At 57.4% G+C, this 56,163-nt stretch carries 54 protein-coding genes (1 of these 54 only partly in view); 30 read left to right on the top strand and 24 right to left on the bottom strand.

Annotated elements, in window-relative coordinates:
• Window positions 1–928, bottom strand: the beginning of a protein-coding gene (locus ACFQDM_RS01855; protein ID WP_377374693.1) for a M1 family metallopeptidase. 1,607 nt of this gene lie to the left of the window's left edge; the window shows 928 of its 2,535 coding nt (coding positions 1–928); the start codon lies at window positions 926–928; its stop codon lies off the left edge, out of view.
• 201 nt (window positions 929–1,129) lie between these two features.
• Between ACFQDM_RS01855 and murC the strand changes: the two genes are divergently transcribed.
• Together murC and murB are read left to right on the top strand one after the other, a co-directional pair.
• On the top strand, window positions 1,130–2,533 hold the full coding sequence (murC, locus tag ACFQDM_RS01850) for a UDP-N-acetylmuramate--L-alanine ligase (protein WP_377374691.1): 1,404 nt from the start codon (window positions 1,130–1,132) through the stop codon (window positions 2,531–2,533).
• An 11-nt stretch (window positions 2,534–2,544) separates the two neighbouring features.
• Entirely contained in the window at window positions 2,545–3,501 is a 957-nt protein-coding gene (murB, locus tag ACFQDM_RS01845) for a UDP-N-acetylmuramate dehydrogenase (protein WP_377375378.1), read from the top strand.
• Here the strand turns inward: murB and ACFQDM_RS01840 are convergent.
• From ACFQDM_RS01840 to ACFQDM_RS01830, 3 genes are all read right to left on the bottom strand, one after another.
• The gene (locus tag ACFQDM_RS01840; protein ID WP_377374689.1) at window positions 3,498–4,448 is read right to left on the bottom strand and encodes a class I SAM-dependent methyltransferase; all 951 of its coding nucleotides are present in this window, start codon (window positions 4,446–4,448) and stop codon (window positions 3,498–3,500) included. The genes murB and ACFQDM_RS01840 overlap by 4 nt on opposite strands.
• A gap of 184 nt (window positions 4,449–4,632) precedes the next feature.
• Window positions 4,633–6,159, bottom strand: coding sequence for a RimK family protein (locus ACFQDM_RS01835; protein ID WP_377374687.1), 1,527 nt, complete (start codon window positions 6,157–6,159; stop codon window positions 4,633–4,635).
• The gene (locus ACFQDM_RS01830) at window positions 6,095–6,583 is read right to left on the bottom strand and encodes a GNAT family N-acetyltransferase (RefSeq protein ID WP_377374685.1); all 489 of its coding nucleotides are present in this window, start codon (window positions 6,581–6,583) and stop codon (window positions 6,095–6,097) included. The genes ACFQDM_RS01835 and ACFQDM_RS01830 overlap by 65 nt, the downstream gene beginning before the upstream one ends.
• A 137-nt stretch (window positions 6,584–6,720) precedes the next feature.
• On the opposite strand from ACFQDM_RS01830, the gene ACFQDM_RS01825 reads away from it, so the two are divergent.
• Entirely contained in the window at window positions 6,721–7,575 is an 855-nt protein-coding gene (locus ACFQDM_RS01825) for a hypothetical protein (RefSeq protein ID WP_377374684.1), read from the top strand.
• On the opposite strand, the gene ACFQDM_RS01820 is transcribed toward ACFQDM_RS01825, so the two are convergent.
• From ACFQDM_RS01820 to ACFQDM_RS01805, 4 genes are all read right to left on the bottom strand, one after another.
• Window positions 7,558–8,073, bottom strand: a complete 516-nt coding sequence (locus tag ACFQDM_RS01820; RefSeq protein WP_377374682.1) for a SixA phosphatase family protein — start codon at window positions 8,071–8,073, stop codon at window positions 7,558–7,560. The two genes, ACFQDM_RS01825 and ACFQDM_RS01820, sit on opposite strands and share 18 nt — an antisense overlap.
• Before the next feature lie 175 nt (window positions 8,074–8,248).
• Complete coding sequence (locus ACFQDM_RS01815; RefSeq protein ID WP_377374680.1) at window positions 8,249–8,689, bottom strand: flagellar basal-body protein FlbY; 441 nt, start codon at window positions 8,687–8,689, stop codon at window positions 8,249–8,251.
• 12 nt (window positions 8,690–8,701) lie between these two features.
• Window positions 8,702–9,019, bottom strand: coding sequence for a rod-binding protein (locus ACFQDM_RS01810; protein WP_377374678.1), 318 nt, complete (start codon window positions 9,017–9,019; stop codon window positions 8,702–8,704).
• Window positions 9,019–10,131, bottom strand: coding sequence for a flagellar basal body P-ring protein FlgI (locus tag ACFQDM_RS01805; RefSeq protein ID WP_377374676.1), 1,113 nt, complete (start codon window positions 10,129–10,131; stop codon window positions 9,019–9,021). Before ACFQDM_RS01805 ends, ACFQDM_RS01810 begins: the two co-directional genes overlap by 1 nt.
• A 144-nt stretch (window positions 10,132–10,275) precedes the next feature.
• Between ACFQDM_RS01805 and ACFQDM_RS01800 the strand changes: the two genes are divergently transcribed.
• From ACFQDM_RS01800 to ACFQDM_RS01790, 3 genes are all read left to right on the top strand, one after another.
• The gene (locus ACFQDM_RS01800; RefSeq protein WP_377374675.1) at window positions 10,276–10,698 is read left to right on the top strand and encodes a flagellar assembly protein FliX; all 423 of its coding nucleotides are present in this window, start codon (window positions 10,276–10,278) and stop codon (window positions 10,696–10,698) included.
• 111 nt (window positions 10,699–10,809) lie between these two features.
• Window positions 10,810–11,226 carry an RNA polymerase-binding protein DksA gene (gene dksA / locus ACFQDM_RS01795; protein ID WP_377374674.1) on the top strand — a complete coding sequence of 139 codons (417 nt, stop codon included), beginning with the start codon at window positions 10,810–10,812 and terminating at the stop codon, window positions 11,224–11,226.
• Between the two features lie 147 nt (window positions 11,227–11,373).
• Window positions 11,374–12,177 carry a thioesterase family protein gene (locus ACFQDM_RS01790; protein WP_377374672.1) on the top strand — a complete coding sequence of 268 codons (804 nt, stop codon included), beginning with the start codon at window positions 11,374–11,376 and terminating at the stop codon, window positions 12,175–12,177.
• Window positions 12,178–12,482: 305 nt separating this feature from the next.
• Here ACFQDM_RS01790 and flgH read toward each other — a convergent pair whose 3' ends face one another.
• From flgH to ACFQDM_RS01770, 4 genes are read right to left on the bottom strand one after another with little or no spacing between them, the layout of a single operon-like run.
• Complete coding sequence (gene flgH, locus ACFQDM_RS01785) at window positions 12,483–13,220, bottom strand: flagellar basal body L-ring protein FlgH (protein ID WP_377375376.1); 738 nt, start codon at window positions 13,218–13,220, stop codon at window positions 12,483–12,485.
• A gap of 29 nt (window positions 13,221–13,249) precedes the next feature.
• Window positions 13,250–14,005: a flagellar basal body P-ring formation chaperone FlgA gene (gene flgA, locus ACFQDM_RS01780; RefSeq protein ID WP_377374669.1), complete on the bottom strand. Its 756-nt coding sequence runs from the start codon at window positions 14,003–14,005 to the stop codon at window positions 13,250–13,252.
• A 14-nt stretch (window positions 14,006–14,019) separates the two neighbouring features.
• A complete protein-coding gene (flgG, locus tag ACFQDM_RS01775; RefSeq protein WP_377374667.1) occupies window positions 14,020–14,805 on the bottom strand; it encodes a flagellar basal-body rod protein FlgG in 786 nt (261 codons plus the stop codon).
• A 25-nt stretch (window positions 14,806–14,830) separates the two neighbouring features.
• Window positions 14,831–15,568, bottom strand: coding sequence for a flagellar hook basal-body protein (locus ACFQDM_RS01770; protein ID WP_377374666.1), 738 nt, complete (start codon window positions 15,566–15,568; stop codon window positions 14,831–14,833).
• Between the two features lie 184 nt (window positions 15,569–15,752).
• Here ACFQDM_RS01770 and ACFQDM_RS01765 point away from each other — a divergent pair, with 184 nt between their 5' ends.
• The 7 genes from ACFQDM_RS01765 (at window position 15,753) to ACFQDM_RS01735 (ending at window position 24,743) form a co-directional block, all read left to right on the top strand.
• Window positions 15,753–16,442, top strand: coding sequence for a flagellar basal body-associated FliL family protein (locus tag ACFQDM_RS01765; RefSeq protein WP_377374663.1), 690 nt, complete (start codon window positions 15,753–15,755; stop codon window positions 16,440–16,442).
• A gap of 5 nt (window positions 16,443–16,447) precedes the next feature.
• Window positions 16,448–17,629 (top strand): flagellar motor switch protein FliM, encoded by a 1,182-nt coding sequence (gene fliM / locus ACFQDM_RS01760; RefSeq protein WP_377374661.1) that lies wholly within the window; start codon window positions 16,448–16,450, stop codon window positions 17,627–17,629.
• Window positions 17,629–17,910: a DUF6468 domain-containing protein gene (locus ACFQDM_RS01755; protein WP_377374659.1), complete on the top strand. Its 282-nt coding sequence runs from the start codon at window positions 17,629–17,631 to the stop codon at window positions 17,908–17,910. The genes fliM and ACFQDM_RS01755 overlap by 1 nt, the downstream gene beginning before the upstream one ends.
• Before the next feature lie 3 nt (window positions 17,911–17,913).
• Complete coding sequence (locus ACFQDM_RS01750; protein WP_377374658.1) at window positions 17,914–18,633, top strand: MotE family protein; 720 nt, start codon at window positions 17,914–17,916, stop codon at window positions 18,631–18,633.
• Entirely contained in the window at window positions 18,623–22,048 is a 3,426-nt protein-coding gene (locus ACFQDM_RS01745; RefSeq protein ID WP_377374655.1) for a hypothetical protein, read from the top strand. The genes ACFQDM_RS01750 and ACFQDM_RS01745 overlap by 11 nt, the downstream gene beginning before the upstream one ends.
• A 109-nt stretch (window positions 22,049–22,157) precedes the next feature.
• Window positions 22,158–22,562 carry a hypothetical protein gene (locus ACFQDM_RS01740; protein WP_377374654.1) on the top strand — a complete coding sequence of 135 codons (405 nt, stop codon included), beginning with the start codon at window positions 22,158–22,160 and terminating at the stop codon, window positions 22,560–22,562.
• A 78-nt stretch (window positions 22,563–22,640) separates the two neighbouring features.
• On the top strand, window positions 22,641–24,743 hold the full coding sequence (locus ACFQDM_RS01735) for a TonB-dependent receptor (RefSeq protein ID WP_377374652.1): 2,103 nt from the start codon (window positions 22,641–22,643) through the stop codon (window positions 24,741–24,743).
• Between the two features lie 57 nt (window positions 24,744–24,800).
• On the opposite strand, the gene ACFQDM_RS01730 is transcribed toward ACFQDM_RS01735, so the two are convergent.
• Complete coding sequence (locus tag ACFQDM_RS01730; RefSeq protein WP_377374650.1) at window positions 24,801–25,607, bottom strand: PhoH family protein; 807 nt, start codon at window positions 25,605–25,607, stop codon at window positions 24,801–24,803.
• Window positions 25,608–25,896: 289 nt separating this feature from the next.
• On the opposite strand from ACFQDM_RS01730, the gene ACFQDM_RS01725 reads away from it, so the two are divergent.
• Both ACFQDM_RS01725 and ACFQDM_RS01720 read left to right on the top strand, forming a co-directional pair.
• Window positions 25,897–26,427, top strand: coding sequence for a gamma carbonic anhydrase family protein (locus ACFQDM_RS01725; protein WP_377374648.1), 531 nt, complete (start codon window positions 25,897–25,899; stop codon window positions 26,425–26,427).
• An 83-nt stretch (window positions 26,428–26,510) separates the two neighbouring features.
• The gene (locus tag ACFQDM_RS01720) at window positions 26,511–27,815 is read left to right on the top strand and encodes a patatin-like phospholipase family protein (RefSeq protein ID WP_377374646.1); all 1,305 of its coding nucleotides are present in this window, start codon (window positions 26,511–26,513) and stop codon (window positions 27,813–27,815) included.
• A 25-nt stretch (window positions 27,816–27,840) separates the two neighbouring features.
• On the opposite strand, the gene ACFQDM_RS01715 is transcribed toward ACFQDM_RS01720, so the two are convergent.
• The gene (locus ACFQDM_RS01715) at window positions 27,841–28,980 is read right to left on the bottom strand and encodes a serine hydrolase domain-containing protein (RefSeq protein ID WP_377374643.1); all 1,140 of its coding nucleotides are present in this window, start codon (window positions 28,978–28,980) and stop codon (window positions 27,841–27,843) included.
• An 86-nt stretch (window positions 28,981–29,066) separates the two neighbouring features.
• Window positions 29,067–30,221 (bottom strand): alpha/beta hydrolase family protein, encoded by a 1,155-nt coding sequence (locus ACFQDM_RS01710; protein WP_377374641.1) that lies wholly within the window; start codon window positions 30,219–30,221, stop codon window positions 29,067–29,069.
• Window positions 30,222–30,335: 114 nt separating this feature from the next.
• Between ACFQDM_RS01710 and ACFQDM_RS01705 the strand changes: the two genes are divergently transcribed.
• On the top strand, window positions 30,336–31,019 hold the full coding sequence (locus ACFQDM_RS01705) for a VOC family protein (RefSeq protein ID WP_377374638.1): 684 nt from the start codon (window positions 30,336–30,338) through the stop codon (window positions 31,017–31,019).
• Between the two features lie 6 nt (window positions 31,020–31,025).
• Here ACFQDM_RS01705 and ACFQDM_RS01700 read toward each other — a convergent pair whose 3' ends face one another.
• Window positions 31,026–31,217: a hypothetical protein gene (locus tag ACFQDM_RS01700; protein ID WP_377374635.1), complete on the bottom strand. Its 192-nt coding sequence runs from the start codon at window positions 31,215–31,217 to the stop codon at window positions 31,026–31,028.
• Window positions 31,218–31,382: 165 nt separating this feature from the next.
• On the opposite strand from ACFQDM_RS01700, the gene ACFQDM_RS01695 reads away from it, so the two are divergent.
• From ACFQDM_RS01695 to ligA, 9 genes are all read left to right on the top strand, one after another.
• Window positions 31,383–31,964, top strand: coding sequence for an NAD(P)H-dependent oxidoreductase (locus tag ACFQDM_RS01695; protein ID WP_377374633.1), 582 nt, complete (start codon window positions 31,383–31,385; stop codon window positions 31,962–31,964).
• A 104-nt stretch (window positions 31,965–32,068) separates the two neighbouring features.
• Window positions 32,069–32,980 carry a D-alanine--D-alanine ligase gene (locus ACFQDM_RS01690; protein ID WP_377374631.1) on the top strand — a complete coding sequence of 304 codons (912 nt, stop codon included), beginning with the start codon at window positions 32,069–32,071 and terminating at the stop codon, window positions 32,978–32,980.
• Complete coding sequence (locus ACFQDM_RS01685; protein ID WP_377374628.1) at window positions 32,968–33,846, top strand: cell division protein FtsQ/DivIB; 879 nt, start codon at window positions 32,968–32,970, stop codon at window positions 33,844–33,846. Before ACFQDM_RS01690 ends, ACFQDM_RS01685 begins: the two co-directional genes overlap by 13 nt.
• Before the next feature lie 5 nt (window positions 33,847–33,851).
• Entirely contained in the window at window positions 33,852–35,255 is a 1,404-nt protein-coding gene (gene ftsA / locus ACFQDM_RS01680; protein WP_377374626.1) for a cell division protein FtsA, read from the top strand.
• Between the two features lie 89 nt (window positions 35,256–35,344).
• Entirely contained in the window at window positions 35,345–36,793 is a 1,449-nt protein-coding gene (ftsZ, locus tag ACFQDM_RS01675; protein WP_377374623.1) for a cell division protein FtsZ, read from the top strand.
• 293 nt (window positions 36,794–37,086) lie between these two features.
• Entirely contained in the window at window positions 37,087–38,010 is a 924-nt protein-coding gene (lpxC, locus tag ACFQDM_RS01670) for a UDP-3-O-acyl-N-acetylglucosamine deacetylase (RefSeq protein WP_377374620.1), read from the top strand.
• 150 nt (window positions 38,011–38,160) lie between these two features.
• Entirely contained in the window at window positions 38,161–38,955 is a 795-nt protein-coding gene (locus ACFQDM_RS01665) for an outer membrane protein assembly factor BamD (protein ID WP_377374617.1), read from the top strand.
• A gap of 43 nt (window positions 38,956–38,998) precedes the next feature.
• The gene (gene recN, locus ACFQDM_RS01660; RefSeq protein WP_377374616.1) at window positions 38,999–40,705 is read left to right on the top strand and encodes a DNA repair protein RecN; all 1,707 of its coding nucleotides are present in this window, start codon (window positions 38,999–39,001) and stop codon (window positions 40,703–40,705) included.
• Between the two features lie 16 nt (window positions 40,706–40,721).
• Entirely contained in the window at window positions 40,722–43,181 is a 2,460-nt protein-coding gene (gene ligA, locus ACFQDM_RS01655) for an NAD-dependent DNA ligase LigA (protein ID WP_377374614.1), read from the top strand.
• 26 nt (window positions 43,182–43,207) lie between these two features.
• On the opposite strand, the gene ACFQDM_RS01650 is transcribed toward ligA, so the two are convergent.
• The 4 genes from ACFQDM_RS01650 to ACFQDM_RS01635 form a co-directional block, all read right to left on the bottom strand.
• Window positions 43,208–45,025, bottom strand: coding sequence for an aminopeptidase P family protein (locus ACFQDM_RS01650; protein WP_377374611.1), 1,818 nt, complete (start codon window positions 45,023–45,025; stop codon window positions 43,208–43,210).
• A gap of 61 nt (window positions 45,026–45,086) precedes the next feature.
• On the bottom strand, window positions 45,087–46,019 hold the full coding sequence (locus ACFQDM_RS01645) for a 50S ribosomal protein L11 methyltransferase (RefSeq protein ID WP_377374608.1): 933 nt from the start codon (window positions 46,017–46,019) through the stop codon (window positions 45,087–45,089).
• A 45-nt stretch (window positions 46,020–46,064) separates the two neighbouring features.
• Window positions 46,065–46,760 (bottom strand): M23 family metallopeptidase, encoded by a 696-nt coding sequence (locus ACFQDM_RS01640; protein ID WP_377374605.1) that lies wholly within the window; start codon window positions 46,758–46,760, stop codon window positions 46,065–46,067.
• A gap of 158 nt (window positions 46,761–46,918) precedes the next feature.
• Window positions 46,919–47,455: a hypothetical protein gene (locus ACFQDM_RS01635; RefSeq protein WP_377374602.1), complete on the bottom strand. Its 537-nt coding sequence runs from the start codon at window positions 47,453–47,455 to the stop codon at window positions 46,919–46,921.
• A 154-nt stretch (window positions 47,456–47,609) separates the two neighbouring features.
• Between ACFQDM_RS01635 and ACFQDM_RS01630 the strand changes: the two genes are divergently transcribed.
• Window positions 47,610–47,987 carry a RusA family crossover junction endodeoxyribonuclease gene (locus ACFQDM_RS01630; protein WP_377374599.1) on the top strand — a complete coding sequence of 126 codons (378 nt, stop codon included), beginning with the start codon at window positions 47,610–47,612 and terminating at the stop codon, window positions 47,985–47,987.
• Between the two features lie 85 nt (window positions 47,988–48,072).
• Window positions 48,073–48,291, top strand: coding sequence for a hypervirulence associated TUDOR domain-containing protein (locus tag ACFQDM_RS01625; protein WP_377374598.1), 219 nt, complete (start codon window positions 48,073–48,075; stop codon window positions 48,289–48,291).
• Here ACFQDM_RS01625 and bla read toward each other — a convergent pair whose 3' ends face one another.
• The 3 genes from bla to ACFQDM_RS01610 form a co-directional block, all read right to left on the bottom strand.
• Complete coding sequence (gene bla / locus ACFQDM_RS01620; RefSeq protein WP_377374595.1) at window positions 48,292–49,206, bottom strand: class A beta-lactamase; 915 nt, start codon at window positions 49,204–49,206, stop codon at window positions 48,292–48,294.
• Between the two features lie 95 nt (window positions 49,207–49,301).
• A complete protein-coding gene (locus ACFQDM_RS01615) occupies window positions 49,302–49,760 on the bottom strand; it encodes a PaaI family thioesterase (RefSeq protein ID WP_377374593.1) in 459 nt (152 codons plus the stop codon).
• 3 nt (window positions 49,761–49,763) lie between these two features.
• Window positions 49,764–50,261, bottom strand: coding sequence for an SspB family protein (locus ACFQDM_RS01610; protein WP_377374591.1), 498 nt, complete (start codon window positions 50,259–50,261; stop codon window positions 49,764–49,766).
• Between the two features lie 171 nt (window positions 50,262–50,432).
• Here ACFQDM_RS01610 and ACFQDM_RS01605 point away from each other — a divergent pair, with 171 nt between their 5' ends.
• Both ACFQDM_RS01605 and ACFQDM_RS01600 read left to right on the top strand, forming a co-directional pair.
• Window positions 50,433–51,662, top strand: coding sequence for a pyridoxal phosphate-dependent decarboxylase family protein (locus ACFQDM_RS01605; RefSeq protein WP_377374588.1), 1,230 nt, complete (start codon window positions 50,433–50,435; stop codon window positions 51,660–51,662).
• Window positions 51,663–51,862: 200 nt separating this feature from the next.
• On the top strand, window positions 51,863–53,209 hold the full coding sequence (locus ACFQDM_RS01600) for a chloride channel protein (RefSeq protein ID WP_377374585.1): 1,347 nt from the start codon (window positions 51,863–51,865) through the stop codon (window positions 53,207–53,209).
• Window positions 53,210–53,224: 15 nt separating this feature from the next.
• Here the strand turns inward: ACFQDM_RS01600 and ACFQDM_RS01595 are convergent, their stop codons facing one another.
• Entirely contained in the window at window positions 53,225–53,689 is a 465-nt protein-coding gene (locus ACFQDM_RS01595; protein WP_377374583.1) for a hypothetical protein, read from the bottom strand.
• 151 nt (window positions 53,690–53,840) lie between these two features.
• On the opposite strand from ACFQDM_RS01595, the gene ACFQDM_RS01590 reads away from it, so the two are divergent.
• Window positions 53,841–56,150: an ATP-dependent helicase gene (locus ACFQDM_RS01590; protein WP_377374582.1), complete on the top strand. Its 2,310-nt coding sequence runs from the start codon at window positions 53,841–53,843 to the stop codon at window positions 56,148–56,150.
• Window positions 56,151–56,163 lie beyond the last annotated feature (13 nt).

The raw sequence follows: 56,163 nt of genomic DNA, 5'->3' as shown, positions 1-56,163 counted from the left end.
AGAGCGGCGTTTCGGCATCGCGCGCATCCGCCAGTCGCTGGCGTTGCGTAGCCGTCAGCACCTGACCTGCGTTTGAAAGCGTGCCTGTCGCCGCAACAATATGGTCGTTTGGTACGGTGATGGAGACATCATAGTCGCCAAATTCCAGCGTGAACTCACCGCGACCCAGGAATTCCTTGTTATGCCAGCCTTCATAGTCGGAATAGACAACCATGCGCGGGAACCATTGCGCGAGGAGGAAGATGTCATTGCCACCTTCACGCTCATCATCCGGGAAGTGCTCATAACCGGAGCGGGCGCTGACCGCGTCCTCTTCAACAATGTTATAGGCATAATCGACGGTGAATTTGAGGCTTGTGTCTGGCTTCAGCGCGCGAGGCAGGTCGATGCGCATCATCGTGCCGACAATGGTGTAGGGCAGTGGGTTACCAGATGCGTCGGTCACGGCCTGAATGTCATAGCCATACGCATTGTCATCCATGGACTGCTGACGACGCAGCTCGCCAAGACTGAGCCTTGCAGGCTCGCCACTGCCGGGCGCAGAGGTCGAAGGACCACGACGGCCAATGCCACCGAAGTCCGTCGCCATCTCCTTCATGGAATCCTTGCGGAAAATATTCTGATCTAGCTGCATCCAGAGGAAGCGCAGGGAGTCAGGGGAATTGTTCTTGTAGGTGATGGTTTCCGTTGCCGAGAGGCGTCGTGCCGTCTCGTCCAGTTCCACATCGATCACATAGTCAGCTTCCTGCTGCCAATAGGCATAGCCTGGTGCGCCGGAAGCGTTGCGATACACGTTTGGCGTTGGCAGGACTTCTTCGAGTTGTCGAAATTTGTCCTGAAAGTTGCCTTTAGTTTGCTGGATACCCTGAGCTGATGCCAGGCCGGTGAAAAGCAGAGTCGCGAGCAGAGCGCTCAACCATTTCGACATCTGAACTTCCTTCTGTGCCTACTGAAAACTTTTTGTGGAGCCTTCCCCGCTGCGAACACGTTTCTGCCCCAAGGCAGCCAAACAGCAATATTTCTTTCTTTTTTCCAGTGGCCTTTATGAGAAAACGCGCACAATCGCATAGATTTGATTTAAGAGGGGGCATTTCGGTCACACTGACGCCCTCCAAACAGAGAAAGTTGAATGTTGAAACCTTCCCCTTTTGATCTTGGCCCTGTTCACTTTGTCGGTATTGGCGGAATCGGTATGTCCGGTATCGCGGAAGTCATGATCAACCTGGGATACAAGGTTCAGGGATCGGACATTCGCGAAAATCCGAATGTGGAACGCCTGCGCGAACTCGGCGCCGTTGTGCATATCGGTCACCGACCGGAGAATGTCAGAGGCGCCGGCGCAGTCGTGATCTCTTCGGCCATCAAGGGTGGCAATCCGGAAGTCGATACCGCACGTGCCATGGCCATTCCGGTTGTGCGCCGCGCGGATATGCTGGCAGAGCTGATCCGTCTGAAATGGACCGTTGCTGTTGCCGGTACGCATGGCAAGACCACGACGACGTCGATGATTGCAGCGCTGCTGGATGGCGCAGATGTCGACCCGACCGTCATCAATGGCGGGGTCATCAATGCCTATGGTTCGAACGCCAAGCTGGGTGAGGGCGACTGGATGGTCGTCGAGGCCGATGAAAGCGATGGCACATTTACGAAGCTCCGCGCGACGGTCGCAATCGTCACCAACATCGATCCTGAACACATGGATCACTATGGCGATATGGAAACGCTGCGCGCGGCGTTCGACACCTTTGTCGAGAACATCCCGTTCTACGGCTTTGCCGTGCTCTGCACCGATCACCCGGAAGTCATGTCGCTGGCCGCGCGCGTGTCCGACCGTCGTCGCATCACATATGGCTTTAACCCACAGGCTGACATTCGTGCGATGAATCTGCGCACAGATGCCGATGGTGCGCATTTCGATCTCGCCATTCGCTCCCGCATTGGCAATTCGCACACCATTTCCGATCTGCTGTTGCCGATGGCCGGACAGCACAATGTGCTGAACGCGCTGGCAGCGATTGCTGTGGCGCTGGAGCTCGGAGCAGATGCTGAAAACATTCGGGGCGCGCTTGCCCGCTTTGGCGGGGTTAAGCGTCGTTTCAGCGATGTGGGTGAGTGGAATGGCGTGCGCATTATTGATGATTATGGTCATCACCCGGTCGAGATTGCGGCCGTGCTCAAGGCAGCACGTGATATGCAGGGCGAAAAGCGCGTTATCGCAGTGGTGCAGCCGCACCGCTATTCCCGCCTTTCAACGCATTTCGAAGATTTCTGCACCTGCTTCAATGAGGCTGATCAGGTTATTCTGGCACCCGTTTACGCAGCTGGTGAGGCCCCGATTGAGGGCGCTGATCATGAGAGTCTGGCCAAGGCCTTGCTGGTACACGGCCACCGTCATGCCCGCCCGATTGAAAGTCTGGAGAAACTGCCAGAAGAGATCCGCGCCATTGCGCAGCCAGGTGATATGGTTGTCTGCCTTGGCGCCGGTGACATCACCGCACATGCAGCGGCGCTGGCTGTGAAATTGAACGATTGAGCATGTCCGGTATGAAACTCTCCGCAGATGATTTTCAGGTCCGCGGCAAGCTGATCGAGAACGCGACGCTTGCGCCATACACATGGTTCCGGGTCGGTGGCCCGGCCGATCTGCTTTTTCTGCCAGCCGATGAAGACGATCTATCGACCTTCCTGAAGGCCTTGCCCGAAGATGTGCCTGTGACCACGCTCGGTGTCGGCTCCAATATCATCATTCGCGATGGCGGCATTGAGGGGGTGGTGATCCGTCTGGCTGGTGGTCATTGGGGGCAGATCGAGCAGATCAATGGCACGACGCTGCATGCAAGAGCCGGTGCGCTCGACATTGCGGTGGCCAAATCCGCTGCCAGATTCGGGATTGGAGATCTGTCGTTCTTGTCCGGTATTCCCGGCTCGATTGGTGGAGCCATCCGGACCAATGCCGGATGTTATGGGCGAGAGCTGAAAGACGTGCTCAATCAGGTCGAAGCCTATGACAGGCACGGTCAGCGCCATGTGTTTCAGGGCACGCTCGTGGATTATGATCTGCCGCAAGTTGGTTTCTCTTACCGCCATACTGATTTTCCGTCTGACCTGACGATCACGGGCGTCCTGCTGAGCGGTGAACCGGATGGTGACACGCAAGCCCTGCTGGCGGAGATCAAAGACCATCAGGCACGCCGCGCCGAGACGCAGCCCATTCGTGACAAAACGTCTGGTTCAACCTTTGCCAATCCGGATCCGCCGGGCACACCCAATCAGCGCTCCGCCTGGAAATTGATCGATGCTGCAGGCTGCCGCGGGCTTCGCGTCGGCGGGGCGCAGGTCTCGGAAAAACACTGTAATTTCTTAATCAATACGGGCGATGCTCGCGCCAGTGATCTCGAAGCGCTGGGCGAACTTGTCCGCGCGCGGGTTCTCGAAACAAGCGGGGTCGAATTGCGCTGGGAAGTCAGGCGGATTGGCCGTCTTCGTACTGAAGAGGCTTAACCGAGCTTCGCGAAGCAAATCTCGTTCAGGGCAGGCTGATCGCCATCCAGACTGATCGATGCGAGCAAGCCATCGAGCGCAATGTCAAACGAGACAAAGTCGGGATCATTCCGCCAGCGCGCATAGGCGTCGGCCAGCCCGAGTTTCGAGACGAAACCTTTCATCCAGTAGAACGCTTCCGACTGAAGATCATATTCCGTGTTCTGGAAACCGGCTCGGGCCATCATGGCGGAAAAGCCGGACCGTGTGAAATGCGTCAGGTGATACGGTGTCATGAAGTAATAGCTATGTGCGCCAAACGACTTGAACATGGCGGAGTCCGCACTCGGGAAATTCACCATCCACAAACCGCCCGGTTTGAGACTGGCGCGGACCTTCCGCGCGAAATCCAGCGGGTCGGTGACATGTTCGATCAGATTGTTGCAGACAATCACGTCATAGGTCGGTGTTTCGGGCAGGGCGTCTTCATCACCTTGTCGAACCGTTGAAAGGCCAAGCTCTTTCTGCGCTGCTTCGACCGCCGCAGGCATCTGTTCGATTCCGTCGACCTCAAAGCCTTCATCGCGCGCCATGGCTGCAAACCAACCGGCACCGCAGCCGAAATCCAGCAGGCGGCCACTTTGCTTCCGGGCGAGCAGAGGAGCCAGATAATCCTTGTGGCGCGCTGCCCGGCGGCCAGGATCAGAGTAATAGCGCAGAGAGGCTTTCACGAAGGCCTGATCATCATGACCTTCAAAGGTTTCATAGAAACCGGAAAGCGATTTGCGATCCGGGCGTGGGTTTGTGAAAACGGTCCCGCAGCCAAGGCATTTGCTGTTCCGGAAACCGCCGACTGCCAACTCGTGCTCGACCGTGTCGTCCCAGCTTTGCAGCGCATCCGAACCGCAGGCGAGACAATTGCCTGCAATGTCTGCGAACGAGAAAGCGTCAATCGAGATGCCTTGCATCATAAGCCCCTTGCCTGATCTTCTTCGCCTAGTTTGATATGTTTCCATTAACCAAGCTTGAATTCGGCATGTGGGGACAATTATGACGTGTATTTACAGACCGCTTGAGCCGACGCGATCCATTCTGTCGCTGGCATTCACGATGTAAAACCGCAGATGCAGGGCAGAAACACGAGCCGTCTGCTTACGCTTGAAACCCCAATCTTTGCTCCAGACGGTTTGAAAACCAGCTCAGGATCTTGCGCCACAGCTCGTCTTTCAGGATCTCGCCTTCGACGTCATAGTCCATGCTTGGGTTGTCGTTGATCTCGATCACGACGACGCCGTTTCCGGTATCTTTCAGATCGACACCATAAAGCCCGTTTCCGATCAGGCGTGCCGCTTTCACAGCCACATCGACCACCTCTTTTGGCGCATCCTCGATCGCGATGGTGAGGTGCTCACCTTCGGTCATTTTCCCGTCTGCACCATGCTTGACGATCTGCCAGTGCCCGCGTGCCATTTCATACTGGCAGGCATAGATCGGTTCGCCGCCAAGCACGCCAATGCGCCAGTCAAAGGCGGTCGGCATAAAGGATTGCGCGATGATCAGCGCCGTCTCGCGAAACATCTTTTCGGTGCCGGCTTTCATCTCGTCCAGCGTGTTGGCTTTTACCATATGCGCACCGAAGGAACCGTCCGGCGTTTTCAGAATGACAGGTGATCCCAGACGTTCGAAAACCGCTGCCAGGTTGGTCTTTTCATCGAGGATTTCGGTTGGCGGGATCGGCACGCCCGCATTCTCAAGGATTTCCTTCAGATAGACCTTGTTGGTGCAGCGGATCATGCTGGTCGTATCGTCAATCACCGGCATGCCTTCCTGTTCGGCACGTCTGGCAAAGCGATAGGTGAAATTGTCGATGCTGGTGGTCGCGCGAATGAACAGCGCATCAAATTCCGACAGGCTCGGCAGGTCACTCGGGTCGATCACCTCGACCTCAATCCCCATCTTGTCGGCCACATTGGCAAAACGCTTCATGGACGCCATGGACGATGGTGGGGTCTTTTCTTTCGGGTCCATCAGAATGGCCAGCGACCATTTGGCAGGTGTGCGCGACTTTTCCGCTTTCACGCGGCCAGCGGTATAGGCCTTCAGCGCATCGAGAAAGAAAGCCCGGCGCTCATCCTTCAGCTTGTGCGGTGGCACGGTCCGGATGCGGGCGATTTCGTCAGGCTGTTTCGGATCGAATTCGATTTCCAGTGCCGGTGTTCGAAACCAGTCAGAGACCTCGCGGGCGAGGCGCTCATATCCGGGTGTCTGGCATCTGGAAAAGGCGATGAAAATCTTGTCCGCGTGTTGTGCGCCTTTACTCCGACAGTCGCGCAGACGGGCGTTGAGCTCTGGCAGAGCATGCGCATAGAGTCCTTTCTGTGAGAGCTCCTTCATCGTCAGAATGCTTGGCGAGACGCGGTGGCCGCGCGCTTCGGCGAGCAGCGAGGCGTAATAGCCTTCCGATTGATACCCGTATGATCGCGCCAGATTCAGCACATAAGGTCGGCGGCCGGAAAAAAGTTTTGGATTGCTGAGATAGTCTGCAATGCGCATGACCTTGTGCGGCGTTTCCGCCTGGCCGATATCGCTCAGCGACTCGACGAGAATGAGCCAGTCACTCATGAGTGGACGATTGCCTTTGGCAAAGAGATAGCTCCAGAATGAGGGCGGTTTCGCCATCATCATAATAGGATGGTTTTTTGCCGATTACGCAGAAACCAGAGCGTTCGTAAAGCGAAATTGCACGTGCATTCGATGCGCGTACTTCCAGCCGGAGCCGGTCACAGTTTCGCGCGCCTGCGGCAAGGATACTCGCCTGCAAAAGCGCCTGACCAATGCCGCGCCCGGTTGCTGTCGGCAGAACCGAAATCGAATAGATCCGGGCGATGCGCAGTCCTTTGCGAAACAGAAGAACGAGGCCGCCCAGCACCTCGCTGTCTTCGAACAGAAGCACATCCACTGACGGGCTATGCAACTGGCGCAGCAGATTGCGCCGTGTGACGCGGTCGCTTTCCGGAAAGCTTTCTTCAAGGCGCAGAAGCGCGTTCAGATCTTGCGGACCTGCACGACGGATGTGCGGACTGAGCGCGGGAAAGGTCGTCATTTTCAGCGCGTCAAATACACCTGATTTTCGCAACTGTCATCTGACTGTTAAAGCCCTCTTCACTTGGCTGGGTATTGGCTTAGGCTTGGCGAAAACGAAGCGCGCCGGGCGTTTCGCGTAATTTCCGGGGTGACGACATGCTGCAACGATTAATGGCTGTGATGGCGGGTGTGTGTCTGCTCTCCGTGCCAGCCATGGCCGAGGTTTCATTCGACGCAGGCGATGCCGAGACAGACGCGCTGGTGAAGGCCTGTTTCGAGCAGGACGGGGTGGACTTCCTGCCGGATACCGATGTGATTTGCTATAATGCGGCGATCTTTCCCGAAGAGTTTCTCAAGCTGAATGAACTGGGACCGGCAAGCCGCATCATCATCACCAGTCCGGGCGGGAATGTCGCGACCGCGCGTGGCATGAGCGGCATTCTGGACCGGCGCGCTGAGCCGGTGGTGATTGCGGGCCCCTGCATGTCGGCCTGCGCGATGGTCATTCTGCCGGGGCTTGATGCCGTCCGCATTCATCACACCGCGCATATTGCCGTGCATGGCATCGTGATGATGCCTTTCAAGCGCTGGTATGGCTGGCTGAAGGACGACGAAGCGCCATCAACGATTGCCACCCTGCAGGCCCAGATGGGCTATAATTTCGGGTTCATGACGCATTCGAGTGGCACTATGCACATGCGCGCACATATGGCGGATCAGGGCATTGATATCGGCTATATCGACGACATCTCCGATCAGATGGAGGAGGATGCGCGCAAATTCACAACCTGCCGCGTCGATCCCAATGAATATTGGGGCATGGTGAGCGCCGAGCACCTGAAAAAATACATGGGCTCACGCATCACCCAGATGGAGTCGTTTGCCTCCAGTTGGGATGATCCGCTGAACAAGCCATATCAGCATATCGGCACGCCGATTGGTGAACGGACATATATTTTTCAGGGAGCCTATGACGCTGAGTGTGAAGATGGATCAGTGTCGAATGGTTGATGGGACCAGGAACTCGGTCAGTTCAAAATTATAGACGTTGAACGGGTCGTCTTCTTTGGCCTCGAAAACGGCGATGCCGGCCGTCGGAAACTTGATCCTTAGACGGGTCATGGCATCGTCATTGCGCGATCCGCCGTTTTCCGCCAGCTGCATCGCCAGATCATGCATGCCCGGATTGTGTCCGATCACCACGACGCAGGCTGTGTCAGGCTGCTTTTCAATCGCCGCGATGATCTCTTCCGGGTCTGCCAGATAGAGCATGTCATCAATCTTGTACGGGACGTCCGGATAAGCGGTTTTGAGCTGGTTCCAGGTTTCGCGCGTCCGACGCGCCGTCGAGAGCAGAACAAGTGTCGGCTCAATACCCAGATTTTTCATCTCGTAAGACATTAGCTGAGCATCGTCATGCCCGCGCTCGGTGAGGCTGCGGGTTTCGTCTGAACCGCTTTCGGAAAAGGGCTCGGTCTTCGCATGTCGAAATAGGATCAGCTGACGCATGAAGCTCTTCTAAAGCGGTTTTAACGGAGGAGGGAATGAATTTTTTTATTCCCGAGGCGAGATCGCGCAAAAAGAGAGCAAAAACATCACGACCGCAAGAGTGCGTCCGTGTTTTCTTCCTGGCGCTGCGAAACTTGTTCATTCCGTCAGCGGTAGAGACAGTTTGTCTGAAAAATCAGGCCTTTGCGTTCACGGCAATGCCTGCCGCGCGTGCGTCGCCCAATTGACCGCGTGCGCCATAGCCGCGCGGACCATGCGTTTCATTGGCCACTTCGCGAGCAATGGATTCAACAAGGCCTTCGGTGACTTCACGCATGGCTGCGAGCGCTGTTCCATGTTCGGCCAGCACTTCCTGAAAGCGGCGCGTGGCTTCGAAAAGCGATTTGCGCAGGTCGCGAGGCACAGGCACCAGCTGGTCCGGATTGCGCGACAGATCTGTCATTTCCAGGCGATAGGTATGTGCCAGACGCTCTTTTTCTTCCCAGTCTGCAGACGAGGCATCGAGCTTGCGGGCCTTCAGAGCCTGGGTTTCAGCAACCATGAGATCGGTCAGACGACGGGTCAGACCAATCAGCTGGTTCAGCCGGTCTTCCATGTCTTTTGCTGCAATGCTCATAACTGCCTCCCTCTAGGTATCTGTGGGCGTACCGAGCCCCTGCATGCGCAGGATTTCCGTGTAAATCTGATCCGAAATGCCAACGCCGCCCTGACGTGACATTTCCTTTGCGTATTCATCCACCAGCATCGGACGAAAGGCCCGCTCGGCAGCGCCGCCGCCCATCGGGCCGTCCGTGTCCAGCGCCTCAAACATCGGTGCCAGCATCTGAGCGAGGAACATGGCCTCAAACTCGTCCGCAACTTTGCGCGCGGCTTCTTCGGTCTTGATCAGCTTCAGATTGGGCGTATCGCCCATGGGCTGAAGATTGAGGGCTGACAGTTCATCCATCACATCACCTCTATATCGGCTTGCAGGGCACCTGCTGCCTTCAGGGCTTGCAGGATTGAAATCATGTCGCGCGGTGTAACACCGAGCGCGTTCAGGCCATCGACCAGATCTTTCAGCGGGACGCCGCCATTCAGCACGGCAAGGCCGGTGCCATCTTCCAGCACTTCCACACCGCTTTGCGGAACGACCGCGGTCACACCATCAGAGAATGGCGCGGGTTGGCTGACGGCTGGCTGTTCTGAAATCTGAATGGTCAGATTGCCCTGCGCGATGGCCACGGTTGAGACCTGTACGTCTTCGCCCATCACAATCACGCCGGAGGCTTCGTCGATGACGATGCGCGCTGGCTGGTCTGGTTCGACCACCAGGCCCTCAATCTCCGTGATCAGGCTGGTCATGCTGAAATTGGTCGGGCGGACAATTCGCACGGTCGCAGAATCAAGCGCCGTCGCAATCGGGGCGCCGATATAGGCGTTCACGGCTTCGGCAACCCGGCGAGCCGTGGTGAAATCTGGGTTGCGCAGAGCCAGGCGCAGCTCTTTCTGGCCGGAAAGGTCAAAGCCGATTTCCTTTTCCACGAGCGCGCCGTTTGGTATGCGGCCAATCGTTGGGACATTGCGGATCACAGACGTGCCGCTATCGCCGTTCGCGGCAAAACCACCCGCAGCAACGGGGCCCTGAGCCACCGCATAGACCTGACCATCTGCGCCAACAAGCGGGGTGACGAGCAGAATGCCGCCGGAAAGCGATTTGGCATCACCCATGCTGGACGCGCTGACATCAATGCGTGAGCCGGACGTCGCAAAGGGAGGCAGATTGGCGGTGACCATAACGGCCGCAACGTTTTTCGTATTGAGATTCTGATCGCGCGTATTCACGCCAAGCCGCTCGAGCATGGCTTCCAGGCTCTGGCGCGTAAATGGCGAGTTTCTCAGCGAGTCGCCCGTGCCATTCAGGCCCACAACGAGGCCATAACCGATCAGTTGGTTCTCCCGGACGCCTTCGACATCGACAATGTCTTTCAGGCGCGAGGCCGCGTCTGCACCTGGCGCTTGCAAGCAGCCTGCAAATACGGCAATTGCCATCATAGCGGTTCGTAAAGTGGATCGCATGTTGGTCAAACCTTCGAAACTCATGCGATAAAATTAGCTGAGCGGAGCGAAGAAAGAGTTAACGTCTCTTTCACACCGTTAACGACATAATGTTTGCAGAAACTGGGCTGTATTCGTGTGAAAATGGCTCAGGAGAGAGTTGGAATGCGCGTCGACAAATCCAGATCAGCCTCATCTGTTTCCGGTAGCCGAAAAGCCTCGTCTGTAGGAGACGGCGCCGCGTTTGCGGATGCGTTGAAAGGCGCAGCCAGCACGACGTCTGTTGCGACGACAAGCTCGCTTTCAAATGTGAACTCTGTTGCAGCATTGATGGCGCTTCAGGGGGCAGAGGACCCGACAGAGCGAAAAAAACGCGCTGAACGCCGTGGTCGCCAGATGCTCGATGGACTCGATTCGCTGAAGCTGGATCTGCTTGAAGGGCGCGATCCGGAAAACACACTTCAAAGGTTAAAATCTTACATAAAATCAACGCGCGAGGATAGCGGAGCGGCTGAACTTGAATCGCTGATAGACCAGATTGAGCTGAGAGTAGAAGTCGAGCTGGCAAAACTTGAGAAAAACGCCTGAAAAAAAGTATATTCAAATCAAGGTGTTTTTTAGATCAATTCACACATTGAATAGCTGGGATGAGGCATATATAAGACGGGCCAAATTCACGTGGCGTGAGTGGAGTCTCGTATGAGTGCGATCGACCTTGAAGGTTATAAGCCTTCACCAAAAGAAGAGTTCATGAATGAACGCCAGCTGGCGTACTTCAAGAAGAAACTTCAGGACTGGAAGAGTGATATTCTCGACGGTTCCAAAACCACTATCGGCAATTTGCAGGAAGATACCAATTCTCTGCCGGACATCGTAGACCGTGCCTCTGCGGAGAGCGACAAAGCGCTTGAGCTTCGAACGCGTGACCGTCAACGCAAACTGATTTCCAAGATCGATGCCGCTCTGCGCCGGATCGACGATGGCACATATGGCTATTGCGAAATGACCGGTGAGCCGATTGCGCTCGGTCGTCTGGAAGCGCGTCCAACTGCAACGCTCAGCCTGGAAGCACAGGAAGCGCATGAGCGTAACGAGCGGACTGTTCGCGACGATTAGTCTGCGCTGAAAAGTAAAAGAATTTGATGAAAACCCGCTTTTCCGAAAGCGGGTTTTTTCGTTTTCAGTCCTGACATTCGCGATAGCGCACTCTACGAATGCTTACGGATTCAGGAAAGCTCAGGAAAGCTCAGGAGGGCGCTGGTCTTGATTACATTTGACGAACTGATTGCCTCATTTGCCGATCATCAGAACGGTGTCCATAAAGCCGTTGCCCCGCAGGAATGGTCGCAGGGCCGTACGCTTTACGGCGGCATGTCCGCTGCGCTCTGTCAGGTGGCCGCGCGTCAGATCGTTGGCGCCGAGACGCCCTTACGAGCTGCGCAATTCTGTTTTGTCGGGCCTGCGGGCGGAAACCTCACAGGCGACGCCGAGCTTCTGCGTCGGGGCAAATCAACCGCCATTGTCGAGGCGACGCTGCGAACAGAGCAGGGCATCGGGACCCGTGCCATCCTGTCTTATGGCAAGAGCCGGGAAAGCCGCATTGCTCAGGATACGCTGAAAATGCCGGATGTCCCGCCGCCATCTGACTGTCCCTGGCTTTGGGGCAAAGAGCCGAGCCGCGAAAACATTACGAGCTTTCCGGCAAATTTCGACTCCCGGCGCGCAGGCGGTCATATGCCCTTGAGCGAACAGGCCGATGGTGAGCTTCTTGTCTGGGTGCGTCACCACCGGTCCGCTGAGTCTGATCAGACCGCGGCGCTTCTTGCATTGGGAGACGTGCTGCCACCGGCATGTGTCACCATGTTCGCAGAATGGGCGCCGATCAGCACTATGACATGGTCGATGGAAATTCTGGCAGATAACATTGAGGTAAAGGACCGCTGGTTTCTGTTCAAATCCGTCGCGGAGCACACGACGGACGGATATTCCAGCCAGGCCATGTATCTGTGGGATGAAGCCGGAAATCCGGTCATTGCGGCCCGTCAGAACGTGACAATTTTCGTGTAGAAAACCCCTGAATGTATTTGCGGCGATCCCTCAGGACCGCCGCTTTATACACCCAACGCTCGGCGTTGCCCGCCAGCAGAGAGACACTAGCTCAAGAAAGAAAACGGGGGGTTACCATAAAGTTTTCAAATCCTTACCGAACATGATTACTTTACTGAATTCTGTTAACCTTGATAAATATTCTATCCTGAATAGATCTCTTCTGCTTTTGGATTCTGCCTCAGAAGTTGATGATTCTGAAAAAGTAAAAACCCGCCTCTGAGAGGCGGGTAATATTTCGTTTTTATTTGATGCTTTACTTGCCGTCAGAAAGGCAGAATGCGCTCAGCGACACGTTGCCCATAGCGTGGACGCTGAATGACAGAGAGGTCACCGCGACCGCCATATGATATCCGTGCTTCAGCCATTTGCGTGTGCGCGATCGTATTGTTGGCAGAGATATCAGCCGGGCGGATAATGCCGGAAACGATCAGTTCGCGAACTTCTGCATTCACTTTCACTTCCTGGCTGCCAGCAATCACGAAATTGCCATTCGGCAGAACGTCTGTAATCACGGCAGCAACCGTCAGGCTGATATTCTCCTGCCGGTTTACTGAGCCAATGCCCTGAGAGGATGTGTCAGACGATGCGCCTAGGCCTGTTCCAAGAGAGCCCGCACCTGGCAGAGCGCGCTCAAGTGGCGCTTCAAGACCGAACAGGCCGTCAATGGACGCGCTTTGGTTTCCGGTGCGGCTGGTCGACGTGCTGTTGCTGAGCGATGCCGTGTCTGTGATATCGATTTCGACAGTCAGAATGTCACCGATCGTGCTTGCGCGCTGATCCTTGAAAAAGCTGCGAGCGCCTGTCCGCCAGAGCGAATTGGGCGACTGATCCTGCGGCAGGGCGGCCGGAAGCGGCGTGCTGACCGGCACCAGACCTGTGATGCGTTGCGGGTTCTGGATCGGTGTGAGCTCAGGCGAACCCATGGACTCCGATACGGTGGAGCAGGCTGCGAGGCTGAATACCAGGGCACTCATACCGACAAGGCTTTGGATCTTCTTCATCATGATGAGGTCACTTGCTCTGAGTTTGGTTAACCGACGCGCGCTTCGCCAGGGGCGTAGGCGACGGCATCCATTGTCCGTTTGGATTGAAGATTGATGACGCGAACCGGTTCGCCTTTGGCGGCATCGTTGAGCGCTTTTGCGCCAACCGTGAGTTTCAGGGCACCGGTCTGAAAGACCAGCTGAACCTGCTCACCCTTGCGAACAACCGAGACCGGTTTGATGTCGCGCTCTGCCAGAAACTGGCCAGCACGCAGGGTGCGTGTCGCTTCGGTGTTGTAGAGCAGGGAAGGGTCCTCGATCAGGCCGCGGATACGGCGGCGCTCATCGGGTGCTTCGAAAGAGACCATGTCCGGTGTGATCGGCTCGCCGCGCTGGACGGTTTCAGCGAGGACGGGCACCAGACCATCGCGCGCGGATGGCATGGCGTTACGCGTTGTCGTCTGATAGCTCGCTGGTGTCTGATATGGGGTGTCCGCGGTTTGCGATGGCATGATGGCCGCTTCGCGTTTCACCCAGATCTCTCCTTCCGGCAGATCGACCGGATATCCGGCAGCGCGTGCCTGTGCCTCGATAAAGGCAGTTGAGAGCGGCATGCGCTGGCCAGGCTGCGGAGAGGCAGCAATCGGCTTGGCGGCGGGCTGACCTGACACAGGCGCAACATCGCCGAGCCGGACCCATTCGCCGCGAATGGTGATATCGCTGGCAAGTGCAGGCGCTGTGAGCGCGCCGCAGCACACAGCCAGACCGAGGGCGGTGGTTCGGATGAGTTTCGTCAATGTCATGTCGGCTTACCTAACTATCGGAGCTGACTGGTCACGCCGAGCATTTCGTCACTCGTGGTAATGACCTTGGAATTCATTTCGTATGCGCGCTGAGCGAGGATCAGAGAGCTGATCTCGTTGACCGCGTTGACGTTGGAGTTTTCCAGATATCCCTGCAGCACAGTGCCGAAACCAATCGCACCAGGCGTGGCGAGGTTGGCGACACCGGAAGCCGGGCTTTCAAGGAACAGATTGTCACCAACGGCGTCGAGACCGGCCGGGTTGATGAAGCGTGCCATGTCGATCTGGCCGAGTTGCTGATATTCAACCTGACCGGCGAGGCGTGCCTGAACCATGCCAACCGAGCTGATCGTCACATCAACAGCTTCTTCCGGTACGGCGATGCCGGGGGAAACCACAAAGCCTTCATCCGTTACGATCTGCCCGTCCGGGCCAACCTGGAAGTTGCCCGCGCGTGTGTAGGATTCTGTGCCATCCGGCATCTGAATGACGAAATAGCCGTCACCCTGAATGGCCAGATCATAGGTGTTGTTCGTCTGGCTGACATTGCCCTGTTCGGTGACGCGGTAAACGGCGCCGGTTTTGACACCCGTACCCACCTGAACACCGGTCGGGACAATATTGTCACCGTCAGACGAGTTCACACCCATACGCTCCACATTCATGTAGAGCAGATCCTGAAACTCGGCACGCTGGCGTTTGAAGCCCGTCGTGTTCATGTTCGCAATGTTGTTCGAGATTACCTCAACATTGAGCTGTTGAGCCAACATCCCCGTCGCGGCTGTGCTGAGAGATCGCATGAGCCTATCCTGTTTTCTTGTTCAGCTATTGGGCGCTGCCCAGTTTGCTAATGGCGTTTTTGCGAAGTTCGTCTGCGTCTTTTACGAGACTACTCGCTGAGGTGTAGGCCCGGGAAATTTCGATCATCCGGGTAATTTCAAGGACAGCATTTACATTTGACTGTTCAACAAATCCTTGACGGACATTCGGAGTTTCAACGTCCAGGGGTTCCTGGTCTCCTGGTGTCCAGAGATTGTTTCCGGTCTTTTCAAGCGCACCTGGCGTTTCAAAACCGTAAATTCCAAGCTGGCCAATTTCGACCGCGCCCTGACGGACAAAGCCGCCTTCGGAAATCTGTGGTGGACCGCCTTCCGGGTCGAACACCATTTCATTGCCCGCATTGTCGAGCACGAAAGCGCCTTCGCTTGTGACAAGCCGGCTGAGGTTATCGAGCTTGAACTGACCGTCACGTGTGTAGAACACATCTTCACCGACGCGCACGGCAAAGAAGGCGTTTGCTTCTTCAAGGCCCACATCAAGGTCACCACCGGTCAGTTTCAGCGTGCCCGCGCGCATATCGCGCTGCATGGCGTTGATATCGGTAAAGCGGACATCATTGGGAATGTCATTCGCACGGGCCGGGCGCTCGATCACCAGATCGTTCATGGCGACTTCGGTCTTGAACGCCGCGGTGTTCATATTGGCCAGATTGTTCGCAACGATATCCATCCGCTGGCGCAGGGATCGCTGCAAATTCAGGCCGACAAGAAGCGCGTGATCCATAAAGGTACCGTGAAAGTCAGAGTTGCGTTTCCCTAAGCATAAGCCATGCCAAGGTTAACGCTTCGTTCGATCTGAGAAACTCGGTGTTTACTGTGTTTTCTGTCGGCAAAAACTGCCCATCTCCACGCTTCCTTAACGAAGATGGGTCAATTTTACCGGGTCAAACTTGCAAGGTGACATAAGAATGAGTGACCAAACGGATGTTGAGCCAGAGGTCGAAGACGTTTCGACAGACGGGCTTGAAACCGAAAATGAAGCGCCTGCAAAGAAGAAACTTGCGGGCAAAACGCTGGTATTATTCATCATATTACCCGCGTTATTGCTGCTTGTTGGCGGTGGTGGCGCAACCATGATGCTGCTCGGTGGTGGCAAGGCAGATGCTGCTGAACCGCCGAAAGCTGATTCGCATGGCAGTGATGATGGTCATGGTGATTCGAAAGATTCCCATGGCGAAGATGATTCGCACGGCGGTGATGATGATCATGGTGAAACTGACAGCCATGGCGGCGTAAAGAAAGCTGAGCAAAGCGCTGGCAATGGCGCTGTCATTCAGATCGGTGAGCCGGGAAATCCGTCTTTCTATACCATGCCGAAAATTCTGGTGACGGTGAGCAATGGCAATGGCCGACGCTCACAGCTTCTTCTCAAGCTGACACTGGAAGCCAATGATCCGGCTGTGTTCGACAAGGTTGATTCCGTTCTGCCACGTATCTCTGACCAGTTTCAGATGTTCCTGCGTGAAATGCGTGTGGATGACCTCAGCGGATCTTCAGGTGACTATCGCATTCGCCGTGAGCTTCTGCGCCGCGTGAATCTGAGCCTTTACCCACAGGCGGTCGACGCCGTTCTGATCGAAGAATTTATTGTGCAGTAAAAGACATGTCTGACGCTGATAAGACCGACGAAGAACTGGCCGCAGAATGGGCCGCTGAACTCGAAGCCGACACCGCAGGTGGCGACGACGATGATTTTGGTGGTGATGATTTTGCGGCCGAATGGGAAGCTTCTCTTGCCAATGAGGAAGAAGAGTCGCGGACCAATATCACGTCGGCTGCCGTCATCGGAAACGGGCCGGGTACCGAACGCATTCTCAACCAGGATGAGATCGACAGCCTGCTCGGCTTTTCGCTGGATGATGATGACGAAGATGACCAGTCGGGCATCCGCGCCATCATCAACTCGGCGATGGTCTCTTATGAACGTCTGCCGATGCTGGAGGTCGTGTTCGACCGTCTGGTCCGTCTGCTCACGACATCTCTTCGCAATTTCACGTCAGATAACGTCGAGGTCTCTCTCGACGCCATCACATCCATTCGCTTTGGCGATTACCTGAACTCCATCCCACTACCAGCCATTCTGGCAGTGTTCCGCGCGCAACAGCTCGATAACTTCGGTCTTCTGACGGTCGACTCCAACCTGATCTATTCGATTGTGGACGTGCTGCTTGGTGGTCGTCGCGGTACGGTCGCCATGCGTATTGAAGGTCGTCCTTACACAACGATTGAACGCTCGCTGGTAACGCGTCTGGTCGAAGTTATTCTGACTGACGCAAAACAGGCCTTTGCACCTCTGACAGATGTCGATTTCGAACTCGACCGGATTGAGACCAACCCGCGCTTTGCGGCGATTGCCCGTCCGGCCAACGCGGCCATTCTGGTCAAGCTGCGCATCGACATGGAAGATCGCGGCGGCCGCGCCGAACTGCTTCTGCCTTATGCGACGCTCGAACCGATCCGTAAGATGCTTCTGCAGAACTTCATGGGTGAGAAGTTCGGTCGCGACAATATCTGGGAAGGCCACCTTGCCAGCGAACTCTGGGCTGCCAAACTCGACATTCAGGCTGTGCTGGACGAAATGCGACTGCCGCTGAAACAGCTGCTCGAGCTGGAAGTCGGCGACACGCTGTTCCTGAATGCCACCCCCAATTCCAAGGTTCAGATCCGCTGCGGTGACATCAGTCTCACAGACGGCCGCGTCGGGCGCCTCGGCCAGAAAGTGGCCGTCCGGATCGAAAATCCGATCTCTGATCGCGCCCGAAGCACGCTGCTGGAGGAACACTGATGGGATATGGGATGATCATCGAAGGTGTTTTGGCAGTGCTGCTCCTGTTAACCGTAATCTATTGCTGGCGGCTGGATCAGCGCCTGAACGCGCTGCGCAAAGGCAATGACGGCATGATCGCCGCAGCCAAAGAGCTCGCCGAAACCATCCATCAGGCGGAAATCGCCATTCAGGGGCTGCGCCAGTCAGCCACCGACACGGGACGTGAGCTGCAGTCCCGGATCGATGAGGCGCGCTCGGTCAGTAACAATCTGCCGCGCGGTGGACGCAGAGGATACTAGCAGATGAACACCAAGATCCGTCTTCTTCCGGTTATCGCTGTCGTTGCCTTCGGTGCGTTTGCTGTGAAAGCGGTCTCGATCGCTGAAGCTGCAGGCGAAGCCGCGGCCAAATCAGGTCAGGAACAGACTGCGCAGGCAGCCTCGACAGCCAGCCAGAAGCCAGAAAGCGGTGAAGTCCAGCTCGCATCTGCCGAGCCAAACGCTGCGCCAGCCGAAGGTGAACCATCCAAGCCAGGTGATGCATGTCCTGCGCCGGATCTGCTGGCCGAACAGGCCGGTCTGTCCCCTTATGAAATTCAGGTGCTGCGAAACCTCGCCGAGCGCCGTGAAGAGCTCGACGCACGTGCTGAGCAGCTCGATACGCGTGAAATGACCATTTCAGCCGCAGAGCTACGCCTCAACGATCAGATTGATGAACTTAAGAGCCTCGAAGGCAGCATTCAGAACCTGCTGGATCAGCTGGACGTGAAGAATGACGAACAGGTCGACCGTCTGGTCAAAACCTATGAGAGCATGAAGCCGAAAGATGCTGCGCGTATCTTCAATACGATGGATGACCAGCTGATGCTCTCCATCGCAGACAATATGAAGCCTGCCGCGATTGCGGCCATTCTGTCGTCCATGTCGTCAGAGCGCGCGCAGGTGCTGACCTTCCTCATGGCTCAGCGGACTGAGCCGCCGGAAACCATTTCGGACCTGGAGGCCAGAACGAGTGGGCCGTAAGGCAAGCAGACTGTCGCTTCGATCCGTCAGCCTGCTGGCGCTCGGATTTTCAGCGTTTGCGATCCCTCTGTCATCCTGGGCAGAGGGCCGACCGGTAACGTTCAGCTTCCAGCAGGGCGACGGCTATGGCCGCATCATTGCCAGCTGGGAAGATGGTGATGAAACCGCGCCTCAGATTGCGGCCACCATGACCGGGCCGGTCATGGTTCTGCGCTTTGAAGAGCCGGTAGAGTTCGACCCGGAAGAATTTCAGGATGGCCTGCCGGACTATATCGCGGTGGCGCGGCTGGCTGATGATGGCCGCGAAGCCCGCGTTGCGCTCGCGCGCGAATATCGCCTTCACCAGTCTTATTCCTATGACCTGGCGGGCATTGATCTCGTCCCGGCTGCTGACACGTCGGACCCGGCGGACGTCGTGTCTCCCCTCGCTGCGATCAAACGTCAGGAAGCTGCCCGCGCTGAACAGGCTGCGGAAGCTGCGCGTCTCGCCTCTATTCCGTCGCCGCTACCGGTGCGCCTGGCTGCGTCCGAAACGGAAGACTTTTCAACACTTGCCTTTTACTGGCCGCAGGAAATTCCGTTTTCTGTTGAGGAGAACGGTCGTGAGCTGACGCTGACATTTGATCGCCGCGCCGAAGCCGACCTCGCACCGACGCGTGTGGATCCACCGACCGGGCTTCGCTCGATCAATGCTGAGAACACGGAAACCAAGTGGATCGTGAATCTCGACATGATGGAGGGCTATTGGGCGAGTGCCGTTGAGGTCGATAACACAGCTGTCGTCCGTTTCCGTCCTGGTCAGAAACCAGAAGACGAGGCCGAAGCGGTTGTTTTGCCGGCTGCGCTACAGGCGCTTGCTGACCAGCTGCCGGATGACGGGATCGAACCGCCAAGTCGCAAGCCTTTTGACACCGCGCCAGATGTCCTGACACCTGACCCCGATACGTTTGAGGCTGCGGATGCATCGGCCGGTCCGGCTTACGAGTACAATTTCGAAGACGTCGCGGCCGAACCAGAGGAATTACCGCCAATCACGCCGCCGCGGCTCTGGAATGAGGCGCTGAATGGCGGTCAGAATGTCGTGGTTGAGGGAAGGCCGAAATCGCGCGGTGTTGATCTCGACTTCGCTTTTCGCTCTGAAATTCCTGCCACGATTTTCCGTCGCCACGGTGCGGTCTGGATTGCGTTTCCTGCAAACGGCAAATTCGAACTCTCCCGATCGCTAGCGGATACGGGGTTCCGCATCGATCAGGTCCAGTCTGAAGAAGGTATGGCTTTGCGCGTGTTTGCGCCATCGGATCTGATGGTCAATGTCACCAGTTCCGGGCGGCTCTGGTCTGTCAGCATTGGCGGGGAAGGCGATCTGGCTTCCACCAGTCTGCAGCCGACGCGCAGTGCAAGTTCGGGCGGTTCTGGCATCATCGTGGACGTTCCGAATGCTGGAACGGTTTTCACCATGACCGACCCGGAAGTTGGCGAAACACTCGAGCTGGTCTCCGCGATGGAGCACACCACCTCACTGCCAAAACCATTAAACTTCGTCGAGGCGAGCTTCCCCGTGACCACGCAAGGTTTGGTGATCGTGCCGCGTGCTGACGATCTGTCCATCCTGCAACGCGGCGACCAGATCCTGATCAGCCTCGATAAAGGCATGGCGCTGTCCAATTGGGGCGTTCAGTCGGAACTGGTAGATGGTCAGAGCCTGTCACCGGGCTTCCTCGACTTCGAAAGCTGGCGGCGCGGCGATATGGGCAGTTTCTGGTCCAATTACGGTGCGCTCAGCCGTGCGGCAGCGATTGCTGACATGCAGGAGTGGAGTGGCCAGTCTGCGAATATTGATCTCGCGCGGTTCCTGCTTGCCTGGGAACTGGCGCCGGAAACCTTTGGTCCTTTGCGGATCGCGGCAGAAGCTGATCCGATCCTGGAGCAGGATGCGCAATGGCTTGCGCTGAAAGGCGGTGCAGAGGTCATGCTGGGCCGCTATGAGGAAGCCCTGGAAACGCTTGATAAAAGCGCCGTCCGCACCGATCCGGCGGTGGCTGCATGGCGTGGCTATGCCGAAGCCGAGCTCGGCGACTGGCGAAAAGCGCGGCAGTCCTTTCTCGAAGCCAGCCCGTTGATTGATGCATATTTCCCGCTGTGGGCCGGACGCTTCCACGCAGCAGCCGCGCGCGCCAACATCCGCATGGGCGATGGCTCGGCGGCGGAACGTCATGCAGAAGCCGCCCGTCGCACAGGCGATCCTGTCGCAATGGGACAGGCGTCGCTGACACTTGGAGAACTGGCGCTTGCCGCTGGTCGCAAGAATGATGCGCAAACGATTTTCTCCAAGCTGCTTGATCATGAAGATCCCAATGTGCGTGTCCGCGCAGAGCTTGCTGATACGATGCTTGGGCTTGAGACCGGTCGTATCTCACTCATGGATGCGGCGGATCGGCTGGATTCCCTGCGCTTCCGCTGGCGCGGTGATGCGCTGGAACTTGAAATCGTCGCCGCGCTTTCAGATGTGCAGTTCAGGCTTGGGAATTTCCGCGAAGCCCTCCAGCTGGCGCAATCCTTCGCCATGCAGTTTCCAGACATGCCGGGGTCGCGTGAATTGCGTATCCAGATGTCGGAATATTTCGATGATCTGTTTCTCAACAGCAAAGCCGACGACATAGATCCGATCCAGGCGCTGGCGCTGTTCTATGAGTTTAGAGATCTCACGCCGATTGGTCCGGATGGGGACCGTATGATCCGCAAGCTCGCCAATCGTCTGGTCGCCTTCGACCTGCTGGACCCGGCGACAGAGCTGCTTGCGCACCAGGTCGAAAACCGGAATCTCATCGGGGCGAGCCGCGCGAAAATCGCTGCCGATCTTGCCTCGATCTATCTGATCGACAAGCGGCCGGAAGAAGCGCTGCGCGTGATTGGTTCGACCCGTCAAACCGGGCTGGACGACGATCTGCGTCTGGAGCGTCGTCTGCTGGAAGCCGCTGCGCATATGGAATTGCAGCGCTATAGTCACGCCATTGAACTGCTTGAATCTCTGAGCGATCAACGTTCGAAAGAATTGCTGGCGGAAGTGCACTGGCGCGCGCGCTCATGGGGACCAGCTGGCAGAGCGCTCCAGAATGCCTTGCCAGATCCGGGTGTCAGCAGCCTGACGCCATCGCAGGTCCAGACCGCCATCCGCGCAGCTGTTGCCTATCGCCTCGACGGAAATCCTGAAGGACTGGCAGATCTGCGTGCGGGCTACACACCAGCCATGTCCCAAACTGCGCAGAGCGAGACATTTGACCTGCTCACCGGCTCGACCCGTGTGACCTCCACGCGCCTGACCGATATCGTGAAATCGCTCGCGGATACGAGTTCAGCCAACGCCTTCATCTCCGGACTGAAGCAAAAGTTCGGCGGGGCAGGCGGGCAACGCTGACCGGCGTTCGATTATTGACAATTTGTCTCATATACGGCCCGGCCCCCCTCCAGTACCAGCCAGAGTGATGCATGCGTTCGGCTCATATGTTCTGCCTTTGAAAAAGGTGATGCTGTTTGTCCTTTTCGCGGGCTTGTTCCTGCGTGCGGCCGTGCCAGCGGGCTATATGGTCGAAGCGTCTCCGGAAACAGGTGCGCTCAGCATTCGCATTTGCGGCGAAGGATTGAGCGCGCGCTATGCGAGCTTTAATCCGGAAACCGCAGAGTGGGTTAGCCTGGAGCAGGCAAGCGAGCAGGGCACGCAACCGGCTCATGACGAGACTGAAGATTTTTCCAATCAGGGCACGTGTCCTTTTGCCTTGGCCATGTCTATGGGCACGCCAGAAGACACACCTGATCTCGTCATGGCGGCATTTGGACTGCCCATGCTGGGCGGAGAAGTCTATGTCTCGCAAACACGCGAACGCGTGATTTCGGCGCCTTTGCCGGCCAGAGGTCCTCCAGCGCACATCTGATTTTTCTCACACATTTCGAAAAACAGATTTGACCGGCTTGCCGGGCGTTCCCGCCTGTCCGGTCCGGAGACTTCACACATGTCTAACGCTCTCAAAAGCGGCCTTTGCGTCGCTGCTCTCCTGTCATCTGCGCCTTTTGCCGTGGCGCAGACAGCGACTGATTCAGAACCTGCGCTTCAGGATGTGATCATCGTCACGGGACGTTTTCAGGAAACGGCCACCGGCACCACGATGGACCCTGACCTCATGCCTGCGGAAGGTCCTGATGTGGCCCGCCTGATGACACGCACGCCCGGGGGTGCCCTTGTCGGAAATGGCGCGCTGTCCGGTCAGGTGCAGTATCGCGGCCTTTTCGGTGAGCGGCTCAATCTGCGCGTAGATGGGCAGCATTTTGCATCCGGCGGCCCAAATCTCATGGACCCGGCTTTTCACTATGCGCCCATGCCGCTGATTGATCATCTGGTCATAGATCGCGGCGTCAGCCCGGTCAGCGCCGGCCCTGGGCTTGGCGGCGGCGTCGATGCGGTCTTCAAGCGCGTCGACTATGCCGACACGGCTTCCCCATCACTCGGATATGACCTGTCCTTCGGCGCGCGCAGCGTTGATGAGAGCATCGCCGCTGGCGGCGTCGTTGGCGCGGCAACGGATCAATGGCGGTTCAATCTGCTCGGGGCTTATGAAGAAGGCGATGACTATGCGTATGGCGATGGCAGCGTCGGTGGCAGCCAGTTCGAACGCGCAGTGTTCGGCCTATCCGGCGGCGTCAAATTCGGTGCACATGAACTGACGCTCGACGCACGTCGCCAGAACACTGGCGATTCCGGCAATCCGCCATTCCCGATGGATATTCGCTATTTCGACGCGGATTTCCTCCGGCTTGGTTATCTCGGCGATTTCGATGGCTTTGATCTGAAAGCGGAAACCTCCAGCGCAGACGTCGCGCACGCCATGAACAATTTCGACCTGCGTCCATCCCCTGCCATGATGCAGATGCGCGAAAGCCTTGCGTCTGCCGAAACTCGCTCCGGGGCCGTTTCGATCTTGTTTTCAGCCCTTCAAGGCGACGTCGAACTGGGTCTGGATGGTTCGGACACCACGCATGACATGCAGATTACCAATCCGATGAATGCGGAATTCTTTGTGGGCGCCCTGCCGGATATCGAAACGACGCGCTTTGGTGCATTTGCGCAGTGGTCTGGCATGATTGGTCTACTCAATTCAGAGCTTGGTTTGCGCATAGACAGCCATGAAAGCGATGCCGGAACCGCGCGCCTTGGCCCGGCGCTGCCAATGGGGCCAACCATGCTCGCCATGGCGTTCAACAACGCGGATACCAGCTGGCGTGATGAAACGGTTGATGTCGTCGCGCGCTTCTGGACGCCTGAACAGAATGGACTTTCCTGGCGCGTCACGCTCGCCCGGAAAACGCAAGTACCCAGCTATCTGCAGCGCTTTGGCTGGTTACCGCTAAATGCCAGCGGTGGTCTGGCCGATGGCAATATCTATGTCGGCGATCTGAGCCTTGATCCAGAGGTGGCGTGGATAGGCGAGGCGGGTTTCGACTATCGCTCGGAACGCTTCTACGCGCGCCCGACCGTATTCATTCGCCAGATCGACAATTTCGTGCAGGGCGTTCCGTTCGACGACACGGTTGGCGTGATCGATACGCCGCAGGAAATGATCGCCAATATGAATGGCGATCCGACACCGCTGCGTTTTGCCAATGTTGATGCACGCCTCTACGGGCTCGATTTCGACTTTGGGTATGACCTGACAGGTCCGCTGCGTCTCGATGGTGTGTTCAGCTATGTGCGCGGGGAACGTCGTGACATCGATGACAATCTCTATCGGATTGCACCGCCTGGTCTCACCACAGCTCTGACCTGGGAAGAGGCAGACTGGTCTGCGTCTTTTGAAGCACGAGCCGTGGCCGAGCAGGACGATGTGTCTTTCACGAACAGTGAAGCACAGACGCCCGGTTATGTGGTGTTGAACCTTTATGCAGACTGGCAGATCAAGCCGGGCGTACAGCTCAGCTTCGGCATCGAGAACCTGCTGGATCAGGTCTATCGCGACCATCTTTCCGGCTATAATCGCAATGCAGACTCCGATGTTGCACTTGGCACACGTGTGCCGGGCGCAGGGCGCGGCGGTTTCATCCGTCTCAGCCTTTCCAACTGATCAAAAAAAGCCCCTTTCCATCGAAAGGGGCTTTTCTCTTTCTCTGACGTATTGCGCTTAGAGCGTGTCGAGCATCTGAGCGACCAGCGGGTGGCGCACCACATCTTCGGCCTGCAGGCGGATGACGGCGATCTCCGGATTGGTTTCCAGCTTATCGGCGACATCACGCAGGCCTGACAGCTCAGGCAGCAGGTCAGATTGGGCCGGATCGCCCGTCACCACCATGGTGGAGTGCCAGCCAAGACGCGTGAGCAGCATTTTCAGCTGCGTATACGTGCAGTTCTGCGCTTCATCAACGACAACAAAGGCGTTGTTGAGCGTCCGCCCTCGCATGAAGCCAATGGGCGCAATCTCGATCACACCTTCAGCCAGCATCTCTTTCAGCTGTTTTGGCGAGAGCCGGTCCGACAGCGCGTCGTAAAGCGGGCGTAGATACGGGGCGAGCTTGTCTTCCATCGCGCCTGGCAGAAAGCCGATCTGTTCACCGGCTTCCACCGCCGGGCGGGCGAGCACGATCCGCCCGACTTCGCCTTTCTGAAGGGCTTCCACGGCTTTGGTGATGGCGAGATAGGTTTTGCCCGTGCCTGCCGGGCCAAGGGCGCAGATGAGGTGATGCTCATCAATCGCTTTCATCAGCTTGGCCTGTCCGTCAGAGCGGGGCTTCACATTTTTCACATAGCGCTGTTCGCGTTGCGGCTCTTTGCTTTTCGTATTGGGCGCGCGGCCGCGAGGTTCGTCTTCGGGGGTCCATCCGCCATCAATGGCGTATAAGTTCCTGCCGTTGGTCATGGCTTCGTCGTCGAAATATGCCTGCGTATCGAATTCGGCATTTCGAATGCGACGGACTGCTGAACGTTTACCCATGATGGCCTCCTTGGCTTACCACAAAGAAAAACGCCGCAGACGGCGAGCGACTGCGGCGTTTGTGAAAGGCGGGAAAAGGCGGCAGCATTTCTGCCGCTGTAAGGTCGGGCCCTGGCCCGGATCGTCGTGCAAACAGTGTTGCCACGCACACCTCTTAAGGCTTGCTGATCCGCTGTTCAGAGACGAATCAGCATGAATCTTTAGACAAGTCGACCATACACCAGTTAAGAGAGTACGAAGAGAATCTTTTGTGACAAACCCCGCCATCTGAACGTGTACGGAGGATATTATGGCTATCTACGACCTTGGTGATAAACGAGTTTCCCTTCCTGACGAAGGCAAATACTGGGTCGCTGAGAATGCCACAGTATTAGGCAATGTTGTGCTTAAAGAAGGCGCAAGTGTCTGGTTTAACGTCGTTATGCGCGGCGACAATGATCCGATCACCGTTGGCGAGAACTCAAATGTGCAGGACGGCACGGTCTGTCACACCGATGATGGTGTCCCGCTGACCATCGGGAAGAACTGCACGATTGGACATATGGCCATGCTGCATGGCTGCACGATTGGCGACAACACGCTGATCGGCATTGGTGCAACGGTTCTGAACAATGCAAAGATTGGCAAGAATTGCCTCATCGGCGCGCATGCGCTGATCCCGGAAGGCAAAGAAATCCCTGACAATTCCCTCGTCATGGGCGCACCGGGCAAGGTGGTGCGTGAGCTTGGCGAAGACATGGAAAAGGTCCTGGCCGCGTCCGCAGAGCACTATGTTGCAAATTGGAAACGATATGTGACTGGCCTAAAGCGCGTCGGATAGCCATTTAGGGCGGGCCGGTGAAAGGCCCGCCTTTTTTATATCAACGCCTGCCTTCTTATATCAACGATGGGGAAACTGCTGTGATGAAAGAACACGATCAATCGGGTCCGAAGGGAGTCGTGTTTCTGTTCGCCTGCGCGCTGATGCTTTTGTCGGGTTGTATCACACTGCCGCGCGAGGATGGTCCGCCCGCGGCGCCGACCAAAGCGGAAGTTGCCGGTTTCCCGTCTGATATCCGCATTGTCGGGATCGATCCCGACGCAGCTCAGGGCGTTGAGAACCGGCTGGAAATGCTGCGACGCGCGAGTGACGGCTCGCTTGATTTTCTGGCCTTGTCGGGTGGCGGCGCAGGCGGCTCTTATGGCGCCGGCGTGCTTTATGGCATGACCGTCGCCGGACATCGTCCTCAGTTCGAAGTTGTGACCGGCGTCAGCACTGGCGCGCTGATCGCGCCTTTTGCGTTTCTCGGCTCCGACTGGGATGATGAACTGCGCGCGGCGTTCGCGACAGAGGCGGCCTCTGGCGTGATGGAATCGCGCGGTATCGGCATTCTGTTCAATCCGAGCTTCTTCAAGGGAGAACCTTTGCGCGCGCTCGTCGATGAGTTCGTCACGAAAGACCTCATCTCTGCCGTCGCGAAGGAGGCCGAAAAGGGCCGCATTCTGATGGTCGCAACCACCGACCTCGATACGCAGCAGCCGGTCTATTGGAATCTGGGTGAAATCGCCAAACGCCGGGATGATGAGGCGCGTGACCTGTTCAAGGATGTTCTGGTTGCCTCGGCCAGTGTGCCGGGCGTCTTTCCGCCGGTCATGATGCCGGTGGAGTTCGAAGGCCAGGTCTTCGAGGAAATGCATGTGGATGGCGGGGCAACAGTTCCATTCTTCCTTGGGCCGGAACTCTGGTCGCTCTGGACGACGGCCGATACGCCGCTCCGCAATGCCAATATCTATATTGTCGTGAACGGTCAGGTGCAGTCGCCGTCGCGTTCGACACCCGTAAATACGGTTCAGATTATCGCGCGCTCATTCGAAACCATGCTGATCTATGCCTCACGCATCGCAATTGGCGAGTATGCCGCGCTCAGCACGAAGCATAACATGACCATGCATGTGGCCTTCATTCCGACTGATCTCGCCTTTGCAGGGCCGCTCGACTTTAAGGCGGACGAGCGTGAGAAACTGTTCGACTATGCCCGCACCTGCGCGCGCCAGGATCTCATCTTCTTCAGTGAGGACACGCTGACCGATGCCATGCGCAACTCCGATGTCAGCTATGAAGAACTCAAAGAAGGTTATGGCATTCCAAGTCGTTGCCCGACCCAGCCACGGGACATGTTCGAGAAAAAGCCCGCAGCTGAAGACGAGGTCTCAGACAGCACCAGCTAAGGGTGCTGTCGAATAACGCGCCAGCCTAAACCAGCGCCATGGATTGCCAGGTCAGCCCGGCCAGCGTGATGGCGCGCATATCGCCTGTCGTCGTGCCTTCCATCTTGTTCATGGCATAGGCAACACTGGTTCGGTTTTTCATGTCGATCAGAACGATGGAGCCGCCATACCCGCCCCAGAACATGGCTTCGTCATGCAGGGCAGGCGACATCGGGCCGGACAGGCCAAAGCCAAGCCCATAGCGGACGGGCATGCCAAGAATGAGGTCGGTTCCCTCAATCTGACATTCCAGTGCCTTGCGACACCCGGCTTCCGACAGGAAGGTCTTGCCATCAACTGTGCCGCCATTGGCGAGAATGCGATGAATATTGGCGACGGAGCGCGCATTGCCTGTTCCGCCTGCAGCCGGGATTTCCGCACCGCGCCAGTCGCGGGTGCGCGTCTGTGAGACATCAATACCCGGATTGGTGGTGGTCAGACGGATCAGCTCTGTCGTCTCCCCCATGGAAATGCCGCCGACGTCCGGCGGCTGGAGCGTCGCCACACGGTCGTCTTCGCTTTCCGGCAAGCCGATATGAAAGTCGGCATTCAGCTTCTCGGCGACTTCATACTCAAAGAAGGTGCCGATGGTTTCGCCGGTGATGCGCCGGACAATTTCGCCAATCAGATAGCCTTGCGTGACCGCGTGATATCCAGGTGCGGAGCCTGGCTCCCATAAAGGTGCCTGACGTGCGAGCAGTCGGGTCGCCTTCTCCCAGTCATAAAGGTCTTTATTGTCCATTTTCTCGCGCCAGGCTGACATGCCCGCCGAATGGCTCATCACATGCGCGACCGTGATCCCATCTTTACCTTCAGCGGCAAATTCCGGCCAGTATCTGGCGACCGGTGCGTTGAAATCCAGCTCGCCGCCATCGGCCAGCATCAGGGCGACAAGAAAGGTCATCGTCTTGGTTGTCGAATAGACATTGACGATCGTGTCTTCTTCCCACGGCTTTGTTTTTTCCGGGTCAGCATAGCCGCCCCAGAGGTCGACAACCGTCTCGCCATTCATGGTCGCGCAGAAAGAGGCACCAATGTCCGTGCCGTCTTTCAGGTTCTGGTCAAACTGCTTTTTAACGCCGTCATAGTCTCGGCCAGCGAAGCCTTTTGCATCGTCTGCGCTCATGTCTTCCTCCCGATGTTTTTTCTTTCAGCCTAGTCCGAAGACGGTGCTGAGACAATCAAAACTATAACGCGTTTAAATTGCAGGATTTAGAAGCCTTTCTGCGCCATCCAGTCGGAAATCGTGCTGACAGCTTCGCCAACCAGTTCCGGCTTCTCGACATAATAATGGTCTGCGCCCTTGATATCTTTAAAGGTTTTGTCGTCATGTTTGACCGCGTCAAACAGGCGTTGCGCGTGGGAAGGGGTGCAGGCGAGGTCGGCTGTGTTGTTGACCACAAGTACAGGGCAGGTGATTTCTCCCGCATTTGTGATGCCGTTTGCGCGGCTTTCGTCATAGCTCCACTGGGACAGCCATGCACGCAGGGTTGTAAATCGCGCGAGCCCGACAGGACCATCATTGGCGATGCGCGGCTCTCCCAGATAGCACTCATAAGGGCGGCGGTCGGACGGGTCCTGGGTCGGGTCTGTCCATCTGACATCTGCCATTGTGCCCTGAACGGTGAAACAGCGTTCCATATTGTGCTCGCCAGCCGCTTTCAGCGCCTCAAGTTCGGCTTTGACGCGCGCCGTGATGCGCCGGTTGCGGGCGATCTGTGCGGCGCGGAAACGGGCGACAAATGCCTCCGAATACGGGGGCTTGTTGGGATTGTCCGGATTGTAGATGTTCAGCTCTGGGTCGCGCTCGAATGGCTTGTCTTCATCCAGAATGCTCGGGTCCATCCATTCGGTCAGCGTGACCGCCCGGCTGATATGGGCTGCCAGCAACATGATGCCCTGAACAGGTGGCAATTGCATGGCTGTCAGGTCATATGGGTCGCCTGCAGGTGTGTGCGTGATGGTCGGGTTTTCAGCCTGAGACTGATAGAAGAGTGAGAGTGAGCCGCCGCCTGACCAGCCACCCAGAATGACATTCTCATACCCGAACCGCTCTGGCAGGTCCTTCAGACACGCGCCGAGATCGGCCACACATTTTTCCATGATCAGTGCGCTGTCATTTCCACGGTAACGCGTGTTGCAGTAAATGACGTGATGGCCTGCGTGAGCAAGCGAGGTCACCATGGGCAGGAAAGACCCGCCACCGACCGGGTGGGAGAAAACGATAACGCTTTTGCTGTTGCCATCGACAGGGCGGATACGCATGCATTCGACAAACACCATGCCGCCTGCGCCGCCATATACATCCTTGAAGCCGGATTTTTCCACATAGGCGAGGCCATACGGCTCGCGCACAATCTTCGACATATTCCCTCCCGCGAGCGGTCTGCGCCGCTCCTATTTCTGGTTTTATGTCAATTATTATGACGCTATAGTCGCATCAGTCCACACAGAATTGGACATCATAATTGGGAGGAAATCATGAAGCTTAGCGGAATCCATCATATTGCGGTCATGGCAAAAGACATGAAGGAGCACATCGCCTTCTTTTCTGAGGTCATGGGCTGCGAGCTTCTGGCGCTGTTTCCAATGCATGGTGTGCCAGGAGGCAAGCACGCCTTCATGAAGCTGAACGATCACAGCTATTTCTCCATGGTCGCCATGGATGCCGGTCAGAATATTCCAATTGAGCTCGGTAAAACGCATGCCGGATCAGGCGCCGCGCCCTCTGCGCCGGGGACCATGCAGCATCTGGCCTTCCGCGTGGACACGGATGAAGACCTTCTGGCCATGCGCGATCGTATTCGCAGTCATGGCTATAACATCATCGGTCCGATTGATCATGGCATGTGCAAATCGCTCTATTTTGCAGGGCCGGATGGCATGGCGCTGGAAATTGCCACGCCGGGCTATGAGCTGGTGCCGGAACGCTGGGTCGATCCGGTGGTCTGTGAGGCCTGTGGCATCACGCCGGAAGAAGCCAGACATTACATGTCACCAGAGCCGACCTCTTCGAAAGGCGGACAGGTGAAGCAGCCTGTCTATGATCCGAAGAAATATCATCAGGCCTATCCGGAGAAAGTCTATATGGGCATGCTGGCGGCAAGCGATGAACAGATCGCAGCAGCGGCGAGCTATACCGAGCCTCCGGTTCCCGCCGAATAAGCGGGCCTATCGGCCAAACCAGTTGCCGAGGTCCTGAATGCGAACCATCCCGGTCAGCATGGCGAAACCAATGCTGGCCGGCAGAACTGACAGGACGATCTGCCGATCACGCGGCAGCTGGGCCTCCGGCAGATTCATCAGCAGAAACGCGGCGGCCAGAATGAAGAGCACACCGACAAGGCGGTTCAGTATGTTCATGTCTTACGCTCCGGTTGCGCCGAGCATAAGGCATGTCGCGGCAATCGGGCAAATCTGACCGCGTGATGGATTTTCCAAAGGAAAATAAGCGCACAAAGCGTTCGGAATATTGATTTGCTAAAGCACTAATTTTAAACTTGGTCTGCCTTCTTAGGGGAGATGGGTATGGCAAAGGTCTGCGTGTTGCATGGTCACCCACACGGTGATGCCGGGCATTTGTGTGCGGCTCTCGGTAAGGCCTATGTCGATGGCGCACGCGAAGCGGGCCATGAGGTTGAGCAAATCCGTCTGGCCGAGCTGACCTTCGACCTGTTGAGCAATCCGGATGATTTCAGCGCGCCGCCGCCCGAGCCCATTCTGTCCGAGCGCGAAAAGATTGCAGCATGCGATCATCTGCTTGTCGTTTTCCCGCTCTGGCTTGGCAGTGCGCCAGCCCGTCTGCGAGGCTTTTTCGAGCAGGCAGCACGCGCCAATTTCTTTCTGGCTGATGGCGATGCCGAACACGCACCTGGCGGCAAGATGAAGGGCAAATCGGCGCGACTGGTCGTGACCATGGGCATGCCCGGTCTTGTCTATAAAACCTGGTTTGGGGCGCACAGCCTCAAGGGAATCGAAAAAGGCGTTTTCGGCATGGCCGGTTTCAAGCCTGTCGAACACACCATATTCGGCATGGTGGAAGGCGATGATGATGCGCGCCGCCGCAAATGGCTGGATGAAATGTTCGCGCTCGGTGCCAGGGCAAAATAACGCTTCACGTTTTCCACCCTTTTCAAAAACCTCGAATTCGTCTCCCTCTTGCCTGATTCGGTTGTCAGTAGGACGCTGGGCCAAGTGTAAGCTGGAGTATGTCGATGAAGCGCGTTGCGATTGTGTATGGCGGATGGTCGTCGGAGCGGGAAGTCTCACTTTCATCCGGGCGTCAGATGGCGGCAGCGGCGCGCGAAAGCGGGCAGTATGACGTCGTTGAAATCGATGCAACGCGTGAGCTGGCCAATCAGATACTGGACGCCAAACCGGACGTCATTCTCAATGGCCTTCATGGTCCATGGGGCGAAGATGGCTGTGTTCAGGGCGTTTTTGAAATTCTCGGCATTCCCTATTCGCATTCAGGTGTCGCCGCTTCGGCGGTCGCCATGGACAAACGCAAGTCCAAGGCCGTCTACGCACAGAACGGCATCGAAATCGCCGCTGACGTAAAGGTGACCCGCGAGTTCGCGGCCAAAGAACATCCCTTGCCGCCGCCTTATGTGATCAAGCCAATCGCGGAAGGTTCAAGTTTCGGCGTCGTCATGGTGCGCAAGGGCGCGAATGCACCGGCAGATATTCTGATGTCGGATAGCTGGGTCTATGGCGACAATCTCATGGCCGAAGAATACATTCCTGGCCGGGAAATTACCGTCGGTGTGATGGGAGATCGCGCTTTATGCGTCACAGAGATCACAACGTTAAGAGAGTTTTACGATTTTGACGCAAAATATGAGAGTGGGGGATCGCGCCATGTGGTGCCGGCAGACCTGCCTGGTCGAGTGACCCAAGCTGTTATGGATGCAGCGTTGAAGGCACATCAGGCTCTGGGTTGCCGCGGTGTGACGCGATCCGACTTTCGTTATGACGACGAGAAGGACCGGCTCGTGATTCTGGAAACCAATACACAGCCAGGCATGACACCGACCTCTCTCGTCCCAGAACAGGCAGCCCATCTCGGCATTTCTTTTGTCGAGCTGGTCAGTTGGATGATAGAGGATGCGTCATGCCCCAGGTGAAGGGTGGAGCAAAAGGCAAATCAGGTGGGAAGGCTGGCGCTAAGGGCGCTGCGAAAAAGCCGACACCTGCACGCGACGCAGTGGTCAAGCAGACCACAGATGTGTCGTCCATCATTATGGGTGGATTTTTGCTTCTGGCTGTCGTCGTTGGTGCAGCCGCCTGGATGGGACGCTCCATTTCCGTCATCGAAAATCAGGTCAATCTTTTCACCGACGGCGTCGTAAAGACCGTCGGTCTGTCTGTGGATACCATTCGCGTGTATCAGGCGTCTCCCGATCAGGAGACCCGCATTCGTCAGGCGCTCGGCGTTCAGATTGGTGACAATATGTTCCGCGCGGACCCGAACACGCTGAAAGACCGCCTCGAAAAGGTCGGTGGCCTCGGCGATATTCAGGTTCACCGCTTCTGGCCGGGCCAGATTTCGATCTTCATCACGCCGCTCGAAGCCACCGTGCTTTACTGGGATGGCCAGCAGCATCTTCCAATGAACATCAATGGCGATGTGGTGCCGGATGTCGATCTGGCCGCGCAGAGCTTTCCAATGGTGACAGGTGAGGGGTCTGTGAAGGCCTCTGCCGAGTTGCTCGCGGATCTGGAAGCCTTCCCGCTGCTTTTGTCGAAGCTTGGCTATGCAGACCGGATCAATGACCGTCGCTGGGATCTGGTCATGCGTTCGAAAGTGCGCGTGCAACTTCCTGCCGGTGCGGCGCGTTTCCATGCGTTGGAGCGACTGGCGAACCTGCAGCGCGAAACCGGTCTTCTGGATCGGCGCGTTGAGCGGATCGACCTTCGTGATCCGGATCGTATCTACACACGTCGTGGGCAGCTAAGTGCTGGTCTCGCAAGCACTGGCTCGCAGGGGTAAGCAGAATGTCTAGTCTGGATCAACGGCTGCTCATGGCTGCTCAGGGACGTACGCGCAAAACCGGTCAGGTCGTGGCTGCGCTCGATCTGGGCGCAACGAAAGTTGCCTGTCTGGTCGCGCGTCAGACGTCTCCGTCCGAAGGTGAGTTTGAATTGCTTGGCCATGGCCAGCAGAGCAGTCGCGGCCTGAAAGGCGGCTTCGTGATCGACATGGAAGGCCTGGAACGCTCTGTGCGTCTGGCTGTCGAAGATGCTGAGCGCATGGCTGGCCAGCAGGTGACTGGCGTGCGTCTTGCCGTGTCCGGTCCTTACATCCGGACCCGCGAAGTGCGCACCGAGATCGAGATGGGTGGTCGCGAGATCGTCCAGAAAGATGTCGTGAAACTGCTGGAGCGGGGCCTCTCCAAATCTCAGGATGAACGCCAGCAAGTGCTGCATGCTCTGCCGGTCAGCTATGCGATTGATGGCAATGATGGTGTGCGTGACCCGCGCGGCATGTTCGCTGATCGCCTCGGCGTCCGCATGAATGTCGTCTATATGCCGCTGCCGGTGTATCGCAATCTCGTGACCTGTGTGTCGCGTGCGCACCTGACCGTCGAGAGCGTCGTGTCAGGCGCGTTCTCCAGTGCGAATGCGGTGCTCAGTGATGATGAGCGCGACAATGGCGCGATCTGTATTGACCTTGGCGGTGGCTCCACCGGCGTGACCGTCTTCATGAATGGCACGCTTGCCTATCTGGATGCGATTGGTGTCGGCGGACAGCATGTTACCTCGGATCTGGCGCAAGGCATTGGCACGACCATTCCAGCGGCCGAGCGCATCAAGACCCTGCATGGCACGCTGAAAATGCCATCTTCCAGCACGGGCGCCGAAGCTTATGAAGGCGCAGCCGCGTCTGATGATGAAGCGCCGCCCCGTCCAGGCACGATTGAGCGCATGGAATGGGAAATGCAGAACGCCAAGGAGAAAGACCTGATCGACGCGCCGAAAATCGGTGATGATGGTCGTCTTCAGGCTGCGCGCATGTCGCGTAGCGAACTTGTCGGTTACATGCAGCCACGTGTCGAAGAGATCTTTGAGCTCATCTCTGAGAATCTGTCGAAATCCGGCCTTGGTGGTCGTCTTCCGCGCCGCGCCGTTCTGACCGGCGGGGGGAGTGAACTGCCGGGCATTCGCGATATGGCATCGCGAATTCTCTCCATGCCGGTGCGCCTCGCCAAGCCGATCAAATCTGAACAACTTGGTGAAAATTGTCAGCGTCCGACATTTTCTGCATCTGCCGGTTTGCTAACCTTTTCTGCGAGCGGGCCGTCCAGCGTTCCACAAAAGGAAGCGAAAACAGGTCATTCTACTGCAAAGCCGGGGAATATCTTCCAACGTGCTATCCAGTGGCTAAAAGAAAACCTCTGATTTTTTTACACTCATTAACGGTCGCTTAAGCCTGTCAGCCGACTCTAAGGTTAATCCCCAACGACTCGGTAATCGATAAGGCAGACCAGATGAGTATTGAGTTACAACCAAGAATTGTAGTTTTTGGCGTCGGCGGTGCCGGCGGCAATGCTGTCGACAACATGATCAAAGCCCAGCTTCAGGGCGTTGAATTCGTGGTAGCTAACACAGATGCTCAGGCGCTCGCCCGATCAACTTGTGAACAGAAAATCCAGCTCGGTCTGGAAACAACGTCAGGCCTCGGTGCCGGCGCGCGTCCGGAAGTGGGCTGCGCTGCGGCAGAGGAAAGTGTTGACGAGATCAACCTGCACCTCGACGGCGCTCACATGGTCTTCATCGCAGCCGGTATGGGCGGCGGTACGGGCACAGGTTCTGCTCCGGTCATCGCGCGTTGCGCACGTGAGCGTGGCATTCTGACGGTCGGTGTCGTGACCAAGCCATTCGCTTTCGAAGGCAAACGCCGCATGGCGCTCGCCGAGCAGGGCCTGGCTGAAATTAAGAAGCATGTCGACACGCTGATCATCATTCCAAACCAGAATCTCTTCCGGGTTGCGAATGAGCAGACGACCTTCGCAGATGCCTTCCAGATGGCAGACCGGGTGCTTTACTCTGGTGTGCGTGGCATCACCGATCTGATGGTTATGCCTGGCCTGATCAACCTCGACTTTGCAGACGTTCGCACCGTTATGGCGGAAATGGGCTCTGCGATGATGGGGACCGGCGAAGGTTCGGGCGAGAAGCGTGCGATGGAAGCCGCCGAAGCGGCGATCGCAAACCCACTGCTCGACGACATCTCCATGCGTGGCGCCAAAGGTGTTCTGATCAACATCACGGGCGGCTATGACATGACGCTCTACGAAGTTGACGAAGCTGCAAACGCGATCCGCGAACAGGTTGATCCGGAAGCGAACATCATTCTCGGCTCGACTTTTGACGAGAGCATTGAAGGCCGTATGCGCGTCTCTGTTGTTGCAACAGGCATCGACACGGAAGCTGGCGAAGGCGCAACGGAAACGCAAATGCGTCGTCCTGCCGCTCAGCCACAAACTGCTGCGCCACAGCCTCAGCCGCAGGTTCAGCCTGAGCTGACGGTTGCTGCTGAAAAAGTTCAGCGCTCTGTGGAAAGCAAGCCGGTTGTTGAAGTGAAGGCAGAGCCACGTCCGGAACCTAAGCCGGAACCAGCGCCAGAGCCGGTTGCTGAAAAGCCACGCCAACACCGCGTTGTTGCGAAAATCGACGACACGGAAGAGCATGTGCCGGCAGATCTCGTTTACGGATCGTCTTCTCGCGGGTCTTCGAAGCCTGCTCAGGAAGAGTCCCGTTCAAGCGGCCTGCACAATCTCTTCGGATGGCGCCGCCCGTCCGGTGACAACCCGAATGCACCGTTTGAGGATGTCCCGACATCTTCCAGCAACCGTCGCTCTGACATGCACTCTTCTGCAATGGACGACAGTGATCTGGAAATCCCGGCATTCCTGCGCCGTTCGGCCAATCACTAACCTTTACGCAGGTTAACCAGAATCAACGCCGCCCCTTGAAAGGGCGGCGTTTTTTTGTGCTCACAATTGTAACAGAAATGGCGCGTTCGGGCCGCTCAGAGGGGAAAACTGCATTCCAATTCAGGCCTGTGATATATTGGCCACGCGATTAAAACCGACATAAAAACAATACATTAAGGTTTCCTGGTGCGCCTATGTTAGCGGTTTGTCAGCTTTGGTTACGAAACGAAACAAAGCGTGTGTTGTACTTGAGGGGGCGGCAGGCAATCTCCTAAGCACAGGAGAAAGATTTCGTGACGACTATTGCGTACCAACATACGATTGACAGTACTGCCATTTGCGCCGGCGTCGGCGTGCACTCGGGTGAGCGCGCGCGTTTGACTCTCAAGCCTGCTGCAGCCGGTACCGGCATCGTGTTTCAGCGTGTCGATGTCCCGCGTGAGCAGGGTCGCATCGAAGCACGCGGCGATCTCGTCCATGATGTCACGCTTGGCACTAAGCTCAGGAATGAATTCGGCACGACGCTGTCAACGGTCGAGCACCTGCTCGCCGCTGTTTACGGCCTCGGCGTCGACAACCTCGTGATTGAAGTCGACGGTCCGGAAGTTCCGATCATGGATGGCTCGTCGGAGCTGTATGCGGACCTGATTCGTCAGACGGGCCTTCGTCGCCAGAAATCACTGCGCCAGTTCGTGCGTGTGCTCGAGCCCATCGTCGTGGAAGATGGTCCAAAGAAAGCGGCGCTCATGCCGGTTGAGGATGAAGGCTTCTATCTCGACGCCACCATCGATTTCACGACCAGCGCCATTGGCCGCCAGCGTAAAGTGATGGAACTGACCGAAAAGAGCTTTTCCCGCGAACTCGCTTTTGCCCGGACGTTCGGCTTTATGTCAGAGATTCGCCAGCTCCATGCGATGGGGCTGGGGCAGGGTGCATCGCTTGAAAACGCCATCGCCGTGGAAGACGACAAGATCGTCAATCCGGAAGGTCTGCGCGCCAAGGATGAGTTCGTTCGTCACAAACTGCTCGATGCGGTCGGCGATCTGTCGCTGATCGGTCATCGCGTGATCGGTCGCTATGTGAGTGAGCAGCCAGGCCACTCCATCAACAATCTGCTCGTTCGCAAACTGCTGAAAGAGACAGACAAATGGGTGATGGAAACAGCGCCTGTTGAGACCGCCAGCTATCAGCCTGAAGCCATGGCAGCCTGCCTCTAGGACGGGCTTCCTGACAGAAGCTTAATTGTGGGGATGATTTTCTTCCCGCGAAACGGCTTGGCGTGACTGAATTGAGAGGCTATCACATCGAAGACTGGTGTGGAGTAAGGTATCCGACATATGACAAAAAGCCCGAAGTCATTGCTTCTCGTGACCGCTGCGCTGTTTCTTCCTGCAGGTTGTTCCATGCTGGATGGTGCGCGTAATGAGCGACTGGCCTATGTCGAACGCCCGGTCGAGCAGCTTTACAACGATGCTTATGATCAACTGGCGAACCGCTCTTATCAGAATGCGGTTCTCATGTTCGACGAAGTGGAACGCCAGCACCCGTATTCAGAATGGGCGAGCCGCGCCAACCTGATGGCCGCTTTTGCGAGCTATCAGAGCAATCGCTATGATGAAGCGATCGAGGCTGCGCGCCGTTATATCTCTCTGCACCCGGGCAATGACGAAACCGTCTATGCCTATTATCTCATTGCCATTTCGTATTTCGAACGCATCGTCGATGTGGGCCGTGACCAGGGCACAACCGAAGACGCGCTCGCTGCGCTGGAAGATGTGATTCGTCGCTATCCGGATACAGAATACGCGGCTGATGCGCGCCTGAAGGTCGACATGGTGCGTGACCAGCTGGCTGGTAAGGAAATGGCGATTGGCCGCTGGTATCTGCGTCGCAACCAGCAGCTTGCAGCCATCAACCGCTTCAAGACGGTCATTGATGACTATCAGACGACAAGCCACACGCCAGAAGCGCTTTATCGCCTGACAGAGGCCTATCTCTCGGTCGGTCTCGATTCGGAGGCGGAAAAGACGGCATCTGTGCTCGGCTATAACTATCCGGCTTCGGTCTGGTATGGTGATGCCTACGACCTGATGCTGGACGAAGGCACGAGTCTTGGCACAAAGCCAGAGAACAGACGTAAGAAAATACTAGGTTTGTTCTAATAACGTTCTATTCTTGTTCTTCTGCATGTGATATGTGGAGAACATGCTGATTGCTCTTTCTGTTCGTGACTTTGTCCTGATTGATGCACTTGATGTGTCGGTGCATCGCGGGTTCACCTCCATCACTGGCGAAACCGGTGCGGGCAAATCGATTCTGCTCGAAGCCCTGCGCTTCGTGCTGGGCGGAAAGGCCGATAAGCGGCTGATCCGTAACGGGGCAGAGCGCACCAGTGTTTCGGCGAGCTTTGAACTGCCGTCAGACCATCCGGCACTCGCAGAACTCTATGATCGCGGCTTTGATTCGGCAGAAGAAGGTGTGCTCACCCTGCGCCGTGTGCTCAGCGCCAATGGCCCATCCCGCGTTTTTGCGAATGATCAGATGATCAGCGCAGATCTTGCCCGCACGCTCGGCGAGAGCCTTGTTGAAATCCACGGACAACATGACAGCTCGGCGCTGTTGAACCCGGCGCTGCACAAAAGCGTGCTCGATCAGTATGCGCAGTCGGGCAAGCTCATTGAAACGGTCTCGAAAGCCTATGACAGCTGGCAGGCCGCGCGCGAAGAGCTCGAAACGCTGGAAGCAGAGGCTAATAGCCGCGAATCAGAGCTGGCCCAGCTTCAGATCATGCTGGACGAACTTGATACGCTCAGCCCGCAGGAAGGCGAAGCCAGTCGTCTCACCAGCGAACGGGCCTTTCTGATGAACGGCCAGAAGCTCGCAGAATGCCTGACAGACGCTGATGATGCGGTCCGCCAGTCAGATGCAGCCAATGTGTTCGGCACGGTGTCGCGTCATCTGGAGCGCGCTTTGCGCTTGCCGGAACTCGCTGAAGCCCGCGAAGACAGCCCGCAACTGGAAGCGCTCAAAACCGCTCAGGATGCGGTTGAGCGCGTGCTGATCGAACTCAGCGAAGCGAGCTTTGCCGTCGAATCGGCCCGGTCTGCCTTTGATTATGATGCCGGGGCTCTGGAAGGCGTGGAAACCCGCCTGTTTGCGCTGCGTGCAGCGGGGCGCAAATTCGGCGTCGATCCGGATGCGCTCTGTGAGCTGCATATGGAATCCAAGGCGCGGCTGCAAAAGCTTGGTGATTTTGAATTCCACATGGATGGCGCGCGCAACAAGGTCGCAAAGGAAGAAGCAGCTTATTGCGAAGTCGCTGGCAAGCTCACGGCCCTGCGTCAGTCTTCGGCGAAACAGCTCGCCAAACTGGTCATGAAAGAGCTCAAGCCGCTCAAGCTCGAACACGCTGTCTTTCAGGTCCGCATTGATGAAAAGCCCTTGGAAGCCGCAGGTCCGGATGGCCGCGACAAGATTGTCTTCGAAGTGCAGACCAATCCGGGTGCGCCATTTGGTGCGATGAACCAGATCGCCTCTGGCGGCGAACTTGCGCGCTTCACACTGGCCCTGCGTGTGTGTCTCGCAAATGTTCAGACCGCCTCGCTCATCGTCTTTGATGAGGCCGATCAGGGCGTTGGCGGCGCGGTGGCCAGCGCAGTCGGTGAGCGCCTCTCGCGCCTTGCCGAAGAGCGTCAGGTCATCTCCATCACGCACAGCCCGCAGGTCGCATCCTGTGGCCATTTCCACTGGCATGTCACCAAGGCCGTGTCGAAGGACAAACAGACCACGTCAAAACTCACCGTGCTCTCCACAGAGAAGCGACTTGAGGAAGTGGCGCGCATGTTGTCCGGCAGTGAAGTGACAAAAGAGGCGCGCGCCGCTGCAGAATCCTTGATGGCGGGCGCGGTTTAGGACACATGATCAGTCCATGACGACTGATCCCAACGATTCTGCTCTGGCCGCTCCTGACACACTCGATCGGCCAGTCGACCAACTGGATGATGCCGAAGCATCGGCTGAGCTTCTGTATCTGGCAGACAAGCTCGCTGCGGCAGACCGGGCCTATTATGAAGACAGCGACCCGGAGCTGACCGACGCGGAATATGATCGGTTGCGACAACGCAATAACGCCGTCGAGGATGCCTTTCCCCATCTTGTGCTCGAACATTCGCCCAGCCAGAAAGTCGGCGCGGCACCGTCTTCGGATTTTGCCAAGGTCGAACATCTGGTGCCGATGCTGTCGCTCGACAATGCGTTTTCCGAAGAGGACGTGGAAAGCTTCATGGCGCGCATGCGCCGCTTTCTGAACCTCGGCAGCGATGAACCTTTCGCTGTCACGGCAGAACCCAAGATTGATGGTGTGTCGGCGAACCTGCTTTACCGCAATGGCAAGCTAGTTCGGGCCGCAACGCGCGGCGATGGCCGTGTGGGTGAAGACATCACGGCGAATGTCCGGATGCTAGATGACATCCGGGACGAGCTCGCTGGCTCAGGCTGGCCTGATGAGATCGAAATCCGGGGCGAGGTCTATATGACCTGGGAGGCGTTCGAAGCCCTCAATGCCGAGGCCGAGCGCAAGGGCACGAAAACCTACGTCAATCCGCGCAACACCGCATCGGGTTCACTTCGTCAGCTTGATCCGAATGTGACGAAGGCGCGCCCGCTGAAATTCTTCGCTTACGGCTGGGGCGGGGTCAGCGAGAGTTTTGCGACACGCCAGTCAGAAGCGCTGGAGCTGTTCAAAAGCTGGGGCTTGCCGGTCAATGACCTCATCAAGCGCTGTGAGACCGTTGAAGACGTCATCGCGCATTATCAGACAATCCAGGAAGCGCGTCCGACGCTTGGCTATGATATTGACGGTGTGGTCTATAAGGCCGATCGGCTGGATTATCAGTCCCGGCTCGGTATTGCATCGCGCGCCCCGCGCTGGGCGATTGCGCATAAATTCCCCGCCGAGAAAGCCGAAACCCTTGTCGAAGCGATCGACATTCAGGTGGGCCGGACAGGCTCGCTCACGCCGGTTGCCCGGCTGAAGCCCGTCAGCGTGGGCGGTGTGGTTGTCTCCAATGCGACGCTGCACAATCAGGACTATATCGCGGGCTACCGCCGTGTGGATGGCACCGTCCAGAAGGTGACGGACGACATTCGCGTCGGCGACCGTGTGCGCATCCAGCGCGCAGGTGATGTGATCCCGCAGGTGCTGGAGGTCGTCAATCCGGATCGGCAAGGCCGCGAGGACGCGTTTGTCTTTCCGGACCATTGCCCGGAATGTGGTTCGCTTGCCTTGCGAGATGTGGACCCGAAAACCGGTGAAGAAGATGCGCGTGTGCGCTGTACGGGCGGCCTCATCTGTCCGGCTCAGGTGCAGGAACGTCTCAAGCATTTCGTGTCCCGCCGCGCGCTCGATATTGATGGTCTCGGCGACAAGCAGATCGCACTGTTTTACGAGCGCGGCATTGTGAAAACGCCTGCCGATGTGTTTCGTCTGCCAGAGCGTATCGCCGAAGCCGGTTACGATCCGCTGGACACCTGGGAAGGGTTTGGTGAAACCTCGGCGCAGAATCTGTTTGCCGCCATTGATGCCAAGCGCACCAGCCCGTTTGCCCGCTTTCTCAACGGCCTTGGCATTCGCCATGTCGGCGATGTTGTGGCGCGAAACATCGCCATGCGCTTTGGCCGCTGGCAGGATTTCCATGCGCTGATGCTGGCAGCTGGCACGGTGGAAGACGGCCTGCAGGATTACAAACGACTGCGCCATCATCCGGATCTGCCGGAACGGGTCACACTCGCACTCTTTGAGATCGACACGTCCGCGCTCGATGGGACAGATGAGAATCCATGGCCCTTTCCGCTGCTCGAAGCGGTTCGCGCGGCCGGTGTGAACCTTCAGGGCAAGCATTCCGAAGCGCTCGGCGAGCGTTATCCGGCAAAGGATGATTTCACCGCCGAGATCACGCGTCTGAAGCCGGTGCACGACGCCATTCGCGCCATTGAAGCGATTGATGGGCTCGGCTTTGCGGCCGGGTCTTCGCTCGTCGCGTTCTTTGAGGAATCGCACAATCGCGATGTCCTCGAAACGCTGGTCGGCCAGCCGGATGGCGAAGCCGGCCTGATGCAGATTGAAGACGCCGCGCAGCCGAAACAGGCAGAGGATTCTCCCGTCGCCGGGAAAACCCTCGTCTTTACCGGCACGCTCTCTCGCATGACCCGCGACGAAGCAAAGGCGCGCGCGCTCTCACTGGGCGCGAAAGTGTCGGGCTCGGTGTCTGCCAAAACGGATTTGCTGATTGCCGGGGAAAAGGCGGGCTCTAAGCGCACAAAGGCAGAGAGCCTCGGCGTCAAAGTCATCAGTGAGGATGACTGGATGGATATGATCGCCGACCTTTGAAGGATCGGCGATCATGAGACGTCAGCTTAAAGCGGAGCGCAGGCGTCGCTGAGCCAGGACTGAACCTCTGGCCAGTCGCCAAGACGCGGTCCAATCGTGTCTTTCACGCGCGCATGATAATCATCCACCCAGGCGCGCTCTTCGTCTGTCAGAAGCGACAGGTCGATCAGATTGCGCGCCAGCGGCGCCACGGTCAGGACTTCGAAGCCAAACATTGGCGTGTCGCCGCCTTCGATGGTTTCCGGCCCGACCACATACTGCAGATTCTCGATCCGTATGCCGTATTTGCCAGCAATGTAATAGCCTGGCTCGTTCGACACGATCATGCCAGCCGCCAGCGGAACCGAATTCCAGCCCTTGGCGATGCGTTGTGGTCCTTCATGCACGCCGAGGAACGACCCCACGCCGTGACCTGTGCCATGGCCGTAATCCATGCCAGCCTGCCACAGTGCATGACGCGCCAGCACATCGAGATGCGTGCCTGTCGTGCCTTCCGGGAAGCGCACCACCGTCATCGCGATATGTCCTTTCAGGACCAGCGTATAATGACGCTTCATCTCGGCGGTCGGCTCACCGATTGCCACTGTGCGCGTGATGTCGGTCGTACCGTCGAAATACTGACCGCCGGAATCGACCAGGAAGAGGTGGCCTTCTTCAAACGTGGCCGAGCTTTCCTTGTTGACGCGATAATGCGCCATGGCACCATTGGCACCGAAGCCTGAAATCGTCTCGAAGGAGATGTCTTTCAGCTCGCCGGATTCCTCACGGATTTTTTCCAGCGTTCTGACCGCGTCGATTTCGGTTGTCTTGCCAGGCTTTGCCTTGGTTTCGATCCAGTGCAGGAAGCGGGCAATGGCCACGCCATCGCGGTCATGCGCCGCCTGCGCGCCTTTCAGTTCAGTCTCGTTCTTCAGCGCTTTTGGCAGGGCGCAAACGTCCATAGCCGGGACAACGTCAGCCTTGTTGCGCTTCAGCGTCGTAAAGAACCATTCTGATGCAGTCGCCGGATCGGCCTGAACCTTCTTGCCTTTCAGATTGGCAAGACCTTTCGAAAGGTCGGCAATGTCATGCACAGCGACCTGATTGCCGAGATGCGCGCGAAGCTCATCATCAACCTTTTTCGGCGCGATGAAGAGATCAGCTTCACCGGAGCTGTGCAGAATGGCGCGGCTCATGGGCAGAGGCGAACACTTCACATCGCCGCCGCGAATGTTGAACAGCCAGGCAACAGAATGCGGCGCGGTAATCACCGCAGCATCCAGGCCTTTTTTCTTCAGATGCGCAGCAATCTGCTCGCGTTTTTCAGCCGAAACCTGACCTGTGAAAGCCGTATCCAGCGGATAGGCTTTCGCCATGGGCTGGCGCGGGCGTCCTTTCCAGGCTTTGTCGATCGGGTTTTTCGAAACCGCTTTTGGCGTTGCGCCAGCATCTTTCAGCGCCGCTTTCAGCCCATCTGCCGCTGTCGGCGTCATCAGTTTCGGATCATAGCCAATCGTCTGCCCGGAAAGATCAAGCCCTTCGATAAAGGCCCATGGCCCTGGCGGCTCGAACGTCTCGATTGTCAGCAGCTCCTTGGCGGCCTGATCCTGGATCTGGATCGCATAACGGCCATCCACAAAGATATAGGCTTTGTCGGTCAGAACGAAGGCAGCGCCAGCCGAGCCGGTAAAGCCGGTCGCCCATGCGAGGCGTTGATTGGCTTCCGGTTGGTATTCGTTCTGGAACTCATCCTCGTGCGGCACGTAAAAGCCGTCCAGGCCAGCCTGCGTCATGGCTTCGCGCAATTTCGGCAGGTTCTCGCGGGCGACGTCTGGGCCGCCACGTACATCGAATGTTTGTCTCATGCGCCTCTGATTATCAGTTGGCGCATTTCAGTGAAAGGGGCATTCGCGCAAGATTTGCCCGTCAGTCGGCGTCGACGGCGCGCATCAGGGCTTTCAGGTCGGCCAACAGACTTGGGGTCTTTTTCACGGGCTTCGCTTTCGGCTTCACATAGGTGAGGGTGGACCAGCCATCCTTGTGAATACGATCGGTCAGCACCAGTCCGCGGCCATTGAAGGCGGCGCGGACGCTCGGTTCCTGGTGCGTCAGCAGGCCGGACAGGATCACGGCGCCGCCGGGACGCAGCACTTTGGCAATGTCTCCGGACAGGCCGATCAGAGGCCGCGCCAGAATATTGGCAAAGATAGTGTCGTAAGGGGCCTGCGCCTGAATGATTGCAGACTTGGTGCCCGTCGCCGTCAGGAAGCGAACTGTGCGGCCCATACGGTTGTTATTGCCGTTGATTTTCGACACCCGAATGCTCTCGGCATCGATATCGCTGGCCACAGCATAGCTTGCACCGCGCTTCACAGCGGCGATGGCCAGCACGCCAGATCCCGTTCCGATGTCGAGCACCTTGCCGAGCGGGCCTTTTCGGGCGCGCTTTTCCAGCGCCAGCAGACAGCCAGACGTCGTGCCGTGATGGCCTGTACCAAAGGCAGGGCCTGCCTCGATCCAGACCGGAATGCGTCCCGGCCAGCCGCGCGCGAGCTCATGCGCTCCTGCGACAACGAAAGGCCCGGCATGGACAGCCGGCAGGCCTTCCAGAGACAGGGCCACCCAGTCCTTGTCTTCCAGTTTCTGGACCACCGGATTCACATCCGGGTCAACCAGTTCGATAATCCCGGCGCAGCCATAGGCGCTTTCTTCGTCCTGTGCGTACGCATCCAGACGCCAGGTGATCCGCGTTTCCTCTTTGGTATCAACCGCATCGGCAGGCGATGGGTCGAGCCAGGTGAGGGCATCGGCGAGAGCCTCAATCACATTGCGAGGCGCAGTGGCAGAAACGATATACATGGGAGTGCATTAACAACGGAAACGCTGTTTGCGGAACAGTTTTTTCTATTCCAGACGCGGATCAATCCATTCCGGGAAGGAAAATGGGTCCCGGGCGTCCAGACCACGGCCCCAGACACCGGCCTGATACGTGCCGGTGAGGATCTCATAATGCAGGTGAATTCCGGTCACCTGTCCCGACCGGCCCATACGGCCGAGCGGCTTGCCATAGTGGACATAAGCGCCTTTTTTGATGCCCGGTTCGATATATTCGAGGTGGGCATAACGCGTATAAACGCCATGACCATGGTCGATCAGGATCGCCAGGCCATAGCCACCATTCTGTCCGGCTTCGAGAATGGTGCCGGCACCGCCTGAAAACACACGGCTTGCCGGACGCGATGTGATATCCAGCCCCTTGTGCAGCCTGCCCCAGCGCTGTCCGAAACCGGAACTGACACAGGCATTGTTGGCCGGAGCGGTCACGATCGGCACCTTGCCGTCGACGACGATCATGCGGGAATAGCTGGTGACTTCATTGCTGCCATTTGTAGGCGGCTTGTTGGACACGGTTGTGCCCTGACACACGAACAGGCGCTTGTTCGGATAGAGCCGTTCGACATTGGCTTCGATCACCGGGCCACTTTTCGGGTTGATGCGAACACCCTCGCCATCACCGCTTCGCACCGGTGCTTTACTGGACGAGGCACAGGCCGCCAGAAAGACAGAAACAAAAACAAGGGCGATGAAACGACGTTGCATGGGGCTCGCGACTTTCTCTACCGGTATGGTTAAGATCGTCAGGGCGGGCTGATGTGAAATCGCCCGGAATGACCGCGCAATCGTCGCAAAATAGGGTTAACAGCTTCTGTATTGAATCGTGCGACTTTTGCCGATCGCACGATTCAGGATCAGATTATTCAGCCTGTGGTTTCATCTGCTTCAGGCGCGGGTGACATCATTGCTGCAAGGCGCTGGGCCCCGAACACCAGCGCAGCGAAGAAGCCGCCACCGAGCAGCGTTGCGACGGCCATCTCGCGAAAATCCGTGCTTTCCATGATCGCCGGGGCTGCTGCCACCGTCAGATACAGCATGGTCGCGGTGTTGAAGAGGGCAGGCACGCGCTCGACAATGCCCAGATAAACCGCAATCACGACGGCAGAAATCGCGATGATGAAGCCAAGCGTGCCGCTCATCAGCGGCAGGTGATGCAGACCGGCTGCCAGTGCAATGCCGATCAGCGCCCCCAGCATGCCGGGCACCAGCTTCTTCATGTCCAGCTTTTCAACAGCGGACCAGTACCAGAGGAACAGAAAGCTCGCATATAGCGAGGAGAGTTTCAGCACACCGCCGCCTAAAAGAATCCAGCCGACAATGCCCATAATGACGATCAAGAGAATGACAAAGCCGGCAAACAGGCTCGGTTTTTCTGCGGGGGTTTCCGCTTCGTTAGACATGTATTCCTCCCATAATGTGTTATTATGAGAGGAAGCTGGCTGGCTTTCCCCAGCGCTAGTCAAGCATGTATATCGCGCAGTCAGGACGAAACTTTGACCCACGGATCAATGTCCGCTAGCAGTTTGTTATTGGGCCATTTTCGAAGGGCAGAGCATGTCTGAACCAGACTGGGTTGGAAAAGGGAAAGTGCGTGCACGCCTTCTGGAAGACGGCACGCTGGAGGCCAAATGCAACGGCCTCACCACTCAGGCGAAATACTATAAGCCTCTGTTCAAGGAGTTCTTCCGCAAGGACTTCCATGTGCGTCCCAGCTATGGCGATTTCGAAGTGCACATCACCATGGAATATACCGGCGATCCGCCGCATATGGATCTTGATAATCTCGCCAAGGCGCTGCTCGACAGCCTGTGTGGCGCGTCATTTTTTGATGACAGCCAGGTCGCACGCCTCGTCGTGGAACGCATTGAAGGCGAAAGAGAGCGCATCATTATGCGCTCAAAGGCTCTGACCAGCGGCTATCTTCAGCATTAGTCGAGGCGACCGCGTTCTGCCAAAGCGCCGGAACTCCGTACACGCCATCACGTTCTGATGAGGCAGAAACGGAAGGCATCTATCCATGGCAAAGGCATATTCGGAAGGCCAGAAGGTCGAGTGGGACTGGGGCAATGGCACCGCGTCCGGCGAGGTCGTGAAAGTCTACACCCAGAAGCGAACGCTCAAAATCAAGGGCGAAGAGGTCACGCGTGATGCCAGCGAAGACTGCCCGGCCTATCGCATTGATACAGGCGACTCAGAAGCGCTGAAAAGCCACTCCGAAGTGCGCAAGGCCAGTTGATCAGCTCCGATCCGGCAGCAGAGCCGCGCGCGCAATCCGGCCGATTTCGGCGTGCAGCTTGTCGGTCTCCGGGCTCATTGGATTGGGCGTGTTGATATAGCTTGCCAGAACGATGGGCCCATCCTGCCCCGCCATGGTCAGCGGCGAATAGCCAAAGGCGACATCAGCGCTGGTATTGTGTCCATTCGTGCCGGTCTTGTCGCCCGCATAGATATGGCCAAGCCCGGCGCGTAGGCGGTTCAGCCCGGTTTCTGCTTCATTCATCCAGTCGTGCACCTGGCGAATATCATTGTCGGCCTCATCGCGGCCAAACAGCAGATTCTCCATCAGCCAGGCCATCCAGCCAGGTGTGGTCGTATCACGCTCATCACCGGGGGCTGCTTCATTCAGTTCCGGTTCCCAGCGGTCAAGGCGGGTCATGCGGTCGCCAGCCTCCCGGATGAGATAGGTCAGGCCCGTCGGGCCGCCGAATTCCTTCAGCAACAGGTTCGCTGCCGCATTATCGCTCGTCGTGATGGTCGCGCGGCAAAGCTCGGCAATCGACATCTCACCGCGCGCGATCTGTGTTTCGACGACTGGGGAATGCATCACAAGATCGTCTCGTGTGATCGGGATCATGCGATCCCAGCTGTCGGCCATCACATTGATCCGGCGCGCCATGAACACGCCCAGCATCCATTTGAAAGAGGAGCACATGGCGAATCGTTCTGTGTCGCGATGCGCAATCCGCAGGTCGGCGTTGTGGACATGCTTGCCGCAGACGCCGATGCGGGCACCGGAGCGCGCTTCCAGATCGGCCAGCTGCTGATTGGCTTCATCAACAGAAATGAGCGGATCTGTGGTCCGACATCCGCCGACCAGAGTCAGGCAGAGCGTAGATGACATAAACAGACGGCGTGACCAATTGTGTGACATGCTTCCCCCAATGCGTTCAGTACCCAGATCTTGTCTAGCAGGATTGGGGCGTGAAAGGGGAGGCGATCAAGGCAATATTGCCCGAAAGTCAGGGATTAAAAGCGTTTGAAGGCTTTCGGTGCAGCCGTCGCACTGGCTTTCGCAACCAGTTTCCCGTCCGGGTCGAACAGTTCGCCTTCCATGAAGGCGGTCGATTTTCCAAACTTGATGATCTTTGCCACCACTTCGGCGCGCCCTGGAAACAGCGGACGCATGAAGCTGGTTTTCAGCTCCAGCGTTGGCGCTGTCATGGTGATGTTGGATGCGATGATCACGCAGGTCGACATCGCTTCGTCCAGCATGGCGGTCAGAAAGCCGCCCTGAACCGCGCCGGTTGGATTGGCAAAGGATGGACTGACATCAAAGCCCATGCGGATCGTCATCTCGTCCTGATGAACATCCAGCAATTCCATGCCCAGCGTTTCCGAACAGGGCGGGCGCTTTTTCGAATTGCGAAATCGCGCCAGCATGTCGGCATCGGAAATACGCGGCTTTTCCTCGCTCGGCGTACTCACGGATTATTTCCGGCGGAAGGCGTCGAGGCTGACAACCGTGCCATCGCTGGCTGGACGGCTTTCATCGTCATCGCCTGCGTCCAGGTCGGCATCACCGGCCTGGTCGTCGTCGGTTGCGACGTCCAGCGGGTCATGCGCTTCGGCATCAACCTCTTCAAAGCCGAGACCGAAATTCACACTCGGATCGACAAAGCGGTTTACTGCAGAATACGGGATATGCAGATGCTGCGGAATGCCGGAGAATTGCAGCACCAGCTCGAAATGGCGCTCATGCACTTCCAGATCCCAGTACTGGTGCTGAATGACGATGGTCATTTCATCGGGGAATTTCTGCACCAGAGCTTCGGCGAGTTTGACGCCCGGCGCCTTCGTCCGGAAGGTGATGTAGAAATGGTGATCGCCCGGTAATCCGTTTGGAGACTCAGCCACTTTCAGGGCTTCCTTCATGACGCCGCGCATCGCCGCCTGTGTCAGGGCCTGGTATCCAATATCGTCAGTCATAGAAAAATTCGCTCCCGGTTCATCTGCAACTTAGTAACGGAACGGGGCTGGGGCAATATTGTTCGTCCATTGCGCGACACATGAATTGCACATACGCGCCAATGGCTTGTGGATCATCGCGTGCTCAGGTCATACTCCGCCCCAAAACATAAAAGGGGAGGCGCAGTCGCAATGACATTTCCGGAAAACGGGCGCAGCGCAGACGAGATACTGAGCGAGCTGGACGCGCGCAGCAGCCAGGATGTGCAGTGGCGCGATGGCAAAACCGCCGTCTACATCTTCAATGCGGGCGAAGATATCAGCGCGCTGAAGAAGCAGGCTTACACCGCTTTCATTGAGGAAAACGGGCTCGGCCCGCTCGCCTTTCCGAGTCTCAGGCAGATGGAAGAAGATGTCATCGCCATGGCGCTCGACATTCTGCATGGCGGTGAGGGCGCAACCGGTAAGATGACTTCGGGCGGGACCGACTCCATCACCATGGCGATGAAGACGGCGCGTGATTATGCGCGCGCTGAGAAGGGCGTGTCCGGCCCGCTGAATATCGTCCTGCCATATTCTGCGCACCTCGCCTTCGATAAGGCGGCGCATCTGATGGATATCGAAGTCCGCCGCATCCCGGTGGAAGAAGGCGCTTTCACAGCGGATGTGACGGCGATGGCAGATGCCTGCGATGCACACACCATCATGGTGGTCGGGTCTGCGCCAAACTTTCCTTATGGCATTATCGACCCGATCGAAGCTCTGAGCGAGATGTGCGAGGCAAAGGACCTCTGGCTGCACGTTGATGCCTGTGTCGGCGGTTTCCTCGCGCCATTCGTCCGGATGAATGGCGCAGAGATTCCACCGTTCGATTTCGAGGTGCCGGGCGTCCATTCCATGAGCGCGGATCTGCACAAATATGGCTATTGCGCCAAAGGGGCATCGACTGTGCTTTTTCGGTCTGAAGCGCTCTATCAGTATATGCCATTTGATTTCGACAACTGGTCAGGCACGCAAATGGTCACGCCGACCCTCGCAGGCACGCGGCCAGGCGGTGCGATATCAGCGGCCTGGGCCGTGATGAACCATCTGGGCATCGCCGGATATTGCGAGAAACAGGCACTTGTCACAAAGGCCCGCGCGCAGATCGAGGCGGGGCTCAGACAGCTCGGGTTCGAGATACTGGGCGAACCGAAACTCGGTCTGATGGCCTTCCATCATCCTGATTTTCACGCCTATGCGCTCTGGGGCAAAATGGCAGAAAAAGGCTGGTTCACCTCGCTCACCAAAGACCCGCCCAGCCTGCATCTGATGCTCTCGCCCAAGCATGCCGAGGTCGCAAATGTCTATCTCGCCGACCTTGAAAAAAGCATGACGGAAATCACGCCGGATACGGAGCACGTCAAAGCGCGATACAGCTGACCGCACTATTGAAAACAGGTCACACGGTAAGGGGAATTTCAGCAATTGTGCGCATATTGAACCGCGCCGGGTCCAAACACGTCTCTGAGCTGTTCAGAACGTCTTGACCCTTGGTCTTAAAGGGCGTTTCAAGAGGTATGGGTTCTCAAAACACGGCCGAAAGAGAAGACAGGAAAAAGCGTACCTCGCGCTCATTCGCGATGGCGCGTCTTTTCGGTCGCAGAAGTGTTGTTGTTGAAACACGGTTGTGGGCTGTGGCGCTTGCCTGCGGTATTCTCGTTGGCCTTGTCATGGCGGCCATGCGAAAGGCCATTGTCGCGGTCGAACTCTTCGGCTTTGGCGTGGAAGATGAGCGCATCACCACGGCGGTGATTGGTCTTCATCCGGGCCGCGTCATCCTCATCCCGATCATTGGCGGCATTGTCGTTTCGCTTTTGCTTTATCTCGGCATGAAGCTCGGCATTCGCGGCGACCCGCGCATGGGCGGTATCCGCGATGTCATCAATGCCCGCCGCCATGTGCTCGACAAGCGTGGGCGTACGACACCGCTTGAGAAAATGCACATGACCGTCAAGGATGGCATTCAGACCTTCCTCATCGCGATTGTGTCGCTCGGCAGCGGCGCATCCGCGGGCCGGGAGGGACCTGCCGTCCATATTGGCGCCGTGCTTTCGGGTTTCTTCGCGCACCGTCTGAAATTTACCCCGGCCCAGATCCGCGCGCTGCTCGGGTGTGGGGCGGCGGCGGCCGTCGCCAGCTCCTTCAACGCGCCGCTGGCTGGCCTGCTCTTTGCCCATGAGGTGATTATTGGCCGCTACCGGATTTCAGATATCGGACCGATTGCCGTCGCCAGCGTGTCGGGCGCGCTGGTCACAAGGCTGATCTTCGGCAATAACGCGGTTTTCATTCCGCCAGACATTTCCAACCCGCCCGTCACCTTCTTCCTCGGCACGCCGTTCATGGGACTGATCGCAGCCGGGCTGGCCATTGTGATGATCCGCGCCTGGCTTCATGCACCGGATGTTGGCCGCATGGTCGCAAAGGCGATGCATGTGCCGCTCTATGTGCTACCGCCCTTTGCCGGGCTGCTCATGGGCATGTTCGCGCTCGCCTTTCCGCAGATTCTGGGCGTTGGATATGAAGCCACGGCGTCTGCCATTGCTGGCGGATATGGCGCAGCCTTCATGTTGATCCTCGCCATTGCCAAGATTGCCGCGACGGCGCTCTGTATCGGCACGCGATTTGGCGGCGGGGTGTTTTCGTCCTCCATCTTTGTCGGCGCGATGATTGGCGGCTTTTTCGGCGCGCTGATGGCGTTCCTGACCGGCGAGGGCGAGGCTGCGCAGACCTTCTTCACCGTTGTCGGCATGGGCGCGATCTCCGGTGCGGTGCTGGGCGCACCGATCTCGACCACGCTCATCGTGTTCGAGCTGACCCGGTCTTATGAAAGCGCCGCTGCCGTGCTGATCTCGGTTTCACTCGCCACTGTCATCGTGCAGGCTGTCGAAGGCGGCAGTATCTTCCAGCAGCAATCGCGCCGGACTTGAATGGCAGCTAGCACGTCACCGGCCCGGCGTCAGATAGCGTTCGAGATCGGCCGTGTGATCATCGCGCTCACCGAGACATCCACCCGAGATCAGCTTACCGTTCACCCAATTGGCGAGAACGACATATTTTGAGTTTCGCTCAAAGGCTTTCGCGCCCCAGGCTCTGTCATGTTCAAATTGCCATATGTCGATGGTTCGGGTGCCGGCACGCTTGTAATCATTGATCACGTGGAAGCGCGTTCGGTAGCGAGGCGCGCGCCATGCATAATCTTTTCCATACAGAAATTTGAACTTGCGACGTGCTTTTTCCGTCGCAAACAAATCTTCCACCTCTACCGCATAGCCTTCAAATATGACGTCGGTGTTCTGATAGACGATGTCGAGATCATCAGAATAAGTCCATTCTGGGCATGAAAGCGCATGTGCCGTCACGGGTGACATCAAGAGGCACGCTGTGCCGAGAGCAAGTCCTCTGATCATGATGTTCCCCCTGAAATGCTGACGAAGACCATCGTCACTGATCCAGTTTCTGAGCTGTGCCAATTCATAGCACATGACTTTCCGCTTGCGCCCCCCATGTTAGAGTGGAACGAAACGCGAATCATTCAGCATCACAACACCAAAGACCAACATGTCAGACAATGTCCCACTCTCACAACTCGCCATGGCGCGCCCGGGCGGCGGCGCCGACTATCTGGACGGGCTGAACCCCGAGCAGAAACAGGCGGTTGAGACTCTGGAAGGCCCGCTGCTCGTGCTCGCAGGGGCCGGGACCGGCAAGACACGGGTTCTGACGACACGCCTTGCACACATCATCCGCACGGGCCGTGCCAAGCCCTGGCAGACGCTTTGCGTGACCTTCACCAACAAGGCCGCGCGCGAAATGCGCGACCGTGCGCAGAACCTCATCGGACCAGATGGCGAGGGCCTGCGCTGGCTCGGCACCTTCCACTCCATTTCCGCGCAGATCCTGCGCCGTCATGCAGAGCTGGCAGGCCTCAAGCCAACCTTCACCATCATTGATACCGATGACCAGATCCGCCTGTGCAAGCAGATCATTGAAGCGGAAAACATTGATCCCAAGCGCTGGACGCCGCGCTATCTGGCTGGCCTGATCGATGGCTGGAAGAACCGCGCCCTTCTGCCGGACAAAGTGCCGTCCGATGAGGCGTATCAGTTCGCAGACGGCAAGGGCATCAGGCTTTACGACATTTATCAGCGCCGTCTTTCCATCCTGAATGCGTGTGACTTTGGCGATCTGCTCCTGCTGACCATTCGCCTGTTCCAGGACAATCGCGATGTCCTGGCCGAATATCATGACCGTTTCCGCTATATTCTCGTGGACGAGTATCAGGATACCAACATTGCCCAGTATCTCTGGCTGCGCCTGCTTGCGCGCGGCACGGGCAATATCTGCTGTGTGGGTGATGACGACCAGTCCATCTATGGCTGGCGCGGCGCCGAAGTGACGAACATCCTCAAATTCGAGCAGGATTTCGAAGGCGCAGACGTGATCCGGCTCGAGCGCAATTACCGCTCAACCGGTCATATCCTCGCCTGTGCGTCTCAGCTCATCACCGAGAATAAGGGCCGTCTTGGCAAGACGCTCTGGACAGAAGGGGATGAAGGCGAGCCGGTCAAACTGCGTGGCCTGTGGGATGGCGAAGCCGAAGCCCGGCTGATTGGTGACGACATTGAAAGCTGGCGCTCCTCGGGGCGCCGCTATGAAGACTGCGCCGTGCTGGTGCGGGCCTCCTGGCAGATGCGGGCCTTTGAGGAACGCTTCATCATGCTGGGAATTCCCTATCGCGTCATTGGCGGCCCGCGCTTCTTCGAGCGCGCCGAAATCCGCGATGCGATGGCCTATTTCCGCCTGATCCGGTCTGAAGATGATGATCTGGCCTTTGAGCGCGTGGTGAACCAGCCAAAGCGCGGCGTTGGCGCCTCCTCTCTGCAGAAACTGCAACAGATCGCCCGCGGTGATGGGCGATCGCTGCACACCATCACCCGCATGGTGTTACAGACCGACGAGATCAAAGGCCCGGCAAAGCGCGGCCTGACCAGCTTCATGAACCATCTCGACATGTGGCGCGACAAGCATCATGGCGGCATGTCCCATACCGAGCTCGCCGAGCAGATCCTCGATGAGTCCGGCTACACCGATATGTTGCGCGCAGACCGCTCTCCGCAGGCGGCGACGCGCCTTGAAAACCTGAAAGAGCTGATCAACGCCATGGGCGAGTTCGACAGCCTGGCGGGCTTTCTCGAGCATGTGCAGCTCGTCATGGACACCTCGCGCGATGGCGGCAGCGAGGATGAAGTTCAGATCCTCACCCTGCACGCGGCCAAGGGCCTTGAATGGCCGATGGTCTTCCTGCCGGGCTGGGAGGAGGAGGTCTTCCCGTCCAAGCGCTCGATTGACGAGAATGGCAATAAAGGGCTCGAGGAAGAACGACGCCTTGCCTATGTCGGCATCACGCGGGCGCGCGAGCGTTGCTATATCTCCTTTGTTGCCAACCGCCAGATTTACGGGCGCTGGCAGTCCGTCATCCCGTCGCGTTTTGTCGATGAATTGCCGCACAAGCATGTCGAGGCCATTTCCGAGACCGGCTATGGCCAGCGTCAGGGCTTTGGCGAAAGTTTCGGGGGCGGCTCCTCCAGCTTTGAGGATCTTGGCGAAAAGAGCACCTATTCCTCGCCGGGCTGGAAGCGCATGCGTGAAACCACCCGCAAGCGCAGCGCTCCGCCGGTGATTGATGGCAAGGCGGAACTCATCGCCTCAACCGATCCCGGCCGCGCCGGGTTCAAGCTCGGCCAGCGCGTTTTCCATATCAAGTTTGGCTATGGCAAGGTCGAACAGATCGAAGGCGCCAAGCTGACCGTCGAGTTCGAAAAAGCCGGCACGAAAAAGGTCATCGCGACCTTTGTCGAGGCGGCTTAGGGGGGGGAGTCGT

Origin of the sequence: Ponticaulis profundi, from assembly GCF_042659465.1 — a bacterium.
Classification (GTDB): Bacteria; Pseudomonadota; Alphaproteobacteria; order Caulobacterales; family Hyphomonadaceae; genus Ponticaulis; species Ponticaulis profundi.
This window is presented reverse-complemented; position numbering and strand designations above follow the sequence as displayed.

What these genes read in the sequence shown, in the direction of transcription:
- ftsZ (WP_377374623.1), top strand. Translation starts at nt 35,345, where the DNA reads ATGAGTATTGAGTTACAACCAAGAATTGTAGTTTTTGGCGTCGGCGGT.
- ACFQDM_RS01685 (WP_377374628.1), top strand. Translation starts at nt 32,968, where the DNA reads ATGCCCCAGGTGAAGGGTGGAGCAAAAGGCAAATCAGGTGGGAAGGCT.
- ACFQDM_RS01735 (WP_377374652.1), top strand. Translation starts at nt 22,641, where the DNA reads ATGTCTAACGCTCTCAAAAGCGGCCTTTGCGTCGCTGCTCTCCTGTCA.
- ACFQDM_RS01630 (WP_377374599.1), top strand. Translation starts at nt 47,610, where the DNA reads ATGTCTGAACCAGACTGGGTTGGAAAAGGGAAAGTGCGTGCACGCCTT.
- ACFQDM_RS01640 (WP_377374605.1), bottom strand. Translation starts at nt 46,760, where the DNA reads ATGCAACGTCGTTTCATCGCCCTTGTTTTTGTTTCTGTCTTTCTGGCG.
- ACFQDM_RS01830 (WP_377374685.1), bottom strand. Translation starts at nt 6,583, where the DNA reads ATGACGACCTTTCCCGCGCTCAGTCCGCACATCCGTCGTGCAGGTCCG.
- ACFQDM_RS01810 (WP_377374678.1), bottom strand. Translation starts at nt 9,019, where the DNA reads ATGGATGAACTGTCAGCCCTCAATCTTCAGCCCATGGGCGATACGCCC.
- ACFQDM_RS01715 (WP_377374643.1), bottom strand. Translation starts at nt 28,980, where the DNA reads ATGAGCGCAGACGATGCAAAAGGCTTCGCTGGCCGAGACTATGACGGC.
- ACFQDM_RS01705 (WP_377374638.1), top strand. Translation starts at nt 30,336, where the DNA reads ATGAAGCTTAGCGGAATCCATCATATTGCGGTCATGGCAAAAGACATG.
- ftsA (WP_377374626.1), top strand. Translation starts at nt 33,852, where the DNA reads ATGTCTAGTCTGGATCAACGGCTGCTCATGGCTGCTCAGGGACGTACG.
- ACFQDM_RS01835 (WP_377374687.1), bottom strand. Translation starts at nt 6,159, where the DNA reads ATGGCGAAACCGCCCTCATTCTGGAGCTATCTCTTTGCCAAAGGCAAT.
- ACFQDM_RS01595 (WP_377374583.1), bottom strand. Translation starts at nt 53,689, where the DNA reads ATGATCAGAGGACTTGCTCTCGGCACAGCGTGCCTCTTGATGTCACCC.
- ACFQDM_RS01610 (WP_377374591.1), bottom strand. Translation starts at nt 50,261, where the DNA reads ATGACTGACGATATTGGATACCAGGCCCTGACACAGGCGGCGATGCGC.
- ACFQDM_RS01605 (WP_377374588.1), top strand. Translation starts at nt 50,433, where the DNA reads ATGACATTTCCGGAAAACGGGCGCAGCGCAGACGAGATACTGAGCGAG.
- ACFQDM_RS01590 (WP_377374582.1), top strand. Translation starts at nt 53,841, where the DNA reads ATGTCAGACAATGTCCCACTCTCACAACTCGCCATGGCGCGCCCGGGC.
- ACFQDM_RS01820 (WP_377374682.1), bottom strand. Translation starts at nt 8,073, where the DNA reads ATGCGTCAGCTGATCCTATTTCGACATGCGAAGACCGAGCCCTTTTCC.
- flgH (WP_377375376.1), bottom strand. Translation starts at nt 13,220, where the DNA reads ATGAAGAAGATCCAAAGCCTTGTCGGTATGAGTGCCCTGGTATTCAGC.
- murB (WP_377375378.1), top strand. Translation starts at nt 2,545, where the DNA reads ATGAAACTCTCCGCAGATGATTTTCAGGTCCGCGGCAAGCTGATCGAG.
- ACFQDM_RS01725 (WP_377374648.1), top strand. Translation starts at nt 25,897, where the DNA reads ATGGCTATCTACGACCTTGGTGATAAACGAGTTTCCCTTCCTGACGAA.
- ACFQDM_RS01730 (WP_377374650.1), bottom strand. Translation starts at nt 25,607, where the DNA reads ATGGGTAAACGTTCAGCAGTCCGTCGCATTCGAAATGCCGAATTCGAT.
- flgG (WP_377374667.1), bottom strand. Translation starts at nt 14,805, where the DNA reads ATGCGATCTCTCAGCACAGCCGCGACGGGGATGTTGGCTCAACAGCTC.
- ACFQDM_RS01740 (WP_377374654.1), top strand. Translation starts at nt 22,158, where the DNA reads ATGCTGTTTGTCCTTTTCGCGGGCTTGTTCCTGCGTGCGGCCGTGCCA.
- ACFQDM_RS01600 (WP_377374585.1), top strand. Translation starts at nt 51,863, where the DNA reads ATGGCGCGTCTTTTCGGTCGCAGAAGTGTTGTTGTTGAAACACGGTTG.
- ACFQDM_RS01755 (WP_377374659.1), top strand. Translation starts at nt 17,629, where the DNA reads ATGGGATATGGGATGATCATCGAAGGTGTTTTGGCAGTGCTGCTCCTG.
- ACFQDM_RS01770 (WP_377374666.1), bottom strand. Translation starts at nt 15,568, where the DNA reads ATGGATCACGCGCTTCTTGTCGGCCTGAATTTGCAGCGATCCCTGCGC.
- ACFQDM_RS01650 (WP_377374611.1), bottom strand. Translation starts at nt 45,025, where the DNA reads ATGAGACAAACATTCGATGTACGTGGCGGCCCAGACGTCGCCCGCGAG.
- recN (WP_377374616.1), top strand. Translation starts at nt 38,999, where the DNA reads ATGCTGATTGCTCTTTCTGTTCGTGACTTTGTCCTGATTGATGCACTT.
- ACFQDM_RS01625 (WP_377374598.1), top strand. Translation starts at nt 48,073, where the DNA reads ATGGCAAAGGCATATTCGGAAGGCCAGAAGGTCGAGTGGGACTGGGGC.
- ACFQDM_RS01695 (WP_377374633.1), top strand. Translation starts at nt 31,383, where the DNA reads ATGGCAAAGGTCTGCGTGTTGCATGGTCACCCACACGGTGATGCCGGG.
- dksA (WP_377374674.1), top strand. Translation starts at nt 10,810, where the DNA reads ATGAGTGCGATCGACCTTGAAGGTTATAAGCCTTCACCAAAAGAAGAG.
- bla (WP_377374595.1), bottom strand. Translation starts at nt 49,206, where the DNA reads ATGTCACACAATTGGTCACGCCGTCTGTTTATGTCATCTACGCTCTGC.
- flgA (WP_377374669.1), bottom strand. Translation starts at nt 14,005, where the DNA reads ATGACATTGACGAAACTCATCCGAACCACCGCCCTCGGTCTGGCTGTG.
- ACFQDM_RS01690 (WP_377374631.1), top strand. Translation starts at nt 32,069, where the DNA reads ATGAAGCGCGTTGCGATTGTGTATGGCGGATGGTCGTCGGAGCGGGAA.
- ACFQDM_RS01720 (WP_377374646.1), top strand. Translation starts at nt 26,511, where the DNA reads ATGAAAGAACACGATCAATCGGGTCCGAAGGGAGTCGTGTTTCTGTTC.
- ACFQDM_RS01840 (WP_377374689.1), bottom strand. Translation starts at nt 4,448, where the DNA reads ATGCAAGGCATCTCGATTGACGCTTTCTCGTTCGCAGACATTGCAGGC.
- ACFQDM_RS01825 (WP_377374684.1), top strand. Translation starts at nt 6,721, where the DNA reads ATGCTGCAACGATTAATGGCTGTGATGGCGGGTGTGTGTCTGCTCTCC.
- ACFQDM_RS01815 (WP_377374680.1), bottom strand. Translation starts at nt 8,689, where the DNA reads ATGAGCATTGCAGCAAAAGACATGGAAGACCGGCTGAACCAGCTGATT.
- fliM (WP_377374661.1), top strand. Translation starts at nt 16,448, where the DNA reads ATGTCTGACGCTGATAAGACCGACGAAGAACTGGCCGCAGAATGGGCC.
- ACFQDM_RS01710 (WP_377374641.1), bottom strand. Translation starts at nt 30,221, where the DNA reads ATGTCGAAGATTGTGCGCGAGCCGTATGGCCTCGCCTATGTGGAAAAA.
- murC (WP_377374691.1), top strand. Translation starts at nt 1,130, where the DNA reads ATGTTGAAACCTTCCCCTTTTGATCTTGGCCCTGTTCACTTTGTCGGT.
- ACFQDM_RS01805 (WP_377374676.1), bottom strand. Translation starts at nt 10,131, where the DNA reads ATGCGATCCACTTTACGAACCGCTATGATGGCAATTGCCGTATTTGCA.
- ACFQDM_RS01765 (WP_377374663.1), top strand. Translation starts at nt 15,753, where the DNA reads ATGAGTGACCAAACGGATGTTGAGCCAGAGGTCGAAGACGTTTCGACA.
- ACFQDM_RS01750 (WP_377374658.1), top strand. Translation starts at nt 17,914, where the DNA reads ATGAACACCAAGATCCGTCTTCTTCCGGTTATCGCTGTCGTTGCCTTC.
- ACFQDM_RS01645 (WP_377374608.1), bottom strand. Translation starts at nt 46,019, where the DNA reads ATGTATATCGTTTCTGCCACTGCGCCTCGCAATGTGATTGAGGCTCTC.
- ligA (WP_377374614.1), top strand. Translation starts at nt 40,722, where the DNA reads ATGACGACTGATCCCAACGATTCTGCTCTGGCCGCTCCTGACACACTC.
- ACFQDM_RS01635 (WP_377374602.1), bottom strand. Translation starts at nt 47,455, where the DNA reads ATGTCTAACGAAGCGGAAACCCCCGCAGAAAAACCGAGCCTGTTTGCC.
- ACFQDM_RS01700 (WP_377374635.1), bottom strand. Translation starts at nt 31,217, where the DNA reads ATGAACATACTGAACCGCCTTGTCGGTGTGCTCTTCATTCTGGCCGCC.
- ACFQDM_RS01800 (WP_377374675.1), top strand. Translation starts at nt 10,276, where the DNA reads ATGCGCGTCGACAAATCCAGATCAGCCTCATCTGTTTCCGGTAGCCGA.